General features: G+C 41.6%; 49 protein-coding genes and 5 tRNA genes. 13 read left to right on the forward strand and 41 right to left on the reverse strand.

Annotated elements, in window-relative coordinates; genetic code table 11:
* Window positions 1-2 precede the first annotated feature (2 nt).
* The 3 genes from recN (at window position 3) to ruvX (ending at window position 2766) form a co-directional block, all read left to right on the forward strand.
* Window positions 3-1661, forward strand: coding sequence for a DNA repair protein RecN (gene recN, locus NDN11_RS16445; protein ID WP_251110242.1), 1659 nt, complete (start codon window positions 3-5; stop codon window positions 1659-1661).
* Window positions 1662-1775: 114 nt separating this feature from the next.
* Window positions 1776-2330, forward strand: coding sequence for a YqgE/AlgH family protein (locus NDN11_RS16450; protein WP_167250318.1), 555 nt, complete (start codon window positions 1776-1778; stop codon window positions 2328-2330).
* A complete protein-coding gene (gene ruvX / locus NDN11_RS16455; protein ID WP_251110243.1) occupies window positions 2323-2766 on the forward strand; it encodes a Holliday junction resolvase RuvX in 444 nt (147 codons plus the stop codon). The genes NDN11_RS16450 and ruvX overlap by 8 nt, the downstream gene beginning before the upstream one ends.
* 66 nt (window positions 2767-2832) lie before the next feature.
* Here the strand turns inward: ruvX and NDN11_RS16460 are convergent, their stop codons facing one another.
* The 3 genes from NDN11_RS16460 to NDN11_RS16470 form a co-directional block, all read right to left on the reverse strand.
* Window positions 2833-3834, reverse strand: coding sequence for an HlyD family secretion protein (locus NDN11_RS16460; RefSeq protein ID WP_251110244.1), 1002 nt, complete (start codon window positions 3832-3834; stop codon window positions 2833-2835).
* A gap of 65 nt (window positions 3835-3899) precedes the next feature.
* Complete coding sequence (locus tag NDN11_RS16465; RefSeq protein WP_167250312.1) at window positions 3900-4106, reverse strand: DUF1656 domain-containing protein; 207 nt, start codon at window positions 4104-4106, stop codon at window positions 3900-3902.
* The gene (locus NDN11_RS16470; RefSeq protein ID WP_251110245.1) at window positions 4099-6192 is read right to left on the reverse strand and encodes an FUSC family protein; all 2094 of its coding nucleotides are present in this window, start codon (window positions 6190-6192) and stop codon (window positions 4099-4101) included. Before NDN11_RS16470 ends, NDN11_RS16465 begins: the two co-directional genes overlap by 8 nt.
* Before the next feature lie 428 nt (window positions 6193-6620).
* Here NDN11_RS16470 and NDN11_RS16475 point away from each other — a divergent pair, with 428 nt between their 5' ends.
* The gene (locus NDN11_RS16475; RefSeq protein ID WP_167250310.1) at window positions 6621-7400 is read left to right on the forward strand and encodes an IclR family transcriptional regulator; all 780 of its coding nucleotides are present in this window, start codon (window positions 6621-6623) and stop codon (window positions 7398-7400) included.
* 209 nt (window positions 7401-7609) lie between these two features.
* Here NDN11_RS16475 and NDN11_RS16480 read toward each other — a convergent pair whose 3' ends face one another.
* From NDN11_RS16480 to lpxO, 6 genes are all read right to left on the reverse strand, one after another.
* A complete protein-coding gene (locus NDN11_RS16480) occupies window positions 7610-8770 on the reverse strand; it encodes a hypothetical protein (RefSeq protein WP_251110246.1) in 1161 nt (386 codons plus the stop codon).
* Between the two features lie 121 nt (window positions 8771-8891).
* Window positions 8892-9479: a CDP-diacylglycerol--glycerol-3-phosphate 3-phosphatidyltransferase gene (gene pgsA / locus NDN11_RS16485; RefSeq protein WP_167250306.1), complete on the reverse strand. Its 588-nt coding sequence runs from the start codon at window positions 9477-9479 to the stop codon at window positions 8892-8894.
* 103 nt (window positions 9480-9582) lie between these two features.
* Window positions 9583-10380 (reverse strand): thioesterase family protein, encoded by a 798-nt coding sequence (locus NDN11_RS16490; protein ID WP_167250304.1) that lies wholly within the window; start codon window positions 10378-10380, stop codon window positions 9583-9585.
* Window positions 10381-10484: 104 nt separating this feature from the next.
* Window positions 10485-12284 (reverse strand): excinuclease ABC subunit UvrC, encoded by a 1800-nt coding sequence (gene uvrC, locus NDN11_RS16495; RefSeq protein WP_251110247.1) that lies wholly within the window; start codon window positions 12282-12284, stop codon window positions 10485-10487.
* Window positions 12285-12387: 103 nt separating this feature from the next.
* Window positions 12388-12807: a PH domain-containing protein gene (locus NDN11_RS16500; RefSeq protein WP_167250300.1), complete on the reverse strand. Its 420-nt coding sequence runs from the start codon at window positions 12805-12807 to the stop codon at window positions 12388-12390.
* 91 nt (window positions 12808-12898) lie between these two features.
* The gene (lpxO, locus tag NDN11_RS16505; protein WP_167250298.1) at window positions 12899-13813 is read right to left on the reverse strand and encodes a lipid A hydroxylase LpxO; all 915 of its coding nucleotides are present in this window, start codon (window positions 13811-13813) and stop codon (window positions 12899-12901) included.
* 395 nt (window positions 13814-14208) lie between these two features.
* Between lpxO and fadB the strand changes: the two genes are divergently transcribed.
* Together fadB and fadA are read left to right on the forward strand one after the other, a co-directional pair.
* Complete coding sequence (gene fadB / locus NDN11_RS16510) at window positions 14209-16362, forward strand: fatty acid oxidation complex subunit alpha FadB (RefSeq protein WP_251110248.1); 2154 nt, start codon at window positions 14209-14211, stop codon at window positions 16360-16362.
* A gap of 12 nt (window positions 16363-16374) precedes the next feature.
* The gene (gene fadA, locus NDN11_RS16515) at window positions 16375-17547 is read left to right on the forward strand and encodes an acetyl-CoA C-acyltransferase FadA (protein ID WP_004802276.1); all 1173 of its coding nucleotides are present in this window, start codon (window positions 16375-16377) and stop codon (window positions 17545-17547) included.
* A 70-nt stretch (window positions 17548-17617) separates the two neighbouring features.
* On the opposite strand, the gene NDN11_RS16520 is transcribed toward fadA, so the two are convergent.
* Complete coding sequence (locus NDN11_RS16520; protein WP_251110249.1) at window positions 17618-18136, reverse strand: hypothetical protein; 519 nt, start codon at window positions 18134-18136, stop codon at window positions 17618-17620.
* A 207-nt stretch (window positions 18137-18343) separates the two neighbouring features.
* Window positions 18344-18976: an RBBP9/YdeN family alpha/beta hydrolase gene (locus tag NDN11_RS16525; protein ID WP_251119298.1), complete on the reverse strand. Its 633-nt coding sequence runs from the start codon at window positions 18974-18976 to the stop codon at window positions 18344-18346.
* Window positions 18977-19050: 74 nt separating this feature from the next.
* Between NDN11_RS16525 and NDN11_RS16530 the strand changes: the two genes are divergently transcribed.
* A complete protein-coding gene (locus NDN11_RS16530; protein WP_251110251.1) occupies window positions 19051-19413 on the forward strand; it encodes a MerR family transcriptional regulator in 363 nt (120 codons plus the stop codon).
* A gap of 10 nt (window positions 19414-19423) precedes the next feature.
* A complete protein-coding gene (locus NDN11_RS16535) occupies window positions 19424-20119 on the forward strand; it encodes a YidX family protein (RefSeq protein WP_251110252.1) in 696 nt (231 codons plus the stop codon).
* 41 nt (window positions 20120-20160) lie between these two features.
* Here NDN11_RS16535 and NDN11_RS16540 read toward each other — a convergent pair whose 3' ends face one another.
* Both NDN11_RS16540 and NDN11_RS16545 read right to left on the reverse strand, forming a co-directional pair.
* Complete coding sequence (locus NDN11_RS16540; RefSeq protein ID WP_251110253.1) at window positions 20161-21966, reverse strand: ABC transporter ATP-binding protein; 1806 nt, start codon at window positions 21964-21966, stop codon at window positions 20161-20163.
* A gap of 35 nt (window positions 21967-22001) precedes the next feature.
* Window positions 22002-22751, reverse strand: coding sequence for a hypothetical protein (locus tag NDN11_RS16545; RefSeq protein WP_251110254.1), 750 nt, complete (start codon window positions 22749-22751; stop codon window positions 22002-22004).
* Window positions 22752-22928: 177 nt separating this feature from the next.
* Between NDN11_RS16545 and NDN11_RS16550 the strand changes: the two genes are divergently transcribed.
* From NDN11_RS16550 to NDN11_RS16565, 4 genes are all read left to right on the forward strand, one after another.
* Window positions 22929-23624 carry a DsbA family oxidoreductase gene (locus NDN11_RS16550; protein WP_167250284.1) on the forward strand — a complete coding sequence of 232 codons (696 nt, stop codon included), beginning with the start codon at window positions 22929-22931 and terminating at the stop codon, window positions 23622-23624.
* A gap of 591 nt (window positions 23625-24215) precedes the next feature.
* Complete coding sequence (locus NDN11_RS16555) at window positions 24216-25637, forward strand: hypothetical protein (protein ID WP_251110255.1); 1422 nt, start codon at window positions 24216-24218, stop codon at window positions 25635-25637.
* A 225-nt stretch (window positions 25638-25862) separates the two neighbouring features.
* The gene (locus tag NDN11_RS16560) at window positions 25863-26996 is read left to right on the forward strand and encodes a hypothetical protein (RefSeq protein WP_251110256.1); all 1134 of its coding nucleotides are present in this window, start codon (window positions 25863-25865) and stop codon (window positions 26994-26996) included.
* Between the two features lie 135 nt (window positions 26997-27131).
* Complete coding sequence (locus tag NDN11_RS16565; RefSeq protein WP_251110257.1) at window positions 27132-28031, forward strand: selenocysteine synthase; 900 nt, start codon at window positions 27132-27134, stop codon at window positions 28029-28031.
* A gap of 90 nt (window positions 28032-28121) precedes the next feature.
* Here the strand turns inward: NDN11_RS16565 and htpG are convergent, their stop codons facing one another.
* From htpG to NDN11_RS16590, 5 genes are all read right to left on the reverse strand, one after another.
* Entirely contained in the window at window positions 28122-30041 is a 1920-nt protein-coding gene (gene htpG, locus NDN11_RS16570; RefSeq protein ID WP_251110258.1) for a molecular chaperone HtpG, read from the reverse strand.
* Between the two features lie 114 nt (window positions 30042-30155).
* Window positions 30156-30506: a lysozyme inhibitor LprI family protein gene (locus tag NDN11_RS16575; protein ID WP_078197554.1), complete on the reverse strand. Its 351-nt coding sequence runs from the start codon at window positions 30504-30506 to the stop codon at window positions 30156-30158.
* Window positions 30507-30642: 136 nt separating this feature from the next.
* Window positions 30643-31227 carry an OmpW/AlkL family protein gene (locus NDN11_RS16580; RefSeq protein ID WP_167250274.1) on the reverse strand — a complete coding sequence of 195 codons (585 nt, stop codon included), beginning with the start codon at window positions 31225-31227 and terminating at the stop codon, window positions 30643-30645.
* Window positions 31228-31645: 418 nt separating this feature from the next.
* The gene (locus tag NDN11_RS16585; RefSeq protein ID WP_251110259.1) at window positions 31646-33067 is read right to left on the reverse strand and encodes a Na+/H+ antiporter family protein; all 1422 of its coding nucleotides are present in this window, start codon (window positions 33065-33067) and stop codon (window positions 31646-31648) included.
* A 121-nt stretch (window positions 33068-33188) separates the two neighbouring features.
* Window positions 33189-34064: an alpha/beta fold hydrolase gene (locus tag NDN11_RS16590; RefSeq protein WP_251110260.1), complete on the reverse strand. Its 876-nt coding sequence runs from the start codon at window positions 34062-34064 to the stop codon at window positions 33189-33191.
* Between the two features lie 113 nt (window positions 34065-34177).
* Between NDN11_RS16590 and NDN11_RS16595 the strand changes: the two genes are divergently transcribed.
* Window positions 34178-34663, forward strand: coding sequence for a DUF4442 domain-containing protein (locus NDN11_RS16595; RefSeq protein ID WP_167250586.1), 486 nt, complete (start codon window positions 34178-34180; stop codon window positions 34661-34663).
* A gap of 62 nt (window positions 34664-34725) precedes the next feature.
* Here NDN11_RS16595 and NDN11_RS16600 read toward each other — a convergent pair whose 3' ends face one another.
* The 23 genes from NDN11_RS16600 to NDN11_RS16710 all read right to left on the reverse strand — a co-directional run bounded on the left by NDN11_RS16600 (window position 34726) and on the right by NDN11_RS16710 (window position 57648).
* Window positions 34726-35085 (reverse strand): YMGG-like glycine zipper-containing protein, encoded by a 360-nt coding sequence (locus tag NDN11_RS16600; RefSeq protein WP_167250268.1) that lies wholly within the window; start codon window positions 35083-35085, stop codon window positions 34726-34728.
* A 381-nt stretch (window positions 35086-35466) separates the two neighbouring features.
* Window positions 35467-35832, reverse strand: a complete 366-nt coding sequence (locus NDN11_RS16605) for a DNA transfer protein p32 (protein ID WP_167250266.1) — start codon at window positions 35830-35832, stop codon at window positions 35467-35469.
* A gap of 164 nt (window positions 35833-35996) precedes the next feature.
* A complete protein-coding gene (gene rpoC, locus NDN11_RS16610; RefSeq protein ID WP_251110261.1) occupies window positions 35997-40190 on the reverse strand; it encodes a DNA-directed RNA polymerase subunit beta' in 4194 nt (1397 codons plus the stop codon).
* Between the two features lie 141 nt (window positions 40191-40331).
* Window positions 40332-44420 carry a DNA-directed RNA polymerase subunit beta gene (gene rpoB / locus NDN11_RS16615; RefSeq protein ID WP_167250262.1) on the reverse strand — a complete coding sequence of 1363 codons (4089 nt, stop codon included), beginning with the start codon at window positions 44418-44420 and terminating at the stop codon, window positions 40332-40334.
* A 309-nt stretch (window positions 44421-44729) separates the two neighbouring features.
* A complete protein-coding gene (gene rplL, locus NDN11_RS16620) occupies window positions 44730-45098 on the reverse strand; it encodes a 50S ribosomal protein L7/L12 (protein ID WP_167250260.1) in 369 nt (122 codons plus the stop codon).
* Between the two features lie 42 nt (window positions 45099-45140).
* A complete protein-coding gene (rplJ, locus tag NDN11_RS16625; RefSeq protein WP_004656288.1) occupies window positions 45141-45647 on the reverse strand; it encodes a 50S ribosomal protein L10 in 507 nt (168 codons plus the stop codon).
* Window positions 45648-45960: 313 nt separating this feature from the next.
* Complete coding sequence (gene rplA / locus NDN11_RS16630) at window positions 45961-46656, reverse strand: 50S ribosomal protein L1 (protein ID WP_004656290.1); 696 nt, start codon at window positions 46654-46656, stop codon at window positions 45961-45963.
* Between the two features lie 3 nt (window positions 46657-46659).
* Window positions 46660-47088: a 50S ribosomal protein L11 gene (gene rplK / locus NDN11_RS16635; protein ID WP_004637639.1), complete on the reverse strand. Its 429-nt coding sequence runs from the start codon at window positions 47086-47088 to the stop codon at window positions 46660-46662.
* A gap of 112 nt (window positions 47089-47200) precedes the next feature.
* Window positions 47201-47734 carry a transcription termination/antitermination protein NusG gene (gene nusG, locus NDN11_RS16640; protein ID WP_004802226.1) on the reverse strand — a complete coding sequence of 178 codons (534 nt, stop codon included), beginning with the start codon at window positions 47732-47734 and terminating at the stop codon, window positions 47201-47203.
* Between the two features lie 7 nt (window positions 47735-47741).
* Complete coding sequence (gene secE / locus NDN11_RS16645) at window positions 47742-48182, reverse strand: preprotein translocase subunit SecE (protein WP_004802225.1); 441 nt, start codon at window positions 48180-48182, stop codon at window positions 47742-47744.
* A gap of 76 nt (window positions 48183-48258) precedes the next feature.
* Window positions 48259-48334 (reverse strand) — tRNA-Trp (locus NDN11_RS16650).
* 56 nt (window positions 48335-48390) lie between these two features.
* Window positions 48391-49581 (reverse strand): elongation factor Tu, encoded by a 1191-nt coding sequence (gene tuf, locus NDN11_RS16655; RefSeq protein WP_004656295.1) that lies wholly within the window; start codon window positions 49579-49581, stop codon window positions 48391-48393.
* Window positions 49582-49746: 165 nt separating this feature from the next.
* A tRNA-Thr gene (locus NDN11_RS16660) sits at window positions 49747-49821 on the reverse strand.
* A gap of 11 nt (window positions 49822-49832) precedes the next feature.
* Window positions 49833-49908, reverse strand: a tRNA-Gly gene (locus tag NDN11_RS16665).
* 33 nt (window positions 49909-49941) lie between these two features.
* Window positions 49942-50025, reverse strand: a tRNA-Tyr gene (locus NDN11_RS16670).
* A 54-nt stretch (window positions 50026-50079) separates the two neighbouring features.
* Window positions 50080-50155 (reverse strand) — tRNA-Thr (locus tag NDN11_RS16675).
* A gap of 99 nt (window positions 50156-50254) precedes the next feature.
* Window positions 50255-51748, reverse strand: coding sequence for an anthranilate synthase component I (gene trpE / locus NDN11_RS16680; RefSeq protein ID WP_251110262.1), 1494 nt, complete (start codon window positions 51746-51748; stop codon window positions 50255-50257).
* 109 nt (window positions 51749-51857) lie between these two features.
* Complete coding sequence (locus tag NDN11_RS16685; protein WP_251110263.1) at window positions 51858-52523, reverse strand: phosphoglycolate phosphatase; 666 nt, start codon at window positions 52521-52523, stop codon at window positions 51858-51860.
* Window positions 52524-52593: 70 nt separating this feature from the next.
* Window positions 52594-53211, reverse strand: a complete 618-nt coding sequence (locus tag NDN11_RS16690; protein WP_251110264.1) for an FHA domain-containing protein — start codon at window positions 53209-53211, stop codon at window positions 52594-52596.
* A gap of 63 nt (window positions 53212-53274) precedes the next feature.
* Window positions 53275-55524, reverse strand: coding sequence for a type II secretion system secretin GspD (gene gspD, locus NDN11_RS16695; protein WP_167250252.1), 2250 nt, complete (start codon window positions 55522-55524; stop codon window positions 53275-53277).
* 40 nt (window positions 55525-55564) lie between these two features.
* Window positions 55565-56401, reverse strand: coding sequence for a type II secretion system protein N (locus tag NDN11_RS16700; protein WP_251110265.1), 837 nt, complete (start codon window positions 56399-56401; stop codon window positions 55565-55567).
* Window positions 56401-57144: a type II secretion system protein N gene (gene gspN, locus NDN11_RS16705; protein ID WP_167250248.1), complete on the reverse strand. Its 744-nt coding sequence runs from the start codon at window positions 57142-57144 to the stop codon at window positions 56401-56403. Before gspN ends, NDN11_RS16700 begins: the two co-directional genes overlap by 1 nt.
* A gap of 177 nt (window positions 57145-57321) precedes the next feature.
* A complete protein-coding gene (locus NDN11_RS16710; RefSeq protein WP_004802206.1) occupies window positions 57322-57648 on the reverse strand; it encodes an H-NS histone family protein in 327 nt (108 codons plus the stop codon).
* Between the last annotated feature and the right edge of the window lie 23 nt (window positions 57649-57671).

The raw sequence follows: 57671 nt of genomic DNA on the forward strand, positions 1-57671 counted from the left end.
TTATGCTCACCCATTTAACTTTAATTAATTTTGCACTCGCTGACCATTTGGCTTTAGATATTGAACAAGGCTTCAATGTACTGACTGGCGAAACTGGCGCGGGCAAATCATTATTGTTAGATGCGCTTTCTGCCTGCTTAGGTGAACGTACTGATACTAATTATGTGCGTTATGGTGCAGACAAAGCCGATGTCACCGCTGTGTTTAGTTATCAAGCGGAAAGTGCCGAAGCACATTGGCTCACCGAACATGAACTGGATGATGATTCAGGCGAAATCCACTTAAGACGTGTGATTTTTGCCACAGGCCGCAGTAAGGCATGGATCAATGGTCGCCCAAGCAGCTTGGCCGAACTCAAAGAAATCGGACGTTTACTGGTTCAGCTTTATAGCCAGCACAGCCAGCAACAGTTACTCGAGCCACCTTATCCTAAACGTTGGCTGGATCGTTATCATAATTTTGCCGAACCTTCATATGCAGTACGTGAAGCCTATAGCACATGGCAACGAAATATTCGCCAACATCAAGCTGCCTTAGATGCACAAACCACCCGTATTCAAAAAATACAACGTTTAGAATCCCAGCTTGAAGAGCTTGAAGAGGTTGTTCAAACTGATTATCGCGAAATAGAACAAGAGTTCGATCGCCTCAGCCATCATGAACATATCATGCAGGACTGTAGTTATAGTCTCAATGTCTTGGATGAAGCTGAGCAGAATATTACCCAAGAAGTTGCCTCGATTATCCGTCGTTTAGAATCACACGCAGGTCGCAGCGAACAGTTAGCCAATATTTATAACTCTTTGTTAAATGCCCAAAGCGAAATTGATGATGCAACCGCAAGTTTACGTCAATTTATTGATCGGCAAAGTTTTGACCCTGAACGCATGGAACAACTTAATACAACACTAGAAGTCTTCCATCGTTTGGCACGTAAACACAGAATCCAACCTGAATTATTGAAACAAGAATATGAAATTTGGCAGCAAGAATTAGAACAACTCCATCAACTTGAAGATCCAGAAACGTTGGCCGAGCAAGTTGAAGTTTCATATCAGGCATTTATACAAGCAGCGCAACATCTGGATGAAATCCGTCGTACAGCTGCGATTCCTTTAGCGAAACAACTGACCGAACAAGTTAAACCACTTGCTCTGCCAGAAGCACATTTTGAGTTTAAATTCGAGCCACAAGAACCTAATGCAGAAGGTCTCAGCTTTATTCAACTTCTATTTACCGCCAACAAAGGCATGCCACCACAACCCTTGGCACGCGTTGCATCGGGTGGAGAGTTATCTCGTATTGCACTGGTGATGCAAGTGATGAATGCAGAAAAAACAGATGCTGAAGTACTGGTCTTCGATGAAATTGATGTCGGCATTAGCGGAGGTACGGCTGAAGTAGTGGGTCGTTTACTGGCAGATCTGGCTCAACATGTTCAACTGCTTTGTATCACCCATCAAGCCCAAGTTGCAGCTCAATCAGACCAGCATTTATTGGTGAAGAAACAACAGACTGACCCAGCCAGCAGTACCATCATCGAACTGAATGAAGAACAACGTATTTTAGAGCTAGCACGTATGTCAGGTGGTGTCGAAATTAGCGAAACGACCTTACAGCATGCACGGCAACTCCGTCAGCTGAAGTTCCAAACGGCCTAATTAAAGCGATAAAATTTCAGAAAAAGATTGGCGAAATCCGATTAACTCTTGTATGTTGATAAAAAGAACCTATCTAGATAAATCAGCACAATACATTGATGGAGAATCGCCTAGGTGACGAAACAATATTTAACTCACCGTTGTCTCATCGCTCCACCAGACATGGTAGATGACTTTTTTGCCAATACAGTCATCTATATTGCTCGCCATGACGAAGACGGCGCTCAGGGCATCATTATCAACCGACCTTCAGATTTACAAATCAAAGAATTACTCAATGATTTAGAGATTGATGCAGATAATGTACATCCTCATGCTGTGTTACAAGGTGGCCCATTACGCCCAGAAGCAGGATTTGTACTGCATACTGGCCAGCCAACATGGCACTCATCGATTGCAGTTGGTGAAAACGTCTGCATCACCACCAGTAAAGATATTCTGGATGCCATTGCACATAACGAAGGTGTTGGACGTTATCAGATTGCCTTGGGTTATGCCAGCTGGAGTAAGAACCAGCTCGAAGAGGAAATGACACGAGGAGATTGGCTGATCTGCGAGTCGGATATGGATTTGATTTTTAATTTGCCTTATCACGACCGTTGGGATGCCGCTTACAAGAAAATTGGGGTAGACCGTACTTGGTTTGCTTCCGAGATTGGTCATGCCTGATATGCAAGCATCCCAATCCATCATGGCGTTTGACTTTGGTACCCAAAAAATGGGGATGGCTATGGGTCAATCCAGTATTGAAAGTAGCAATCCCCTGCCATTATTCCCGATGAAAGATGGTATTCCAGACTGGGATAAATTATTAAAGATTGTCAAAGAGTGGCAACCCAATTTATTTCTCGTTGGCTTACCGTTGAATATGGATGATAGTGAATCAGAGCTCTCTGCCCGTGCGCGAAAATTCGCCCGTCGTTTACGCCATCAAACCAATATTGAAACATGGATGGTGGATGAGCGTTTAACCACACGAGAAGCGAGAGAAGAACTCGAGTTTTATCAAAGCAAAGGTCAGGCGAAACGTTTATCGGCGGATAGTTTTGCTGCTGCATTACTGATTCAGAGCTGGTATCGCGACCCAGCAGGAATTACGCCTTAATCATAAATCTCATTATAGTTCTTTCAATATAGCGGCATCCGTGCCGCTCAGCGTAAGTGAATAAAATCATTTCTCAATAATTCTAACCGTCGCGGTACGCCCAGAAACAAAGGCCAAAGGATTTTGCGGCTGCTCATCCAATACAATTTTCACAGGCACACGCTGCGCCAAACGTACCCAACTAAAGGTTGGATTCACATTCGCCAATAAATTCGAACTACCAGAACGCTCACGATCTTCAATCCCTGTCGCGATCCCTTGTACATGACCACGAATGCGCTGCTTATCACCCATCAATTGTACTGTTGCCGCATCACCAACATGAATACGGTTCAGTTTAGTCTCTTCAAAGTAACCCACGACATAGAGCTGATGGCGATCTAATAAGGCAGCAACTGCTTGCCCAACTTTCACATAATTACCAACCCGTAAATCAAAGTTAGATAAGGTTCCATCTGCAGGAGCAACCACTTCAGAACGATTCAGATTCAACTGAGCCAAATGAAGGCTGCTGGTTGCCACTTCGATTAATGCTTGCTGTTGTTGAATGGCTGCATTAGCTTGTTCGATACTTGCTGTTAACTGCTCTTTTTCTGCAACAGCTTGATCACGAGTTGCAAAAACCTGATCTTGTTCTTGCTTAGAAACCGCACCATCCATCAAACTGGCATAACGCGCTGCATTTTTCTCAGCCAGCTTCATATTGGCTTCGGTTTTCACTAAACTCGCTTTTGAACCTGCTAAACTTGCATGTGCCTGTGCTAAACCCGCTTTGGCTTTGGCAATATCTGACTTGGCCTGTTCAACATCCAGAGCTTGACGTGCCACATCAATTTTGAACAGAACCTGCCCTTTTTTTACCGTCTGGTTGTCTTGTACCAAAACTTCAGTTACCAAACCATTCACATCGGAAGCGACCTGAATCACATCACCACGTACACGCCCATCACGTGTCCACGGTGCTGCATTGTAGTAATTCCATAAATGCACGATGGTGTAAACGGCAATCACAATTGCAACCAGCAATACAATCGGACGTATAACTTTTCTTACATCAAATGCATTCATGTTTATGACCTCTACCACCTTTCTTTACATCATTAAATTTTAGAATCAACATCTCGTCCAAGACCTCAAGCCCACAGCCAAACAAATAGGCAATGCACCAGCAGCATCAAACCCAAGTAAAGGCACAAATTAAAAATACTAGGTAATGCAATCCAACCTTTGATGACTAAGCGATCAATCACAGGGCTGAGCAGCTTAAACAGGACATAAGCAACAATGGCTTGCACCAAAAGGATTGGGATATAAACCCCATAAAGATTCATTTCACCCATGAGATACCCCTAAACCATATCTGTCTGAATAGATCTGTTCTATTGAGACATGACCAATACTTTCACAAATATTATTCAGTGAAATGAGCAGCCGCTGCCGTAACTGTACATCTTCAATCTGCTCTGAGATGCCTTGCAAACGCTCTATTTGTCGCACAATATGAGTCGGAAAATGATGACTTGAAAGTTGCTTTTCTTGCGTTTGAAAATAATCTGCCAACTGCTGTTGTAACTGGTTTAATTCATTTTTTAGTTCAAACAATTGTGGCAATTTTTGGCTAATTTCTTGCAAACGGACTAAATCAACAATTGAACTACTTTCAACCAATGCATTTTGAATAGCAGTTTTCACGTCGGGGTTTTGCACCATCTTGGTATTTAATACTCCGACACGGTCTAACATACTGCGTAAATGAATTTTAAAATCAGTACCATAAGACAAATGCAACGCTTGTCGCATTGCTTGGTAATGCAAAGCTAAAATTCGCGTTGCGCTGGTATCTGGTGAAACAGCACGCACCAAATCAATCACAATCAGGGACACTAAAACGCCTAACACCATTGCAAAGGAACTATCCAGATAAGAGACCGCATCCATGGTATATTTATTATGTAGATTCAATCCCATCATGGTATTAATCCCAAGCACCATCCCTACAGGCATCAGCATTTGATTGGCCATCATGCTCACAGCAACAAGGAATACTGGAAATAGCACCAGCGCCAATTGCCAGAAATGAGTGATATGCGGGAAGATTCCAAAAGCATAGATAAAAACCAAACCAGCTGAGACAATACTGCCCCAAATAAAAATGCGTAATACAGGTACAGGATTATCCAAAGCGGTGAGGATACATGCTGTAATCGCGCCCATCTGAGCCATCATAAAGCCAGCTTTCCAACCTGAAAGAATCCAAGCCGCTGTTACAATAAAAGTAATCAACACCGCACTGATGCCACCGCGAATCGCAATCCCGTGATCACGATGTAAGCTCGGATATTTAGTGGTGATTGCCGTAATTTCAGCTGGAATCTCTTTATTACCCTGCTGGATTTGCTGCCAAATCAATTTCACTGCCAGCATATTGGCAATAAAATGACGGACATCCATTTTCAAAGCCCCCAACACGATCTGCTGTTCAGGGGTAGCTTGTGCAATCAATTCAACAAAATCTTGTTCAAATTTTATGGGTAAGCTTTGTAAATCCGTTGGCACCAGCACTTTATCTTGCTTTAAAAAAAGCAATGTTTCCTGACGGATGCGATTTAAATGTGGTGCAAGATTGGCAAGTTGCATTTGTTCAAGCTGTTTGACCCGTTGCGACAGCGCCACAAGATTGGCAACCACCAATGAAACCTGATGCAGCATTTCCTGCAAGGTCTTGGTCATTCCTTTCAGTTCACCTTTTTCATAAGCCAAATGTACGGCTAAAGCATGAATATCAGAAGCATCACGGGTGATCACAGATAGAACTTGAGTATAGTTTCCAGATGTCTCTTGCACTGTAATCAGCTTTTCAAAAGTACTTTCTAGATCACTCAGGGTCTTATTGACCCGTTGTTTAATCATAGCCCCGACATGCACAGGAAAAAACGTTGCAGAAACCACAGCGGTTGAAATCACGCCCACTGAAATCTCCAGTACACGGGCTAAAGCGATATCAAAAATATTATAAGTATCAATATAGGTAATCGCGTTATACACAATCATGGCGGTTGAATAACCCGCCAACATAAATACATAACTACGTGGAGTGCGGTCTAACAATGATACGTACAGCGCAAAGCCTACCCATAACGACAAAATAATCGTAAACAACCATGGCGTATTAATAAAATGTGGGGTGAGAAATAAAGCAATCATCGCCCCTGCGGCAGTACCTACCAAGCGATAAACACATTTTGAAGACACCATGCCAGAATATGGACTGGCGATAATCAGTACCGTACCAATCGACCACATCGGATTAATCAAATCTAGTTCAAACGAAATAAACAGTGCCAGCATACCTGCGACAAATGTTTTGCAGGCAAAGATGATGTCGAGTCGACTCGGTCTAAAAGCCAACAACTGTTTAAATAGCATGAATGTATCTCTGTTCAGAGTCAGTTTGGCCACGCATAACATCACTAAAAAGTGACAACTCATCCTAACCGATCTGAAAGAATTCAAATCAGGGCAAGCGTTATGAGTAAAACTGGATATAAGGAGTGATACGCAATACTTAATTTTCAGAAAATTTTTCCTAAAAATAATTATCCACATAAGACATTGCGTAGCTTATTTTTTCAAAATAGAGTAAATTAGTCAACATAAATTATCACCATTTGATAATTTTTAATTTAAATTTGATTTTTTAACTATAAAATATGTTTATTTTCTCAACTTTCACTTTAATTCATTGATCGCGGATGATCAGCTTTAAAAGTACATACACGATCTTTCGCTTTTCTGCTATAAAGCAATAAAAAGTTCGGTTTTCACGTTATTTTGTAAGGAGTAGACACCCCATCATGGCAATTTCGAGTTTTGGTAAGATTCTCACCGTGCTGGATTTATTTTCAGTTTCACGTCCGATTATCAATGTCGATATCATTTGTGATGAGCTTGCTCTATCCAAACCAACTGCCTATCGCTATCTCAAAGAATTGGTCTCTACCGATATTTTAAAACGAATTAGTGGCACATCTGGCGATTATACTTTAGGTTCTAAAATCGCAGTCTTAGATTACATTTCTCATAGTACAGATCCATTAATCCAGATCAGCATTCCCTTTATGCGCGATATCGTGGAACGAACAGAGCTTTGCTGTTTACTGACTTACTTAAATCATGATTACTGTATCGACCTGCATCATGAGACATTTAAAGAAGCTGAGCTGATTTCTTATGGTCGAGGCTGTCCACGCCCCGTCTATGTGGGAGCTTCACCAAAAATCGTGATCGCACATCTCACTAAACAACGCATTCAAGCCTATTATCAGCAGTTTACGCAAGAACTTGCCCAAGTGGGTTTTGCCCATAATGCCGATGAATTTATGCAACAGATGCGCAAAATTAAAAAGCAAGGCTTCTATTTATCACAAGGTGAGATCGACCCGATGGTGTGTGGCCTTTCTGTGCCAATTCGCTTTTCGAATAAAGAAGCTCCAATCGCATTAACATTGGTGGCATCAAAGAACCGTTTTGACTTCCTTAATATTCAAAAGTTGATTGAGATTCTGCAAGGCAATGCAGCACAAATTGAGCATAAATTTGCGACGCTTTCAGAAAATCAGAACAGTTCAATTTGAGAATATTAAAAAACATTTACATTTTCCCCTGTTGTAAATATCAATAAATTCTCATATTATGATTATGTTCTTCAGCATACTCTCCCAAAAGAGCATGACTTTCCTCAGAGAACTAAGCTCATTTTTGTGATGGGCTTTTTTCTTGTCTAGCCATTCATCTGGCAATAAAAAAGCCCTCTAGAGAGAAGGCTTTTACCGCTAAAAATGTATCAGCACACGATTTTTTGGATCAGTTTGGCTTCTACTAACATCTGCTCAGTCTGATCAGCAGCAATAGACACCAAGTGCTTTCCATTTGAATAAAGAACTGAACCCTGATTATTCAAGCTATAACCTAGTACACCACGCTTGAATACTGTTTGCTCCCCTGTACTTGAGCACTGGATCAACTCCCAACTGCGTGGAATAACGCCAGCAAATTTTTCTCCTGCACTTTGATTTTGCTGCAATGCCTTTTGTGCCTTAATCAAATTGCCTTCCACAAACAGTTCTTCTTCAGACTTTTGTCTCGATTTCGCAGGGTTACTGCCTGAGGTCGACTTCAAGGATTCACCAGTATAACGCTGGGTAAAGAAATCTAACCAACCAAATACAGCCCGAATAATTTTAAATGGCGCCAATACGATATCTTTCAAAGAGTTGTCACTATAGTGTTGATTCTTATAAGGTCGCTTCAAAAAATATAATTGCCCCGCTGCATCAATTTTCGGTTTGTAGCAATCATAACGAGAGTCCGCAATAATCGTTTCCAAGTCACCTGTTTTCAGATTCAAACGACACACTTCTCTTGGCCCAATACTGACACTGCCCTGTTGATCATAGGCAAAACCACAACTATCGTAATAAATAATATCTGGATTTTGTGGATCGAAACATGGATGCTGATCCTGACAATCACCTTCCGTAATATATTGAATCCGATTGGAATCTAAACCTAAAATACAAAGATGGCGTTCATAGGCATGGCCAGGGCTAGCCGATAAAATCAGCCTTTTATGCTGCGCATCATAATCCATGTGATGAATAATAAATTCATTATTTCTTAACACCAACGCTTCGGGTTGCTGTAAGTCCAAGAGTGATTTGATGTAAATCGCACAACCATCCTGCAATTGTGCTGCATAAATCATATGTTGATCATCCATTAAAACTGCATCAACAGGATAAACATGTGCTAACTCATCTTGCTCACTATAATTCGTGACCCCCATGAATTGTGCCCCCGTGCCCGAGGTTTTCCATTGCTTACGCTGCTTGATCTCTTGTAAATTTTTCTTGTACTGACTCACCGCATGACAATCAATGGTTTGTGCTTTTTGGCCTTGCAATTGATGTAAGACTTGGTCGGATAAATATAATATTGATGACATTGATGTGTGTTCCCAACTTATCGTTTTAAGCACTCACCCTTGTCTAATCAAGCATTGTGAGTGCTGTTATTCTCTAATTTTTTTATTTAAATTTGCAGCAACTAGCTGAAGGACTTAAATTCTAAGGCTGTTTCAAGTACGGCCAAGCGGCTTTCATATAAATAAACATTGACCATAGCGTTAGAATCACCGCAGCATACAGTAAGGCATAGGCCCAGATTTCCAATGGTTTCCAGTTCAACAAGAACACACTAATCGCAATCATTTGAAAAGCAGTTTTATATTTACCAACGGTGGACACCGCCACACTGGTACGTGCACCTAACTCCGCCATCCATTCACGTAGTGCAGAAACAGTAATCTCTCGGGAAATAATCACAATTGCAGCAAAGGCCATTGAAATCGTCGGTTGCCATTGCACCAATACAATCAGTGCAGCAGCGACCATTAACTTATCTGCAACAGGATCGAGAAAGCGCCCAAAAGCAGAGGTTTGATTCAGTGTTCTTGCCAAATAGCCATCAAACCAATCGGTCACTGCTGCAAGCACAAAAATTGCAGTCAGTATCAGATGGCGCATCATTCCCCCATGATGCTCGGCAATTCCAATTGCTGGTGGCCAATACGCGATGGCCAAAAACACAGGAATAAGGGCGATACGTGCCAAAGTTAAAATATTGGGAATGTTCAGGATTTGCCCTGTACTCATAAACACCGCCATGTTGTTTGCACTAAATATGCATGTTGCACAAAGGATGTGCTGAGATTATCCATGTGTAAGCAACTTTATACGAAATGCACCGCAGTGTCGACTAGGCAAAAACGGCAACTGTCTGTCTAAGCACCGCAATTAAACGGTTTTCAACATCCCAAACATAGGCATATTCAGTGGAATACCCATGTTCTGCATATTCAGTCACGACTTTGTATTTAAACCAATCTTGAATTTGCCCCATGATCGGCTGCAAATAGGTAATTTGCCAAGTTAATGAACTCGCAGGTGCAGGGGTCTTAAACATTGGCAATACCCCAGGCGGCCAGACATCCATTAAGGCAAACAGATCAGCCAACTGCATGTCACGATTGCTATGTAAACTTGGTGCAAAGCGTCCCCAACCACCAAAGTCAGGCATCTTGCTGCCTGCCATTGGATAACTTCCTTCAGCCCAGCACAATTCAAATTGCTGTAAACATTCAGGCATTAACCCTTCAATGTAGAAGGTTTTATCCAGTTGTTCAGCTGTTGGATAATCAGGCACTTGGGGCAAATTCTGGACATGAATACGCGATTCGCGTTGTAGGCCAAAACTGGCCACCAAAATACTTTGTACGGCATCATCCTGCCAGAGTCTGATTTCTAGCGTAGTAACTGATTTTCCTTCACGTAATACTTCAGCACTGAGTCTTGCCTGCCCTTGTTGTACAGGCCCAACAAAAGTGATGTTACAGCTTAGCAGTTGCTTTGCTGCATCCTGTACCACACTTAGCGCTTTTTGGACCATCAGTCCGGCAATCAACCCACCAAACACAGTACGACCTTGTAACCAACCCGAAGGAATATCGATCCATTCTTGTTGTTCTATCTGTTGATATAGCGGAAGCAAGGACATCATTTTTCCTTCATCATCGAATCAATCTATCTTTCAATGTTTTTAGTCATTTGTGAATGATCTTTCCGGCACCAATACTGGGAAGATTTAGTCAATCGGTCAAATTATTCATGTAAGATTTTATAAATTGTCCGCGCCAGAACCTCGCCTAATCCGGGTACTAACATCAACTCTTTTTCCGATGCCCTTAATACGCCTTGTATCCCGCCAAAATGAGTCAATAGATCACGACGGCGCTTTGGTCCAAGTCCTGGAATCGCTTCTAATACAGAACTACTTCGACGTTTATCTCGCTTAGCACGATGTTTGGTAATCGCAAAACGATGCGCCTCATCTCGTACCTGTTGAATCAAATGCAAAGCTTTATGATCCTCTGGAAGTTGAATCTTGTTACCATCAGTAAAATGCAAGGTTTCTAATCCGGGTTTACGGCCTTCACCTTTAGATACCCCGATCATAAAGGCATCCAGCTCAAGCTCTTGCATCACCTCCATCGCCATATGTAACTGCCCTTTACCCCCATCAATTAACAGAAGATCTGGCAACATATTCTTTTTATAGCGACGGATTAGCGCCTGACGCATTGCCGCATAGTCATCACCACCAGTAATATCCTGAATGGCAAATTGACGATAGTCTCGCTTTCGTGCTCCGCCTTGGTCGAACACCACACAAGATGCAATCGGCGCTTCACCCATGGTATGACTAATATCAAAACACTCAATCCGGTCGATCGGTCGGCCCACCACTTGCTCAAGCTGATAAAAGCGCTCAGTTAACTCTAAATGATTACTGAGTTTACCTTTAATTGCATGTTGCACATTCATTTGTGCCAGCTCTAACCATTCAGCTCGAGTCTCGCGTACTTTATGCTTGATCTGTACCTTTTTATTAAAGGTTTGCTGTAAGGCTTCTTCTAGTTGTTGTTGGTCTGGCACATCAACATTCACAATCAGCTCTGTCGGCACTTCATCGGCAACTTGGAAATAGAAGTTCGCCATAAAGTCACTGAGCATCTGCCCCAAATCATCGCCCAACATATCTGGGAAATAACTTTTACCACCAAGCATACGCCCATTACGTACATACATAATTTGGACACAAGTCACACCCGCTTGATAGGCAATCGCCAGAATATCGGCTTCACCTTTGATTTTAAACACCGCTTGCTGCGCCTGCACTTCGCGGAGTAAAGCCAAACGATCTCGATAGAACACCGCCTTTTCAAATTCCAGTGCTTCTGCGGCCTGCTCCATTTTCCCAATCAGTTCTTGATTCAGCTCTTTGGTATCACCCTGAAGGAAGCGAATGGAATTATCCACATCTTCTTTATACTCTTCGGGACTAATCAAACCCACACAAGGTGCAGTACAACGTTTAATCTGATATTGCAGACATGGGCGTTTGCGCTGCGAAAAATAGCTGTTCTCGCATTGGCGCACATTAAACAATTTCTGTAATACCAACAACGTGTCACGTGCGCTATAAGCACTTGGATAAGGACCGAAAAATTTACCGATTTGATGCTTGCCTTTACCACGCCCACTGGCGATGCGCGGATAGGGTTTATCTGAGGAGACAAAAATATAGACGTAGGATTTGTCATCCCGCAACATGATGTTATAAGGCGGACGATGCAGCTTAATCAGGTTTTGCTCAAGCAATAAGGCTTCGGTTTCGGAGCGCACCACCAAGCTTTCAATATCATAAATACGGGCAACCAACGCCTGCGTTTTCGGATGCTCAATGGTTTTAACAAAATAGCTCGACACACGATTTTTTAGATTTTTGGCTTTGCCTACATACAAGAGTTCCCCATCTTTACCCAGCATTTTATAAACGCCAGGTAACTGAGTCATATGCGCCAATATTTTTTCAATGTGTTCTCGAGCGTTTGGGTTCACGATGTGCCTATTCTCTCTATTTACACCACATGATGTGATGTTTGCTTAATTTTTTTCAAGTTTTAAATGTGAATATCGTGTAATAGCGAAGCTTATAAATGATTTAGTGCTTCGAAAGCGTTTGATTTAAGGCACTGCAAAACGTCTGTTTATCTTTAGGTGAAACCAAAATATGAGTTGTAACTCCATCTTTCCGATAATCAATTCGTAGACGATCCAAAGATAAAGCAGGAGATGAAATCAAATTATGACTTATGGAAATTTTCGTAATATCTGACTGATTAATCTGCCACTTGAATAACATCGAACGAATCGTTAAATGTTGTTCTGTCACAATATAACGCGTATTAAAAATCGGCCACCATAATATAGCGATCGTCAGAAAATATAGTAGGGCATGTTCAGGATATTCCTGCATGGTGCCTTTCACATACATCGTCCATAAAAATTGCAGTAACAAACCTGTCGTTGCAATCACCACACCCCAGAACCACCAATCAATTTTAGAACGAAACGTTTGCATAGATTTTTAAAGCGAATTGTTATGAACTAAAAAACATTCTAAGCCAAATTCCATAAAAAAACGCCCTTTCGGACGTTGATGTTATTCAAACTTAAAACACATAAGGACGAATAAAAATAAGGAAAAATAAACCAAGCATGATGAACCACTTCAAGAAGTAATAAAGTGAACGATTCGATGCTTTAAGTGCTTTCGCTTTGATACGAACTTGGTAAATATAACCAAATGCTTTATTTAATCCGCCAGTTTGATCACCCGCTTCATTAGGTGAACTCGCAGCCGTCATCACACTTTTACCAAACCAGTGATTAAACTTCTCCATAAAACGGGTCTTTAATGGACGCTCTACATCTGCGAAGAAAATAATACGGTTTTGATCTGTGGTATTTTCAGCATAGTGAATATAAGTTTCATCAAATACCACGCTCTCACCATCACGCCAAGAATAACGCTCGCCATCGACATCGATAAAGCAGCGATCATCATTGGGTGTGATTAGGCCTAAATGGTAGCGTAATGAACCTGCATATGGATCACGATGACGAACCAAACGGCTGTCTGGTGCCAATTCAGTAAACATTGCAGCTTTAATTGTTGGCAAAGTCTTTAGCAATGCGGTTGTTTTAGGACAAAGTTCCGCAGCTGATGGATGCGCTGAGTCATACCATTTCAGATAGAAACGTTTCCAACCTGTTTTGAAGAATGAGTTAAAACCCAAGTCATCATAACTACTCGATGCTTTAATCCCACCTTTGTCATACAAGGCTTTTGCTTCATCACGAATCATTTCCCAATTTTCATCCAAAACCTTTAAGTCTTGAAAATGTTGGGTGTCAATGTACGGTTGATTCGGCACTTTTGAAAACATGTACATTAAAAAATTAATGGGTGCGAGAATCGTAGAATGGTCAAAAAATTGACGATAAAACGAATGCTTTACTTTACCACGGCGCTGAATATACAGTGCCGAAATGATAAAAATCGCTAATATGATCCACTTAATCATAGATTACTCTATCTTCTTAGCTGAAAACCAAATGCCAGTTTGATTTATCAAATCTCAAAATCGCACTCAAAATAAGCCTGTTATTCTAGCAAATTTGTCGGCTTAAATACCAATTTGCTTTACCTAAATCGGACAAAAGCGATTTTTAAATTCCCGATCACAATCAAGGAGTAAACACTCTATTCTGGTAGAAAAACTTATTTTTATTCATGATTTAGCAGTTCAAGTCCAAGATTACAATAAATTGATGACCCTAGCGTCACGGCTTGATACAACTTGTTATGTCCTTTTTGGATATAGTTATCGTAAGATTAGCGAAGCTTTTTTTGTGTGCCTAAGTGCACACATGCTTTATGACATCCACTCAGAATCCTCCACAACAAGGGAGATCAGGCATGATCCACGCTGGCAATGCCATTACCGTCCAAATGCTTGCGGACGGAATTGCAGAATTCCGCTTTGACTTACAAGGTGAGTCGGTTAATAAATTTAACCGTGCAACCATCGAAGACTTCCAAGCAGCGATTGCTGCAGTGAAAGCCAATAACGATATTAAAGGCTTAGTTGTTACCTCTGGCAAATCAACATTTATCGTTGGTGCTGACATCACTGAATTTGGCCAAAACTTCGCTGCGGGTGAACAAGCGATTGTTGATTGGCTTATGCCTGTACACGAGATCTTCAACAGTTTTGAAGATTTAGATCTACCTAAAGTTGCTGCGATCAATGGTACAGCGCTTGGTGGTGGTTTCGAAATGTGCTTGGTGTGTGACTATCGTGTGATGTCAGAACAAGCACAAGTCGGCTTACCAGAAATCAAATTGGGTATCTATCCTGGTTTTGGTGGTAGCGTACGTTTAAGCCGTTTAATCGGTATCGACAATGCCGTTGAATGGATGGCAATGGCGAACCCGAAAAAACCAGCTGCTGCACTAAAAGATGGTGCTGTAGATGCGGTTGTTGCTGCCGACAAACTACAAGAAGCTGCTGTTGACTTAGTTAAACAAGCGATTGCTGGTCGTTTGAACTGGAAAGCAAAGCGCCAAGAAAAATTAGATGCAATCAAATTGAACCCACTTGAACAAATGATGGCGTTCAATACGGCGAAAGGTGCGGTTCTTGCGAAAGCAAACCCTGCTCAATACCCTGCTCCAAAATTATTGCTTGATTCATTACAAGCTGGTGCAAGCTCAACACGTGATGACGCGTTAAAAGCAGAAGCACAAGGTTTTGCAAAAGCAGCAGTTACGCCACAAGCAGGTGCATTGATTGGTTTATTCATCAATGACCAAGTGGTGAAGAAAACTGCGAAGAAATATGAGAAAGGTGCTCATCCTGTTAACCAAGCAGCTGTATTAGGTGCGGGTATCATGGGTGGTGGTATTGCTTACCAAGCGGCAAGCAAAGGCACACCAATTATCATGAAAGACATTGGTAACCCACAACTTGCACTCGGTATGAAAGAAGCGAATGGCTTGCTGACCAAGCAAGTTGAACGCAAGAAAATGAAACCTGCGCAAATGGGTGAAACACTGGCTCGCATCCGTCCAACTTTAAGCTATGACGAGTTTAAAGAAGTGGATATCGTGATCGAAGCCGTGACTGAAAATCCAAAAGTAAAAGAAATCGTTCTTGCTGATACTGAAAAGCATGTTCGTGAAAATACGATCATTGCATCTAACACATCAACAATTTCAATTACACGTTTGGCGAAAGCATTACAACGTCCTGAAAACTTTGTTGGTATGCACTTCTTCAACCCAGTACACATGATGCCACTTGTAGAAGTGATTCGTGGTGAAAAGACGTCTGAAGAAGCGATCGCAACAACTGTTGTTCTTGCTCAAAAAATGGGTAAAACACCAATCGTTGTTAACGACTGCCCAGGCTTCTTGGTAAACCGCGTATTGTTCCCTTACTTTGGTGCATTCGACCTGCTTGTAAAAGACGGTGCAGATTTCCAGCAAGTTGACAATGTGATGGCGAAATTCGGCTGGCCTATGGGTCCTGCATACTTGATCGACGTTGTTGGTATCGATACAGGTGTTCATGGCGCAGAAGTAATGGCTGAAGGTTTCCCTGACCGTATGAAGCCAGACTACAAAGGTTCTATCGAAGCGATGTACGAAGCAAAACGTCTTGGTCAAAAGAACGACGTTGGTTTCTACAAATACGTGTTAGATAAGAAAGGCAAGAAAGCGAAAACTGTTGATCCAACAGCATACGAAATTATTGCACCGTTCGTTACTGGCGAAAAACGCGAATTTGATAATCAAGAAATCATCGACCGTATGATGCTTGCTTTCTGTAACGAAACAGTTCGTTGCTTAGAAGACAACATCGTTGCAACTGCTTCTGAAGCAGACATGGCCATGATCATGGGTGTAGGTTTCCCTCCATTCCGTGGTGGTCCATGCCGTTACATCGACCAAACAGGTGTTGCTGAATACGTTGCGCTTTGCGACAAATATGCACACTTAGGTAAGGCTTATGAAGCGCCACAAATGTTGCGTGACATGGCTGCTAACAACACAAAATTCTACGGTTAAGGAGCGACGTGAATGGCTACTTTAAATCCACGTGACGTTGTGATTGTTGATGGCGTTCGTTCTGCCATGGGCAAATCACGTAACGGTATGTTCCGCAATGTACGTGCCGACAGTTTATCTGCTGAATTAGTTCGTGCACTTGTTGCTCGTAACCAGTTTGATACCAACGAAGTTGAAGATGTAATTTGGGGCTGTGTAAACCAAACTTTAGAGCAAGGTATGAACATTGCTCGTAACATTGGTTTATTGGCTGACATTCCAAAAACTGCTGGCGGTCAAACAGTAAACCGTCTTTGTGGTTCTTCAATGCAAGCAATCCACACGGCTGCTGCACAGATTGCAACCAACCAAGGTGATGTATTCATCATTGGTGGTGTTGAGCACATGGGCCACGTCGGTATGATGCACGGCATCGACCTTAACCCAGAAGCATCTAAACACTATGCGAAAGCATCGAACATGATGGGCTTAACCGCTGAAATGTTAGGTCGTATGAACGGTATCTCTCGTGAAGAACAAGATGCTTTCGGTGTTGAATCTCACCGTCGTGCTTGGGCTGCAACTCAAGAAGGTCGTTTCAAAAACGAAATCGTTGGTGTTGAAGGTCACGATGCCAATGGCTTCAAAATCCTTTGCGACATCGACGAAGTTATTCGTGCTGATGCCAACCTTGAAGCATTCAAAGCATTGAAACCAGTTTTCGATCCTAAAGGCGGTTCAGTAACAGCAGCAACTTCTTCTGCTCTTTCTGACGGTGCATCTGCAATGTTGCTTATGTCGGCTGAACGTGCTCAAGCATTGGGTTTAAAACCACGTGCGGTGATTCGTTCAATGGCGATTGCAGGCTGTGATGCTGCGATCATGGGTTATGGTCCTGTACCAGCAACTCAAAAAGCGCTTAAACGTGCTGGTTTAACCATGGCGGATATCCAAACCATCGAGTTAAACGAAGCATTTGCTGCTCAAGGCTTATCTGTGATGAAAGGCTTAGGCGTTTATGACAAACAAGACATCATCAACTTAAATGGTGGTGCGATTGCATTGGGTCACCCATTGGGCTGTTCTGGTGCGCGTATCACAACAACATTGTTGAACGTAATGGAACAACAAGATACACAAATCGGTCTTGCGACCATGTGTATCGGTCTTGGTCAAGGTATCGCGACCATTATCGAACGTGTTTAATCAACACTGAGATAAAATAAAAATCCCCGCACTTTGCGGGGATTTTTATTTTCAAAATAGAAGAGAGTTCTTAACGTGGAAACAAAGGGTTCTGTGGCGGATTTAATCCATCTCTAATCTGTTGCTGCAATTTCAAAATATCATCTAAATTAATTTTAACAGTCCCATCCCGAATTCCGTCAATATTACCGCGGTTAATATTTAAAGGTTCCAGCATTTTAAAAAGGCCATTGGTTGGGTCTGCAGACTGTAAACCAGCGGCAACCGCTAAGATATATTGCTGCAAAATCGGAGAATATTGAGACAGATCGGGCTGTGCCTGTATCGGTTGATAGTTCACGATCAATGGACTTTCACTCACACCAGCATTCTGCATATCATTATGAATTTTATAGACCCGATGTTGAAGGGCTTGGCGGACTTGCTTATCCTCCTGATAAGGCACAAATCCAACTTCTTCACGCAATTCAGATTCAGCCATTACACGAATGGTTGGTAATGAAGTAACTTCTGTTTCATTCGCAGAAGCCATCGGCAAACCTGTAAAAGCCAATGCAGTGATCAGGACGGATCGTTTTAGAAAATTCATCTCTTGCTCCAAACATCCCTCATCCATAAGAAGATCGAGTTAAATAAAAGCGTCTACTTAATAGGCTACAGCAAAGTGATGTTTGATTCAGTAGAGGTCAGATAAACGGTAAATATCAATCAAAGTTTGAACCTAAGATCAATTAAATTTGAGCCATTAGTTCCATTCCATAATAGGAAAACAAGACACAAACTCTTATATAAATTTCTAATGTGCCAATATTTCCTTTAGATACAGAACTAATTGTGGAAATTCACTATAACCATCCTCTGCTAAGAAATGACCTGCTTTAGCCACAACGGTATAAGGTATCTTAAATTGTTTTGCTAATTTCAGACTCAACTCAGGCGGGACATAAGCATCATTGTCAGAAATAAACAGGTGCTTATGCGCAACATTCTGGAAATTAACTTTAAGATTTTGACTGGTTAGAATATAAGAATTGAGTTGTGGCAAAGCCGGTAAAGTTTCAGTAAAACCCGACACCAGCACAATACCTCCAACCTGTAAGGGATTCCGCTTAGATAGAAAATTTAATAACGTGATACCACCTAAACTATGGGCGACAAAGTAAGTATTTTTATCTATCACATGAATATTCTGTTCCAAAATTTGTTGCCACATCTCTACATCTGGCTGCATCGGATCAGGTAAAGATAAAATCGTTACCTTCGTATGGGCATCCTGTATCTGCCTTTGAACGGACTCAAACCAATGGTCATGTACTGTAGCACCATAGCCAGGCACAATATAAACATGTCGTTGTGGAACTTCTTGCTGAGCCGTATATCCCAACATTGAAATGCACCATAATCCAATCAAACCAACTAATTTTTTCATTCAAATCGACCACAGTTATATTGCTTAAAAGCTATGCTAAACTATGACACTTATGTCAGGGTCAAGTTGTATTTATGAATCTTGCAAAAGTTGCCAAATTGACTCAAGTCAGCCCTCGTATGCTGCGTTATTATGAGAATCTAGGATTGGTGCAACCCAAACGGACTGCAAATAATTACAGAGATTACAGTCAAAAAAATATTGAAGATATTCATAAAATTAAAATACTGAATGATGCAGGTATGAACCTAAAAGACATCCAAGTGCTATTATCATGTTTTGATTTAGCAGATCGCCGTTTTAGTTTATGTTCAGTTGTATTGTCGAAACTAGAAAATGAACTTAAACAAGTGGATGGGCAATTAAGCAAACTACAACGATCACATGACTTGTTAAAATCTTTTTTAGATCATGGTACAGTTGAATCAAATACTTAGGATCATAAAGATGAAGGATATAATAAAAACGACGTTCGCTATCACGTTGTCGAGCATAGTTATTACAGGCTGCGCCACCTCCACCCTGATCAAGAAAGACAATCGAAGCTATACTCGAACCACAAAAGTGACCTTGGTCGAAGACAACGTGGTGGCTTTTGGTCGACCAGCGCAAACTGCAACAAATTTACCGAAAGACAGTATTGTCATTGCAGGTCAGAAAAATAGTTATATCCTCACTCAAGGAGGTGCACAATTCGTCACCCTCATCAACAAACTTGATCCTAAAAACATTCAAATCACTCGAGACCTCAATTTCTATTCAGAAAAAAATGACGGCAATTTTTCAGGTACTTTGCCGCTTAGTTATGTGAAGTTAAAAGAAGACCTCAGCAAAAAAGACCTTGAGTTTTTTATTGAAAATGGCGCCAAAGAATGCTCGTCCTCAAGTGATGAACGCATGCACGCACAACGCTTCTGTTTTGATCTTAAATTGAAAGGTGTGGTCTATCCAGCAGCAAACAATCTCACCTCGTTAAAACCATTAAGCAAAGCGTATCAAGTCACAATCTATACCAACAAAGAAGAAAGTTATAAATCTAAATCGGGCTTGAATCCTTTTGAAAAACTGGTACTGCTACCTTTTGCAGTCGCGATTGACGTGGTCAGCCTTCCTTTCCAAGCAGCGGATAAGATTTTTGATTAACCTCATCAAATAAAGCTTTTTATAAGGGGATGATGAGGTGACTAACTATGTGTTTCCTCTTCATCATCCCCTTCAAAGGTCTTGGAAATCTTCTCGATATTAAGACTCTTCGCCATCGCATCAAAGATGTTCTTATACACCCCTTGTTGCTGATAGAGTTGATGATGTTCACCATGTTCCACGATCATGCCATCCTGCATCACATAGGTATAATCCGCATCTATAATCTGCGACAAGCTATGCGAGATGATAATCACAGTCCGCCCCTGCTTGATCTCATCCAAACTATGTTTGATCTGCTCGGTTGCAATCGCATCCAGACTTGCTGTTGGTTCATCCAGAAAGATAATCGGTGGGTTTTTCAGGAACATGCGTGCAATGGCGATCCGTTGTTGCTGACCGCCTGAAAGTAATAAGGCATCGGATTGATACGCCAGTGGTAACTTGACAATCTGCTCATGAATCGAAGCTTTTTTTGCAGCAAGGATAATTTCATCCTGTGTTGCATCCATCTTGCCGTAACGGATATTTTCCTCGATCGTTCCCTGAAAAATATGATTCTTTTGCAGTACCAGACCAATATGGTCGCGTAGATATTGGGTATCAATCTCGGTCAATGCGCTTCCATTCAGTAGAATTTCGCCAGCCTGAGGTAAATAAAATTTATCTAGCAGGCTAATTAAGGTTGATTTACCAGCTCCAGACAATCCAACCAACGCGGTAATCTTATTCGGCTGAATGGTTAAATTAATATCTTTCAGCGCATGATAGCCATTGGGATAGAAAAAGTTCACCTGCTTGAGTTCAAACTTACCTGTCAGTGGCTGAGGTTTCAGTTCTCCAGAAGTTTCTATTTCATCATCTGCTTCTAAAATTTTGAAAAAGCTTTCCGCATAAATCATTGCATCATTCACTTCATCATAGATTCGATGTAGAGAGCGAATCGGTGCTGAGACATTATTGAATAGCAGAATATGAAACATGATCATACCGATGCTCATATCACCGACCAAAACAAAATAGGCGGTTAAAATGATAATGAAAACGACACCAATCTGTTCAATAAAGGTTTTTAAACCATCAAACAGAAAGCTAAGTTGGCGAGTTCGCATCTGATCATCGGTCAGTTGTTTTTGCAAGGTCAGCTGTTTTTCCGCCTCAATTTGCTCACGGTTAAATGACTTAATCACCGTGATTGACTGAATGATACTTAAAGTCCCCTGACTTTTACGCTCCCGACCATCACGTAAATTACGTCGTGTACCACTGAGTTTCTGCGCCTGCTTAAAGGTGATCCAGAAATAAATTGGCACAATGCTTAACGCCACCAAGCCAATCCAGAAGTTGGCGTAGAACATTAGACACAGAGCAATAATCGCGCTACTAAACAATGGAAAAATATCAATAAAGAAGATCTGTACCAATCGGGTAATCGATCCAATACCTCGATCAATTCGGGTTTGTAATTTCCCTGCCTGATTGTCATCTTGGGTAAAAAAAGCCAGACGATATTGTAGGAATTTCACGATAATCGACTGTGCTACATCCTGTGAAATCAGAATCCTTAACTTCTCACCAAAGAATTTCTGCCCAAACTGAATGAAAATATTCAGCACTTCTTTACTCAATAAAATCACGCTGATGGTAATCAGGATATGCCAGCCTGCATTTAAGCCCTGCCCTGATTCAACCACGGCATTGATCTGATCGACAGCATATTGCAAAGTTAATGCATTCACCTGTGCAGTCAACGCACCGATCAAGGTCAGCATAAGTGTAACTGCAACCAACCACTTATAAGGAAGTACAAAAGGTTTAACTTTATGAAACAACTGCCATAGATTCATATTTTCGACTTCTACCTGTGGGTTATCACTCTCTGTTACAACTCATCCTCTAAAACTTCAGCATTGTTTTGTTTGATTTTCTCCATCTTGGCGTTTAGCTTTAATACATCTTGATAGAGTCCATTAAACTTTTTCACCTGTGTTGTTTCAGCAAAAAGAATCATTTTGTCTTTTCGTTGCCACTGATATTTTTTCAGCATATCGAACATGGCTTGTGCCTTTTCAATAATCTGCTGCTCAATCGGAAAAATGTCATGGGCTTTATCTGCTTTCAGATTATGTTCTAATTTTGCTAGGAGCGAGCTTCTCATTTCATTATGAATTGCCAAACTTTTTGCCTGCTGCATTGAACTGGTCTGAATCTGTTGTCGTACTTGTTCATACTCCGCTGATGCTTTGCGCACATCCACAAACATCTGTTCCGTATTTTTATAGCCCTGTTTTCGATCTAGATCTAATCGTTCAACATTAAGAAAAGTATCCCAATTGGCGGCTTTGAGTTCACGTAAATAACGATTGCGGGCCTCTACATTCTGCATCCAGTAATTCAGCAAAAACTCAGACATCAATTTATAATCGCCAGATAAACGATCATCATGAATATCCAGCTGTACGGGTGTTGACCAGTCTTGTGCCTGATCATAAAGTTCACGCATTTTCTCAGCCATCACCACTTCAAACATTTGCTGATTATTGATGGCTCGTTGTTTCAGAATATGCTGATAAAAGAAAAATGAACCGATACAAAGCACTATAACTGTAATAAATAATAAAAAACGGCGCATATTGCCTCCAAGTTTAATTATATTTTTTATGTTCTGAATCTGAGTTTAATTGATAAAACACATGTAGTTATATACCTTTTTATTTCACTTCTCGTAACGGAGCATTACATTTTCATCGCTTTAAATTCTACACATTCGCCCCTATTATCTGTTTAACGAGAATTGAAGAGATCCACCATGCGTGTAGATATTTGGTCAGATGTGGTCTGTCCTTTTTGTTATATCGGTAAAAAGCGTCTTGAACATGTTGCCCAAGAAGCAGGTATTGAATTAGACATCCACTGGCATAGCTTTGAACTGGATCCAAATGCACCTGCTAAACACGACACCTCAAATACTGAACGTTTAGCCAAAAAGTATGGTCGTAGCTATGCTGAAATGGAGGAAATGGAACGTAATGTTGCTGCTATGGCAGCAGTAGAGGGTATCGATTTTCAATGGCAGAAAGCCAATTCAGGCAACAGCTTCAATGCACACCGCATCATTCATCTTGCACAAAGCAAGGGTTTGGGAAATGAAGCAAAAGAAGCATTCTTCCATGCTTACATGACTGAAGGTCTTGCAATTGGTGAACGTGAAGTGGTTGAAGAAATCGCCTCACGTATCGGCCTAGACAATGCCGAAGTGGAATATGTACTGGATTCAGATGAACTTGCAGATTTTGTACGTCATGATGAGCAAATTGCCCATGAGCAGCTCAAAGTCACTGGCGTGCCATTCTTTGTCTTTGATCAAAAACTTGCACTTTCAGGTGCACAACCACGTGAGATTTTCTTACAGGCAATGCAACAAGCGCAGTCAGAATCAACTGAAGAAATTGAGCAAAGCGATGCAGCTCAATGTAATGATGACCAATGCGAAATTAAGCCTTAAGCCAGATTAGTCCTAAAACCGTTTTCATCTCAGCATGAAAGCGGTTTTTTAAGCTCTAAATTTTCACATTCCCCTTTTGTTTCAGTCTTTTATCTTTGAATAAATACCGTTTATCGACGGTCATGATCATTTCAATAATGACATATTTCTTATTTGCTGAGCTTTTCACCAATAGATATGTGAAAGTGATCACAATTCATCCATAAATTTATAGATGAGTTTTTATCTTATGATCTATTTATTCGATTTATTATTTTAAAATGTTTTTATTTTCAAAGAGAAACCATGATCTATATCTCGATTTAGAATACGCAAATGAGATTTTATACTAACTTGACCGCTATAGATTTTGCCTCCTTTTCTTCTATAATCGTCATAAAGTGACAATCTTTTGTGATGAAAATATTGAGTGGCGATACCTTTTAACACAGGTCAAATTACAAATAGATCAGAGGATCAAAGCACTTGTCACTCGTATAAGACAGCATACTTTATCGACTATAACTGATTACAACTTGTTTGAAATTGCTGTCATTTATCCTAATTCATGATTTAAAAACAGGCTCAAGCCTATCTCTAAGGAAACAATCGATGGACGTATTAGAGAAAGCACTCTTGGTTGATGAGCTCAAAACCCTCGTCGACGGGCTGAATGATGATAAAACATCACTTTTTGAAATTGCTAAATCAAAACAACGCATCAAAGACATTTGCGCATCTTGCGATGACCCTCACTTTCAGGATCAGCTCAGCCCATTTAAAGAATTTATTCTCAATGAAGAATTCTCTGCCGATGACTTAGCACATTACGGCTACAGCTTGACTTACCGTGGTACGTATAACTTTATGGGTCGCGTAGAAAATGCCTTGTTTGCTTCGGCAGATATGGGGTGGGCCGCATTACGTCAAGCACAACATTGGCAAGTTTGGGTGATTCGTCCTGCACTTTCATTCCTGAAAAGTCCTTGGCTAAATTCATCTCAAGATGCCTTACAATGGTTACAGAGCCATGCCAGTGACTATGTTAAAACAGACCACGAATTACAGAATCTGATCCCTGTTTTGGAACCTATTCAAGCGACACATGCTGAACAAAGCAAAAATAAAGATAGCTTATCTATTATTAAGGAACAAACGGCTCATTTTCAGTCACAACTCGATGCAATTATTCAAGAAAAAATTCAACCTGCTCAGGTGACACCTTCTCCTCAGGCCACTACACGGGTGAAACCGAGTTTTAGACAAAGTCCCGTCGCTTCTGCAAATCTTAACAAGGCCAAACCATTGGCATTGAATGATTTTAGTTTAGATGGCTTACTTTGCCGCTTGGAACGTGTTGATGCGCGTACTTTCCCGTCACTGTATCGGGTCGATTTACATAATGAAATTGATCAAAATATAAAAATTGATTGGCTTTATCTCAAAGCAGAAAACGAAGCACAACCACTTTGGGGATCAGCACAAATTTTTATTGCCGAACAGCTCTATGCGCAAGGTCAATTTTCACATTATGTGGTCTTGGTCGGAACCCATAGTGTTGAATATGCAACCACGATTTTACAAGCCTATACCGATCAACGTCATACTCGAACCAGCTCTATTCATCAAACCAGCTGGAATAACTTTAAACAACATTATCATCAACATGAGACCTTGTTTAATGAGTGTATTATGAATGGCACTTTGGTCTGGCAACGTGATCAGCGTGTTTATCCTTATATTCCAGCATCCTTTATCAACGTACAGAAATTCATCCCCTTTGATGAAACTTCTGCGACTTTCTTTACTCCCGTGATTTTGCTGCGAGAGCGTCATAAAATCCGTGTGATTCATGGTTTAGAACGTGTGCAGCTATCCAATGAAGATCAAGCCTATCCTTATCTATTATTAGACCGTGCGGATGGCTATACATGGCAACTCATTCGTCAGGTGATTAGCCGATTGCCACAACCCATTTCGGTACACGATCTTTACCAGGCACTAGAAAATAGCGCTCTCCCTGAATCATCTTAAATGAGTATAGCAACACTTTTTTGATTCACCTGATCTAATGCTGCAACTGAACCACCGGTGGTTTTTCCAAAAGGATTTGGATCCGCTTATCGCATTTTATTTCACTAAACCCTTATGATTTCTAGCATTTTTATACTGTTAAATTGCTGCTTTTTGTGTCCAATACTTGCTTTTATTGCCCCAATCATCAAAAGTTAACATAAGAACAATATATAAGCCTTCATTATGAATAATTTACAGCAAATGGTACCGACACGTATCTTTTTTGCGTTGCTAACACTGTCACTGGGTACACTGAATGTTACCAACGCAGGAACCAATGCTCAAAACCAGCAGCCAAATTCTGCTGCAAATTCAACCACGGTAAATAGTGATGAAAATGCATTGGACTATATTCCACGCTGGGTCGACGCCACGCCAACGATCTTTCCAGCACAATCCGATCAATCCACTGTCCCAGCGACTGCTGAAACTGAAGACAAAACTTGGGCGGATAAAAAGCAACGTAGTATTCGCGAATGGGCAGACCGTACTTCAGTCAAAATTGATGATTGGTTTGGCGATGTCGATCCTGAAAATCCTGCCTCAGCCACTATCCGAGTAATGCTAGATAACTACTGGAATGAACATGATGGTTATGAGGTTAAACCTCGTATTCGCGGTAAAATTAAATTACCAACTCTAGAGAAAAAAGTCAGCGTGGTATTTGGTGATGACTCTCTCGATGATGAGTTTAAAAATAATGTTGCCAATACCAATAATCAACCTAATTCAGATCCAGATAAAAAATTCGACTCCAAACAAACCCGAGATAGTAATGGCTCCTTAGCCTTACGTTGGTCAAATTTTTCCAAGAAGCTCCCTTTTGAAACCGATGCTGATATCGGTATTCGCTCGGGTAGCGATATTTATGCTCGCTTAAGAGCGGAAAAACATTGGGAATTGCGCAATGACTTCCACTTCAACGCTGAACAGATTTATCGCTATGGCAGCAAAAGTGAAAATTATCTGCGTACTAATTTAGAGTTGATTCATGCACGTCCAAATCAACCCTTTATCTCCAATCAGTTCAGCCTGACCTATGCAGATAAGCAGGATGATGATTTACTTTGGGATAACCGTACCTTCCGTCAACACCAGTTCTTTGCCCATAACAACTTTAACTATGGGATTTATACTGGAGGCTACTACAACAATAATGAGTTACGTTTAAACAGCTGGGGGCCTTTTGTATCATGGCGACAACCGCTTTGGCGCGAATGGTTCTATGTACAAGGCGATCTTAATTACTTTAATGATCATCGCGAAGATCGCGATCACTTTGTTAGTACTTTTGTTCGACTTGAAACCTTATTCTAGTACTGAAATGTCATATCACAATGCCCACTTGAAATTTCAAGTGGGCATTTTTATTTAGAAGAAATTAAGCGCAGCAAATAAATAATTAAGCTTAAACTGCTAAGCTTGTTTTCTTTTATTTTTCTTCACTTGAACATGTATCAACGATACGCTTTGGCTGTGTATTTATTGATTGTAGGCAATCTTTGCCTCGGTGAGCTACTGACACCATTCTTCCCAATGTTTTTACCGCTCAGTAGACATTTTACCCGCACATCAAATGCGTTTTTAAATCAATATCCTGGGCATCATCGAACTGAAAGACAAACGACTAAGACGCTTACTTGTGATATTCCAACAGAAAGATTAGAAAATCAACTCAGTGATGCACAACTGAGCCAGGAGTTGATGGCGGTTTTTGGTGAAGACTCGTTATGGCAACGCGCACAGCAGCCTCCTCCGCTAAAAAAGCTTGGTAAAAACACCAAGCATCATCAATCACATAAAAATATCAATCCCCCCAATCCCGTCAGCGCGAGCTGGAGTACAATTTCAAGCTGGTTACCTTTTAACAATGATCTAGACCTAGGTTCGAACTCCAATACGGATATTTATGTTCAGTTTCTTGCCAAGAAGCAATGGCTCTTACCATCAGGACTCAATCTTGATACTGCACAAATCTTTCGTTATGGCTCAAGCAGTAAAAACTATGCCGAAACCAACCTCAATTTAACCCAGACGTTTCAGCAACAAGCACTATTTTCGACTCAGTTCAATCTGTCTAAAACCCAAGATGAAGATTACACTTGGCGTAATCGGACTTTCCAAAAGTTGTATTTGCTCTCCAAAGATAACCTGAGCTATGGCATTGTCAGTGAAGGTGATTATGAAAAGAAAGAACTTCGAGTCAATCAATGGGGTCCTTATTTTTCTTGGAAACGTCCCATTTGGCGTAACTGGCTGTATATGCAAAATGATCTAAATTACTTAAATGTTCCTGCCGATAAGCAGGACAGTCATTTCAGCTATCAAATGAGCTTTGAAGCTCACTTCTGATGAAAATAGCAACACCACTGTGGATAACTTTAAAGTTATCCATACGCATAAAAAAACCTCTACCGAAGTAGAGGTTTTTGATCAAATGACTTAGTTCAATAATAAGCTATTAATACGTTTGACATAGGCAGCTGGATCTTCTGGTAAACCACCTTCTGCAATCACAGCCTGATCAAAGATTACATTGGCCAAATCATCAAACTGTGCTGTGTTCTCTAATTTTTTCACCAAAGGATGTTCAGGGTTAATTTCTAAAGTTGGTTTAATTTCAGGAACAGCTTGGCCTGCTTGTTTCAACATACGAATTAGCTGTGGAGAAAGTTCACCTTCACTTGTGACTAAACATGCTGGAGAGTCCACTAAACGCGTGGTAACACGCACTTCTTTAGTCTTGTCTTTTAACGAGCTACTCAAACGGTCAACCACAGGTTTAAACTGCTCTGCCGCTTGCTCTAAAGCTTTTTTCTCTTCAGCATCTTGCAAATCACCAAGATCGACGGCACCTTTAGATACGTTCTGCAATGGCGTGCCATCGAACTCAAACACGAAGTTCATCGCCCACTCATCAACACGATCCGCCATGAGTAACACTTCAATGCCTTTTTTCTTGAATACTTCAAGTTGTGGCGAGTTTTTCGCAGCCGTTAAATTATCCGCAGTGACATAATAAATTGCTTTCTGTCCTTCTTTCATGCGTGCCTTGTAGTCGGCAAAAGAAGTACTGATCTCATCATTATTTGAAGTCGCATAACGCAATAATTTTAAGATACGTTCACGATTGCCTGTATCTTCTCCCAAACCTTCTTTGAGGACTGAACCAAACTCAGTATAGAAAGTCTTGAATTTCTGCTGGTCTTTCTCATCTTCCGATTTGGCTAAACCATCAATTAGAGCCAATACACGACGCGCATTGCCTTCACGAATGGTTTTCACATCACGGCTTTCTTGTAAAAGTTCACGGCTAACGTTCAACGGTAAGTCTGCACTGTCGACCACACCTTGAACAAAACGTAAATAGTTTGGAATGAGGTTATCTGCTTCGTCCAAGATAAATACACGTTTCACATACAGCTTAATGCCTGCTTTTGCTTCGCGGGTAAATAAATCTTGTTTGGCCTGACTTGGAATATAGAGTAACTGAGTATATTCAGTGCTACCTTCCACACGGTTATGCGCCCATGCCAAAGGTTCTGCAAAATCGTGGCTCAGGTTTTTATAAAACTCGATGTATTGCTCATCAGTGATTTCACTCTTGTTACGCGTCCATAACGCACTCGCTGAGTTAATCGCTTCCCATTCATCAGTCTTGACCATTTGACCGCCTTTCGGTTCTTCACCTTCAGCGACTTCTTCCTCTTGCCACACTTCTTTTTGCATTTCGATTGGCAAGCTGATGTGGTCAGAATATTTATTGATGATTTGTTTAACTTTCCATGACTCTAAATAGTCAAGTGCATCATCACGTAAATGCAAGATGATGTCTGTACCGCGTGTGGTTTTATCAATTTGCTGAACTTCAAACTCACCTGTACCACCGCTAATCCAACGCACACCATCTGCCACGTCTACACCAGCACGGCGTGATTCAACGGTAATTTTATCGGCAACAATAAAGCCTGAATAGAAACCAACACCAAACTGACCAATTAACTGTGCATCTGATTTTTGATCACCTGTTAGCTTAGACATAAAGTCTTTGGTACCAGACTTTGCAATAGTACCTAAGTTATCAATGGCTTCTTGTTGGCTTAGACCAATCCCGTTATCTGAGATAGTTAAGGTTTTATTGTCTTTATCCAAGCTAACGCGGACACGTAACTCTGGATCATTTTCATAATATTCAGGGTGATTAATCCCTTCAAAACGTAACTTATCGCAAGCATCCGAAGCATTTGAAATCAATTCACGTAAGAAAATTTCAGGGTTGGAATACAGTGAATGGGTCACTAAATGCAATAACTGAGCAACCTCAGCTTGGAAACTATAATTCTGTGCGACTTGCTCACTCATAAATCACTCCTTATCTGTGCTTATATCTTTGGAATGATTTATGAATGGTGCATATCTTGGATTTTTCAATCCTTGATGTTTATTTTTCAGCTAAAAATCGCACAAAAGTTACAATTAGAATGGACCTTGACTCAAGACTCGCGTCTGTAGAAGTTGATCTAACTGTTGCTGTCTTTGTGCATAGGCACGCTTCAGACAAGGGCTATTCGCAGCACAAGAATTACGCTGTTTTAACCATTTAAATTGTTGATCTTTCTCTGCATCACGCCCGCCCATAGGTAAAGCATGCAGAATGATTTGGTAGGTGGTCGCAAGTTTGACATCAGCATCATTTAAACTGCGGTCATTGCAGATCTGTTGCTCAGCTTTTAGCTTCGCTGCTTTACAAGAGAAACTCGCAGCCTGAGCTTGGGACAAAAATAATAAGGGTGTGAGTAATAATGCTGTTGTTATCAATTTTTTCATCATGGATCATTCACTTTTATTTAAGCTTATGTCTCAGCATACAAAACTCAAGTGTTGAAGCCTGTATTGGTTTTATATTCAAATTGCAAAAATAAACAACCTCACACAAGGTGAGGTTCTTCAATCTTTCACTGACTTAGAACTTGTAGCTATAACCTAATGTATACACCACTGGGTTGAGGTCTAAATCAAATTTAGTACCATCGACCAAGGTCACTTCTGGGCTAATGTCTGCATAGCGTACATCAACATAAACACCCCAGTTTTTCGCATCAGCAGGCTGGAAGTTAAAACCTAACTGACCGGCAAAACCAAATGCTTCTTTTACATCTTTCGCTACACCCTTTTCATGCCAAGGGATGAAGGCTGTACCACCGACACCAATATATGGTGTAAAGCGAGTTGAGTTTTTAAAGTTATATTTCGCTGTAATTGTTGGTGGTAAATGGCGAACACTCGCAACAGACTCACCATTTAATAAAACATCATGCTTTACAGGTGTCGCCAATAAAATTTCAGCTGAGAATGGCGTTTCACCAAAGAAATATTCAACCGATGGCGTAAATGCAAACTCGTAATCCCCTTTTACAGTTGCACCTGGCTTTAAAGTTACATCCGCAGTTGGATCAATTAAACTCGCACCTACTTTAACTTGAAAGCCCCCTGCAAATGCAGTTGAAGATAACCCCAATAATGCTACAACCAATGCTTTCTTTAACATTAAAACAACCTCTTTAACAATTTATGTTCTTGTTCAATATAATAAACACGGGTTTTTACATTATGCAATACTTATTAATTCCGACCATTTAAATCCATTTTGTAATATATTGAATATTAATAAAATATAATTGTTAAAATATGTAATATTTATTAATTCAGACTATTTTAGTCCACTTAAATCACTATAAAACCTAGTATTTTAATCAGAATACATCAATTTTAAATATTAGATAAAGTTTTTAGAAAAATTCAATTTAGATGAATTAAAAAATATAATCACATAAAACTTAATACTAAAACCACATTATAAAACCAGATTAAAAAATAGACAAAAAATGTCAAATACTGATACTTTTTATATTTTAACTCCAAAAAATATACAAGCATAAAAAATGGCTCTTAAAGAGCCATTTTCATTATAAAACCATTGCGGCAATCCAGCCAAAAATAAGTAGCGGGATATTAAAATGTATAAAGGTCGGCACAACAGTATCCCAAATGTGATCATGTTGACCATCTACACCTAAACCAGCTGTTGGTCCTAAAGTCGAATCAGATGCAGGTGAACCTGCATCACCTAATGCCGCAGCGGTACCAATTAAAGCGATTGTTGCTAAAGGTGAAAAACCAAACTGTACACACAAAGGCACATAAATCACTGCCAACACAGGCACACTTGAGAACGATGAACCAATACCAATCGTCACGAACAAACCGATAAAGAGCATCAGGAACGCTGCAAGTGCATGGTTGTCGCCAATGATATGCACCACGCCATTAACCAGATGGGTAATATCGCCGGTATGGGTCATCACTGAGGCAAAACCTGCCGCAGAAATCATGATAAAACCTACCAGCGCCATCATACGCATGCCTTGTACAAATACGTCATCAGCATCTTGCCATTTAAAAATACCTGACGCGGACAACACTGCAAAACCAACTAAGCCGCCCAGAATCATCGAACCGGAATAGAGCTGTGCAACCAAAGTTAAACCAATCGCAAGCACAGCCATAAACATGGTTTTCTTGGAGATATAAGGTACATTCTCAGCTTCTTGCTTCAGCTCTTCAGCATCAGCTTTGAGATCATATTCTGCTTGTGAAGTGACTTTCAAAGGTTTGTCTAGGTCAATGGTTTTGACTGGTGTAATTGAACGATCAACATAGATACGCGGCTTACGATAGCTAATAAATACCGCAACTAAAGTACCAATCACCATCCCTAAGACTGGAATCGCCATACCGATTGGCATCATGCCTCGTTCCACATGCAAGCCATAAGCTGCGCCAATCTTGTTGATATTGCCCATCAAGATCTGCTCAAGGAAGATCGCACCAAAACCCACAGGCAGGAAAATATAGGTTCCGACCAGACCTAAAGTCATTACACATGCTGCCGCACGTCGATCCAGTTTTAAATGGTTCATCACTTTTAATAGAGGTGGAACCAGAACAGGTATAAAGGCGATATGCACTGGGATCAAGTTTTGAGAGAAAATCGCAGCAATCAACAAAATGGTTAATAACAGATATTTCACCTTTTTTTGCTGAATTTTACCAGCTTCCATCCCCAACAAACCAATCAGTTTATGCGCAAGCAAATCAGGTAAACCTGACTTGGACAATGCCAATGCAAAAGCACCTAATACCGCATAGGCCAATGCAACTTCAGCACCATCGCCTAAGCCAGCATTAAATGCCTCTACCGTTTGAGAAAGACTTAGACCAGCGACCAAGCCCCCAATAATGGCTGAAATCACCAAAGTGAGAACAACAGAAACTCGTGCCAGTGACAGGATAAACATCACGGCAATCGCAATTACGACAGCATTCATGAATAAATTCAGGAGCAAAGAAAAGGCGACATTCTAGCAGATTCATTAAAACCTAGCTGAAAATATCGCCGTCTTATTGCTAATCTTAAGTGATTTTTAGCTTAATAAATCCACTAAAGCCTTAAGCAGCTTGACGTTGCACGAACTGACGGATCAGTTCAGCAATTTTTTCTGGTTGACTCAATACTGCCCAGTGATTGGCATCCAGTTCTACATACTCAAATTTTTCCACCCATTTCGGCATTGATTCAGTAATGTATTCAGGGCTGACAAAGGCATCACGTTGTAACACGATCGCTTGTACAGGGCATTGTGCATAGCGTTGACGAGGCTGAGTCAATGAAGGAATAAAGTTGGCACGATAAAGATTAATACCATATTTACCATCCGCTACAATATTGGCATTTAGAGGTAAATTTTTCTTCTTTTCCAAACCACTTAAGATCTTGCCCCATTTTTCTGGACTAAAGAATGTCCATACTGTTGGTGCAACTAAAGGTAAATGGAAAGCACCGATATACCAAGATTTAGTCAGCATTTTTAATACATTGCTTGGTGCAGATTTAAATTTTTCACGTAAATACAGAGATGCATGGTCTAAACATGGACCTGAAATCGTCGTATAAGACAATAAACGACCTTTTAATTTTGGTTCAGTCGCAGATTCCCAAGACTGTAAAGAACCCCAATCGTGCGCTGCCATATGGAAATTACGATTTGGTAGAACTTGATCTACGACTTCTTGTAAGTCGAGTGATAAACGCGGCAAACGATAATCTTTGATACGCTTTGGAATAGAAGAAAGACCTGCACCACGAACATCGTAAGTCACCACAAAATAATCATTGACCAACTTCTCAATGATTGGCTCCCATACCTCCTGATTATCAGGATAGCCATGCACTAAAACCAAAGGCGTTTTTTTCTCATCTCCCCATGTTTTCACACACAGTGTTTGCTGATCCGATGTTGTAACTGTTTTGACTTGTGCTTGCATAATTTTTTCCCATTTTGTTTTCTATCGGCTGTTCATAAAACAGCCATTGCCAGCGATGCAATAAAAATGATACTTATGGAGTATGAATAGAGTTGCAAGAAAAAAAATTGACCATGAAAGACTTTTTCAAAAGAATTCGAACCATTCCCGCAATTTCAAAATTTATGCTGAACCACTATTCCCCTTATCGTGGGGCTGGAATTGAAATTGAAACCATTGATCTAGATGATTATTACATCCGAGTCAAAATGCCATTGACGAGACGTAACCGCAATATTGTAGGGACACATTTTGGCGGTAGCCTTTATTCAATGGTCGACCCTTTTTATATGCTGATTCTGATTCATCACCTAGGACATAAATATATTGTTTGGGATAAAAGTGCCACTATTAATTTTCTCTCACCGGGTCGTAATACCGTATATGCTGAGATTCAGCTCAGTCGCGATGAAATCACTGAAATCAAGAAATTGGCTGAGAATCATGACCCTGTTCTACGCCATTACACATTGAATATTGTTGATGATGCAGGAACACGAATCGCAGAAGTTGAAAAGGTTCTTTATATCCGTCGTAAAAAACCCAAAGCCAGTGCTTAGTACCATTCACATAAAAATGCCTGCTATCAATAGCAGGCATTTTTGAATCTGATGATCAGAAATTATCTCTTTTTCTCTTGGATTGCGGCACCAGCACCACCACCGATTGCACCACCAATTGCAGCACCAGAATCGCCACCAAAGATAGCTTTACCGACCACTGAACCAATACCCGCACCAATCGCGCTGCTTGTCGTTGAATTGCTGCTACCACCTTTGGCATTAGCACCAACACCCGCACCTGCCGCAGCACCTACACCGGCACCAAGACCACCACCAACATGGTTACCAACGCCACCACCGACAGCACCACCGAGTGCAGCCGCACCGATACGTTGGTCAGAGGCGCTCATATTTTGGCAACCTGTAAACATAACCGCTGATAGCACCAAAGTAGAAACTAAACCAATTGTTTTTTTCATGACTATATACTCACTTCTATACCTTCTAGTGAAAAGCATAATCTTCTTTTATGGGGAATTTGATCACATTGTGTTATCACAATGTCCTAATCGATTGATATTTTGTAAAGGATGATTGTTTATGAAGCAGTCGAATAAAGATACGCTCAATACGCAATAAAATAGCATCAGTATGAATATGCTAGTTATGTAGCATTTGGATTATTGTTTTGCTTATGCTCAATTCAAATCAGATTTATAAATGGGATTCTAGCTTGTTAGCTTTTCTCAGCAATGCATTTGTGATCACTGAGAAAAGACCAGTTTACTTAAGAAACCACTTAGATACTGAAGCTGAATTAGATAAATTGCTTCAGTCATCAAGCGATTTTCTATATGGGCTTAGTACTTGCCTTTTTTCTCACCATAAGCTGATCCAGCACTACCACCAAGTGCTCCACCTACTGCTGCACCAGACTCTCCACCGAGTACCGCGCCACCAAGCGCCGCCCCAATGCCTGCACCAATTGCACTGTTACGAGTATTTTTACTATTTGAACCTTTGGCATTTGCAGCTACGCCAGCACCAATTGCAGCACCAAGACCCGCACCTAAGTTACCACCAACACTTTTACCGACCGCACCACCAGCACCACCACCAATTGCAGCAGAACCAATACGTTTGCTTTCCGGACTCGCATTCTGGCAACCAACAAATAGCGTAGTTGACATCAAACCAACACCAGCAATCATCATCATTTTTTTCATTAGAACTATTCCTCTCCTCAGATGTGCATAGGATAGTATGCTTTAATGAACTGTTTATTCTGATTAAGTAATCAAATACCGAAGCTCTAATGCGTTTTTGTAACATCTGCTTCATTTTTCCACAAAAAAAGGCACCCGAAGGTGCCTTTTCAATGCGTTAAAACTTAGAACTGGTCTGAGTTCAACGCTTGACTAAATGCTTGGTCAACTTCACTGAAATCGTTGTGAAGTTCAAATTCAGCAGCTTCTGCTTCTTGGCGACGACGCTCCAAGTGATAAGCAAGACCTGTACCCGCTGGGATCAAACGACCCACAACCACGTTTTCTTTCAAGCCACGTAAATCATCTTCTTTACCTGTTACAGCCGCTTCAGTTAACACACGTGTTGTTTCCTGGAACGATGCAGCAGAGATGAACGAGTCTGTAGAAAGCGATGCTTTCGTGATACCCATCAATTGACGTTCAAACTTCGCAGGGAACTTGTTCTGAGCCAAGACAGCTTGGTTCTCTTGAACAACGCGGATGTAATCCACTTGCTCACCTTTGATGAAGCTTGTATCACCGCCATCTGTGATATCAACTTTACGCAACATTTGACGTACAACAACTTCAATGTGCTTATCGTTGATTTTTACACCTTGGAGACGGTAAACGTCTTGAACTTCGTTCACGATGTAGTTGGTTAATGCAACTTCACCTTTCAAACGTAAGATGTCATGTGGGTTTTGTGGACCATCAGAGATTGTCTCACCACGGTTCACATGCTCACCTTCGAACACGTTGATTTGACGCCATTTTGGAATCAATTCTTCATAGATCTCAGAACCATCATCTGGGCTGATCACTAAACGGTTCTTACCTTTGGTCTCTTTACCAAAGCTCACGATACCAGACACTTCTGCCAAGATAGCGTGTTCTTTTGGCTTACGCGCTTCGAACAAGTCAGCTACGCGTGGAAGACCACCGGTAATATCACGAGTACGTGAAGATTCTTGTGGTACACGACCAATGACATCACCCACACCAATCGTTCCGCCATCGCGAACTGTTACGATTGTATTCTGTGGTAAGAAGTAGAACTGTTCGCCGCCATCGGTTGTATCCAACACGATTGCAGGACGTAAATCTTTACCAGAAGCAGGACGAGCTGTTACAGGCAAGATTTCAACAGTGGTCATACCTGTTGCATCATCAGTCTTAGAAGTTGCAGTTACACCATCAGCGATTTGACTGAAACGTGCTTTACCCGCAACCTCAGTAACAAGTGGATGTGTATGTGGATCCCAAGTCGCTACGATACCGCCAGCTTCTACAGCTTCACCATCTTTCAACAAGATGCTTGCACCGTAAGGAAGTTTATAACGCTCGCGCTCACGACCTAAATCATCCGCAATACCAATTTCACCTGAACGTGAAACTGACACTAAGTGACCTTTGGCATGTTGTACAGTTTTCACGTTGTGGAAACGTACAGTACCTTTGTTACGTACTTGAACACTGTTTGCAGCAGAAGTTCGGCTCGCAGCACCACCAACGTGGAACGTACGCATCGTTAACTGTGTACCAGGTTCACCAATTGACTGTGCAGCCATTACACCAACAGATTCACCTGGGTTCACCAAGTGACCACGTGCAAGGTCACGACCGTAACATTTCGCACATACGCCGAATGCAGATTCACACGCAATAACTGAACGTACTTTAACTTCATCGACACCCGCTTCTTCAAGCTGAGCAGCAATTTTCTCGTCAATTAACGTACCACGTGGAAGTACAACCTCATCATCAGATGCACGACGTACATCTTCAGCAGTTACACGACCTAATACGCGATCGCGTAATGGTTCAATAACGTCACCACCTTGAATGAATGGTGTCATCACTAGGCCACCAGCTGTACCACAATCAGATTCAGTAATAACTAAATCTTGTGCTACGTCTACAAGACGACGAGTCAAGTAACCAGAGTTCGCAGTTTTCAATGCAGTATCGGCCAAACCTTTACGTGCACCGTGTGTTGAGATGAAGTACTGAAGTACTGTCAAACCTTCACGGAAGTTTGCTTTAATTGGAGTCTCAATGATCGAGCCATCTGGCTTAGCCATCAAACCACGCATACCAGCAAGCTGACGGATCTGCGCCGCACTACCACGGGCACCCGAGTCAGACATCATATAAATTGAGTTGAATGACTTTTGTTTCTCGTCTTCACCTTGCTTGTTCTTCACAAGTGTATAAGACAAGTTGTCCATCATCGCTTTCGCAACTTGGTCATTGGTACGTGCCCAAATATCGACCACTTTGTTATAGCGCTCACCCGCAGTTACGAAGCCTTGTTCAAACTGTTGTTCGATTTCACGAACTTCAGTTTCAGCTTTGTCGATAATCGTGTGCTTATTTGGTGGAATAAGCATGTCTTCCATACCTACAGATACACCTGAACGCGTCGCTTGACGGAAGCCCAAATACATCAATTGGTCAGCGAAGATAACAGTATCTTTCAAACCAAGCTTACGGTAGCAAGAGTTGATTAACTTAGAGATGTTTTTCTTGGTCATCTCAAGGTTGATCGATTCAAAGCTTAAACCTTGTGGCACAACTTCCCACAACAAGCAACGACCTGGTGTTGTATCAACGATAATGGTTTGCTTTTCGCGCTGACCATTTTCATCAATCACAGTTTGGTGTACACGTACTTTAACGCGTGCATGGATCGCAACTTTACCAGTCGCTAAGGCACGGTTAACTTCATGTGTATCCGCAAACACCATGCCTTCACCTTTGGCATTTACCGCATCACGTGTGATGTAGTAAAGACCCAATACAACGTCCTGAGAAGGAACGATGATCGGCTCACCATTTGCAGGTGACAAGATGTTGTTGGTTGACATCATCAACGCACGCGCTTCTAACTGTGCTTCAAGTGTCAATGGAACGTGTACCGCCATTTGGTCACCATCGAAGTCGGCGTTAAACGCAGCACATACGAGTGGGTGTAAACGGATCGCTTTACCTTCAATTAAGATCGGTTCAAATGCTTGAAGACCTAAACGGTGAAGTGTTGGTGCACGGTTCAACATCACTGGATGTTGACGAATTACAGATGCAAGAACGTCCCAAACTTCCGGCGTCTCACGCTCAACCATTTTCTTCGCAGCTTTAATGGTTGTTGCTTGGCCAGATGCTTGTAGTTTCGCGAAAATGAATGGCTTGAATAATTCAAGTGCCATCTTCTTCGGAAGACCACATTGATGAAGACGTAAAGTAGGACCAACGGTAATTACCGAACGACCAGAATAGTCAACACGCTTACCTAACAAGTTTTGACGGAAACGACCTTGTTTACCTTTGATCATGTCTGCCAAAGATTTCAATGGACGTTTGTTCGAACCTGTAATCGCACGACCACGACGACCGTTATCAAGCAACGCATCTACAGACTCTTGTAACATACGTTTTTCGTTACGTACGATAATGTCTGGAGCCGCAAGGTCAAGAAGACGCTTCAAACGGTTGTTACGGTTAATCACACGACGATATAAATCGTTCAAGTCTGAAGTCGCGAAACGACCACCTTCAAGTGGTACAAGCGGACGTAAGTCTGGTGGAAGTACTGGAAGTACATTCATCACCATCCATTCTGGCTTGTTGTTCGAATCGTTGAAAGCTTCCATCAACTTCAAACGCTTAGACGATTTCTTAAGTTTCGTCTCAGACGTTGTTTGAGGAATTTCTTCACGTAAACGCGCAATCTCTGCTTCAAGATCGATATCTTTCAATAAATCTTGAATTGCCTCTGCACCCATTTTCGCAGCGAATTCATCACCGTGTTCTTCAAGTGCATTGTAGTATTCTTCGTCTGTTAAAAGTTGGTACTTTTCAAACGGAGTCATACCCGGATCTGTAACAACATAAGATTCGAAATACAATACGCGCTCGATATCACGCAATGTCATATCAAGAAGTAAACCAATACGGCTCGGTAATGATTTCAAGAACCAGATGTGTGCAACTGGAGAAGCAAGCTCAATGTGACCCATACGTTCACGACGAACTTTCGCAGTTGTTACTTCAACGCCACATTTTTCACAAATGACGCCTTTATATTTCATACGCTTGTATTTACCACACAAGCATTCGTAATCTTTTACTGGACCAAAGATTTTGGCACAGAATAAACCGTCACGTTCAGGTTTAAAAGTACGGTAATTAATGGTTTCAGGCTTTTTAACTTCACCGTGAGACCATGACTTAATCATCTCTGGCGACGCAAGACCAATACGGATACGGTCAAATTCAACAGGTGCATGACCTTCTGAATCCGTTTTCTTACGCATGATATCGAGCAAGTCTTTCAATTTTTTTCTCCGTGTGTCGAGGAGCTAGGCTCACTCGACTGGGTCACAAATATTGTTTTTACTGAAATTTGGAATCTCCCCTACCCCCTCTTTAAGAAAGAGGAGAACTTCCCCCTTTAAGAAAGGGGGATCAAGGGGGATTTAATCACCATTTTTCAGTTCAATGTTGATACCTAAAGAACGGATCTCTTTGGTCAATACGTTGAACGATTCAGGCATACCCGGATCCATATAATGGTTACCATCTACAATGTTCTTATAGATGCGTGTACGACCTTCGACGTCATCCGACTTCACAGTAAGCATTTCTTGAAGTGTATATGCTGCACCGTATGCTTCGAGTGCCCATACTTCCATCTCACCAAAACGCTGACCACCGAATTGTGCTTTACCACCAAGCGGCTGTTGTGTAACAAGAGAGTAAGAACCTGTTGAACGCGCATGCATCTTGTCATCAACCAAGTGGTTCAATTTGAGCATGTACATGTAACCTACAGTTACAGGACGATCAAACTGTTCACCTGTACGTCCGTCAAACAATACTGTTTGACCTGTACGTGAAATGTCTGCTAATTCAAGTAAGTCTTTGATCTGACTTTCTTCAGCACCATCAAATACAGGTGTCGCTAATGGAACACCAGCACGTAAGTTGCCTGAAAGTGCCAAGATTTCTGCATCAGTTAAGCTATCAAGCTCTTCTTGCTCACCACCGACCTTGTTATAAATCTTGTCTAAGAAGTCACGTAGTTCTAAAACTGTACGCTGTTCTTTCAACATTTTCTCAAGTTTATCACCAAGACCTTTGGCCGCCATACCTAAGTGAGTCTCAAGAATCTGACCCACGTTCATACGTGACGGTACACCCAATGGGTTCAATACGATATCGACTGGTACACCATTGGCATCGTGCGGCATGTCTTCAACAGGTAAGATGTTTGATACAACACCTTTGTTACCGTGACGACCCGCCATCTTATCACCAGGCTGGATACGACGTTTAACAGCAAGATAAACCTTAACAACTTTCAATACGCCAGTGGTTAATTCATCACCTGTAGAAAGTTTACGTTTCTTCTCTGCAAACTTCTCATCAATTTCATAGCTCTTCTCTTTCAAGAACACTTGAATTTGAGTTAGACGCTCTGCAATTGCTTCGTCAGTCGGTTGAATTTCAAGTAAATCAACAAGCTCTAAACCAGACAATACGTCTTCAGAAAGTTTATCGCCACGTTTAGTTGAACCACCACCGTTAGATTCTTGACCTTTCAACAAACGAACAATACGTTCACGTGCTGCTTCTTCGAAGATTTTGTATTCTTCTTTCAAGTCTTTACGGTATGCGTCAAGTTGAGCTTTCTCAATTGCTTGAGCACGTTCATCTTTTTCCAAACCATCACGTGTGAAGACTTGAACGTCAATCACAGTACCTTTTGTGCCAGACGGAACGCGTAAAGAAGAGTCTTTAACGTCAGCTGCTTTTTCACCAAAGATTGCGCGAAGTAGTTTTTCTTCAGGTGTTAACTGAGTTTCACCTTTAGGCGTTACCTTACCAACAAGGATGTCACCCGCAGTTACTTCAGCACCGATATAAACAATACCAGACTCATCCAATTTAGACAGCGCAGCTTCACCTACGTTAGGAATATCGGCAGTAATTTCTTCTGCACCTAACTTAGTATCACGTGCTACACATGACAATTCTTGAATGTGAATCGACGTTAAACGGTCTTCTTGAAGTACACGCTCAGAAAGTAAGATCGAGTCTTCGTAGTTATAACCGTTCCATGTCATGAACGCGACGCGCATGTTTTGACCAAGCGCAAGTTCACCCATATCAGTCGATGGACCATCAGCCAAGATATCGCCACGAGCAACTTTGTCGCCCAAGTTCACGATAACGTTTTGGTTGATACATGTATTTTGGTTTGAACGTGTGTATTTGATCAGGTTGTAGATATCTACACCCGCTTCACCCGCGATCATTTCATCTTCGTTTACACGAATAACGATACGAGATGCATCTACATATTCAATCGCACCACCACGGTCAGCAATCACACACACGCCCGAGTCACGTGCTACGTTTGCTTCCATACCAGTACCAACAAGCGGCTTGTCAGCACGTAACGTAGGAACAGCCTGACGTTGCATGTTTGAACCCATCAATGCACGGTTCGCATCATCGTGTTCAAGGAATGGAATCAATGATGCTGCAACAGAAACAACCTGCTGTGCAGAAACGTCCATATGTGTAACGCGCTCAGGCGACATACGTACGAATTCACCTTGATGACGTACAGAAACCATTTCTTCAGTCAAATTACCATCTTTATCAACAGCAGAATCGGCCTGTGCAATGACAGTACCTACTTCTTCAATTGCAGATAAATATTCAACATCATCAGTTACGCGACCATCAACAACTTTACGGTAAGGTGTTTCCAAGAAACCGAAGTCATTCGCTTTTGCATAAACAGAAAGCGAGTTGATCAAACCAATGTTTGGACCTTCAGGCGTTTCAATTGGACAAACACGACCATAGTGAGTTTGATGTACGTCACGTACCTCAAAGCCCGCACGTTCACGTGTCAAACCACCAGGACCAAGCGCAGATACACGACGTTTGTGTGTAATCTCAGACAATGGGTTGTTTTGGTCCATGAACTGAGACAATTGGCTTGAACCAAAGAATTCTTTGATTGCAGCAGCAACTGGTTTCGCGTTGATTAAATCTTGCGGAGACAAGTTATCAGTTTCAGCTTGGCTTAAACGCTCTTTAACAGCACGTTCAACACGGACTAAACCAACACGGAATTGGTTTTCTGTCATTTCACCAACAGAACGCACACGACGGTTACCCAAGTGATCGATATCGTCGACTTCACCTTTACCGTTACGGATTTCAACCAATGTACGAAGTACATCAATGATATCTTCGTGCGATAAAATACCTTCAACTTCACGTGACTTCTGATCAGTACCTACTTCGTAAGGACGACCCAAACGACGGTTGAACTTCATACGACCCACTGGAGAAAGGTCATAACGCTCAGAAGAGAAGAACAAGTTGTTGAATAAGTTTTCAGCAGCTTCTTTCGTTGGCGGCTCGCCTGGACGCATTACTTTATAGATTTCAACAAGCGCCTCTTCACGACCTGTTGTTGTATCTGCACGCAATGTATCTGCAACGAAAGAACCACGATCGATGTCATTCGTGAAGAGGATGTTAAACTGCTTAACACCACCTTCAGCCAATTTCACCAAGATTTCATGGCTAAGTACGGTATTCGCAGCAATTACATCACCATTTTTCAATGGGATATCTTCAGCTGTAATACGCTCATATAAATATTCATCAGGTACAGAAAGCTTCGCTAAGTTCGCTGCTTCCATTTGACGTACGTGACGTGCATTAATACGCTTACCTTGCTCAACGATCGCTTTACCATCATTGTCTAAGATATCAAATTGCGCCATTTCACCACGTAAGCGATCTGGAACGAGGTCAATCTGATAGCTACCCATATCAAGATATACAGGTACTTTTTCGTAGAACAAATTCAAGATTTGTTCATTGCTGTAATTCAAGGCACGTAAAACTACAGTCGCAAGCAACTTACGACGACGGTCAATACGTACAAAGACTAAATCTTTAGCATCAAATTCAAAGTCTAACCATGAACCACGGTAAGGGATAATACGTGCTGAATACAACACTTTACCGCTTGAGTGAGTTTTACCCTTGTCATGGTCAAAGAATACGCCTGGTGAACGGTGTAATTGAGATACGATTACACGCTCAGTACCGTTGATAACGAAAGTACCGTTGTCGGTCATGAGTGGCATTTCACCCATGTAAACTTCTTGTTCACGAACGTCTTTAATTGATTTCGTTTCACGATCTTTAATGATCAAACGAATTTTTACGCGCATTGGTGCTGCATAAGTTGAACCACGTAAAATACATTCACGTACGTCAAACTCAGGCTTACCAAGACTATACTCAACAAATTCTAAAGCAGCATTGCCAGAATAACTTTCAATAGGAAAAACTGAACGAAATGCGGCTTGGAGACCGATGTCTTCGCGATTTTTTGGAGTTTTACCACCTTGTAAGAATGTACGGTACGAATCGACCTGAATCGAAAGTAAGTACGGTGCTTCCATTACGTGGGGCAATTTACCAAAATTCTTACGGATCCGTTTCTTTTCGGTATATGAGTATGCCATCTGGAGTCCTCGGAAAGTAAACTAAACCCGCCTGCAGAACGGGTCTAGAAGGAATTACGCAGGCCGATATGGCCACCACTGTTTACAAATGCTGCAATTTTTAGTGGTATTAAAACGCTTAACAATATTTTTATAAGCAAAAAAATATTGGTAAGCGTTTGATTTTATGTGTTTTGCCTAAATAATACGCACGTTAAACGTAAAACTAACAAAAAACGAGCCGATTATTGTAACGCAAAAAGGCTGATGACCCAAGAGCCATCAGCCATTTTTTGGAGCCGATTTTCAAAAAATCGACTCCCTACAGCATTACTTAAGTGTAACTGTAGCACCAGCTTCTTCAAGCTTCTTCTTAAGTTCTTCGCCTTCTTCTTTAGAAACGCCTTCTTTAAGAACTGCAGGAGCGCCTTCAACAAGATCTTTAGCTTCTTTAAGACCAAGGCCAGTAGCTTCACGAACTGCTTTAATTACAGCAACTTTGTTAGCACCGAAAGAAGTCAACTCAACGTTGAATTCAGTTTGTTCTTCAGCAGCAGCAGCAGCGCCTGGAGCAGCAGCTACAGCTACAGCAGCAGCAGATACGTTAAATTTTTCTTCGAAAGCAGAAATTAATTCAACAAGTTCAAGAACTGTTTTTTCAGCAACTGCGTTTAAGATGTCTTCGTTTGATAAAGCCATGAGAATAACTCCAAATGGATATTGAATGGTGTGAAAGTAGGATTAAGCCGCTTCTGACTCGTTTTTCTCTTTGAGTGCCGTAATAAGGCGACCCAATTTCGAAATAGGAGCTTGAAGGACAGAGGCAAGCATAGTAAGCGCTTTTTCTTGGTTCGGAAGGTTTGCAATTACACTAACTTCAGCACCTTGATAAACTTTGCCATCAAATGCAGCAGCTTTAAGTTCAAAAGCTTTGTTAGTTTTCGCAAATTCTTCGAACAAGCGTGCAGCTGCACCCATGTCATCTTCAGAAGTTGAGAAACCGAGAATGGTTGGGCCAACAAGGTCGTCATTCAAGATATCAAATTGAGTACCTTCGAATGAACGCTTAGCCAAAGTATTACGCACGATACGTGTAGTAACACCTAGCTTACGAGCTTCAACACGAAGTTGTGTTAATTGCTCTACGCTTGAACCTTGATAGTTAGCCACAACAACAGAAAACGCTTTAGAAGCAACTTCACTTACTTCTGCAACGATCTGTTTTTTGTCTTCGATAAGAAGAGCCATTGTAAAACCTCCTAACGGTGATTTATGCACTCATATGAGTGCACTCCCAATTCGTAAGCCTTATTCAGACTTACACGCGGAGGAGGAATAAATCACACCACCGCGTCTACTCAGGCTGGGTTATTAAGAAAAACATTCGAAAATATTTTTCGCCTGAGGTCTTTGACGCTGATAAATATTCATTTATCAATTCAAAGTTTGCCTAAAAACCCCTTCTCCCTCAGGGAGAAGGTAGGGATGAGGGTATAAAACCTCTCCCCAACCCTCTCCTATAAAGAGAGGGAGCTTTTCAGGGCTTTAAAATTCTTTCTAATTACTTAGAAACGTTGCTTACGTCAACGATCAAACCAGGACCCATAGTTGAGCTCAAAGTGATCTTTTTAACGTATACACCTTTAGAAGTTGCAGGCTTCAACTTTTTCAAGTCTGCAATTAAAGTTTCAACGTTTTGACGTACAGCTTCTTCGCTAAAGCCAAGTTGACCGATAGCAGCGTGGATGATACCCGCTTTGTCTACACGGTAACGTGCTTGACCAGATTTAGCATTCTTAACCGCGTTAGCAACGTCAGGCGTTACTGTACCCACTTTCGGGTTTGGCATTAAGCCACGTGGACCAAGAATTGTACCAAGTTTACCAACAACGCGCATTGCATCAGGAGCAGCAATAACGACGTCGAAATCAAGATTTCCACCTTGAATGCTTTCAGCAAGGTCATCAAAACCAACGATATCAGCACCAGCAGCTTTCGCAGCTTCAGCAGCAGCACCTTGAGCAAATACTGCAACACGTACAGTTTTACCAGTACCCGCAGGTAAAGTTGTAGCACCACGAACAACCTGATCAGATTTACGTGGGTCTACACCAAGGTTTACAGCGATATCTAAAGATTCTTTGAACTTCGCAGCTGGAAGGCTGTTAAGAACTTGTACTGCTTCTTCCAAAGTGTAAACTTTGTTTGCTTCTACAGCAGCAGCAATGGCTTTTTGACGTTTAGTTAACTTTGCCATGTCTTATAGCTCCACTTCCAAGCCCATAGAACGTGCAGAACCAGCAATGGTACGTACACGAGCGTCTAAATCAGCACCAGTTAAATCTGGTTCTTTAGTAGTCGCGATTTCTTCTAACTGAGCACGAGTCAACTTACCAACTTTAGTTTTGTTAGGTACAGAAGAACCCTTTTGAATACCAGCAGCTTTCTTAAGAAGAATAGATGCAGGTGGAGTTTTCATGATGAAAGTGAACGACTTATCGTTGTACACAGTGATCACGACAGGAATTGGCAAACCAACTTCAAGTTTTTGTGTAGCAGCATTGAATTCTTTACAGAATGCCATGATGTTTACACCACGTTGACCCAATGCAGGACCAATTGGTGGAGATGGATTTGCTTTACCAGCTGGAACTTGCAGCTTGATATAGCCGTCAATCTTCTTAGCCATTGAAAATTACCTCTGGGTACAGACGCCGCTAGGCTCCCCAAAAAATTAAACAACACCGAAGTGTTAGAACAACAATGCCCGATCAGATCGGGCGCTTCTCAACCTACGCAGATTAAATCGTTTTTTCGACTTGGCGAAACTCGAGTTCAACCTGAGTTGGTCGATTAAATACATTAATCGTCAACGTTAAACGTGACTTTTCGTATTGAACTTCCTCCACGACCCCTTTAAAGTCAGTGAACGGACCGTCAACAACGAGCAATTCTTCACCAGGTTCAAACATCGTCTTAGGACGAGGCGCTTCACCTGTATTACGCACACGAGCAAGGATCGCATCAGCTTCACGTTGTGAAATCGGCGCTGGTTTTTCTGGTGTACCACCAATAAAACCAAGAACTTTTGGACACTCTTTTACAATGTGCCAAGTATCATCATTCATTTCCATTTCGACTAATACATAGCCAGGAAAGAATTTACGCTCAGACTTACGCTTTTTACCATCCTTCATTTCCACTACTTCTTCAGTAGGGACAAGGACTTCACCAAAGCTTTCAGCAACAGTACTACGCTGAATTCGATCATTAAGCGAACGCATCACTTGTTTTTCAAAGCCTGAATAGGCATGAATAATATACCAACGTTTCATCGCGTTCTTACCCAATAATTAACTTAATAAACCAACCTAACCCGTAGTCGAAACACCATAAAACCAATGATGCAACAAGTACAACTAAGAGAACTTGCCACGATGTCGTGATCGTCTCTTGTTTTGTTGGCCAGGTCACTCGACGCAGTTCAATTCGCGCATCTTGCAATAAACGCACAAAGCCTTTGCCTTGATGGGTGGCGTATAATAAACCTAAAGCGACTACGACACAAGCCAAAATCACCCCAACGCGCACCCAAATATCATTTGCTGGTGCCCAATAGGCAGGTAAATGCTGATTTACCAATGCTGAACCGACCAATAAAGCTATAGCAATCAACCACAAGACAACATCTAGAGGTGAGCCAGAACTTACAACTTCTGCAACATTATTTCTTTGAGGGATTGGCGCGTCGCTTAATGCGTCACGCGATTTATCATTCGACATTTTTTTACTCGTCGTAGAATTCGCGACTTATTATATGACAACTCAGCCAGAATTAAGCTTTTTTATTAAAAAAAAGTGGCAGGCCAGGAGGGACTCGAACCCCCAACATTCGGTTTTGGAGACCGACGCTCTACCAATTGAACTACTGACCTAACGTACAAATCGAAAGCCGAAGCTTTCGATTTGAGTGTAACACAAGGTATTGGGCTTATGCAGTTACTTTAGCAACAACACCAGCACCTACAGTACGACCACCTTCACGGATCGCAAAACGTAGACCTGGGTCCATTGCGATCGGGTGAATTAATTCTACTGACATTTCAACGTTGTCACCAGGCATTACCATTTCTACGCCATCTTGTAATTTGATCGCGCCAGTTACGTCAGTTGTACGGAAGTAGAACTGTGGACGGTAACCGTTAAGGAATGGAGTATGACGACCACCTTCTTCTTTAGAAAGTACGTATACTTCTGCATCGAATTTAGTATGCGGCTTGATTGTACCTGGCTTAGCAAGTACTTGACCACGTTGTACGTCTTCACGCTTAGTACCACGAAGAAGAACACCACAGTTCTCGCCTGCACGACCTTCGTCAAGCAATTTACGGAACATTTCTACGCCAGTTACTGTAGTTTTAACCGTATCTTTGATACCTACGATTTCAACTTCTTCACCAACTTTTACGATACCAGCTTCTACACGACCAGTTACTACTGTACCACGGCCTGAGATAGAGAATACGTCTTCGATTGGCATCAAGAATGCTTTGTCGATAGCACGTTCTGGTTCTGGAATGTAAGAGTCAAGCGCTTCAACAAGAGCAAGAACTGAAGACTCACCATATTGACCAGCGTCACCGTTAAGTGCAGCAAGTGCTGAACCACGGATAACTGGAGTGTCATCACCTGGGAAGTCATAAGTAGAAAGAAGTTCACGAACTTCCATTTCTACTAATTCAAGTAATTCTTCATCATCAACAAGGTCACACTTGTTTAAGAATACGATGATGTAAGGTACACCAACCTGACGTGAAAGAAGGATGTGTTCACGAGTTTGTGGCATTGGACCATCAGTCGCAGCACATACAAGGATCGCGCCGTCCATCTGAGCAGCACCAGTAATCATGTTTTTAACATAATCGGCGTGGCCCGGGCAGTCTACGTGAGCGTAGTGACGGATTGGAGAATCGTATTCTACGTGTGAAGTATTAATTGTAATACCACGTGCTTTTTCTTCAGGAGCTGAGTCGATTTGTGAGTAATCTTTCGCTTCACCGCCGTAAGTTTTTGCACAGATAGTTGCAATCGCAGCAGTTAAAGTTGTTTTACCATGGTCAACGTGACCAATTGTACCCACGTTTACGTGTGGTTTATTACGTTCAAACTTAGCCTTAGCCATTTTGATTTTCCTCGTTTACGTCGACACCAGTTTAGAGAAAAACAACCCTGAAAAACCTTCTTTATCGACATTCGCCTAAAAAACTAGACACCCAATACTTGAAAAGCAGACTATAATAGCCTGCTTCTTTGAAAAACTTGTGGAATAACCACTAAACTGTATATCTGGAGCTCTTATCGAGATTTGAACTCGAGACCTCTCCCTTACCAAGGGAGTGCTCTACCACTGAGCTATAAGAGCGACATCTTCGATGGAGCGGGAGACGAGGATCGAACTCGCGACATGCAGCTTGGAAGGCTGCCACTCTACCAACTGAGTTACTCCCGCATGTTGGTACTGACCACTTCAATCGAAGTTAGATGGTGGTGAGAGAAGGATTCGAACCTTCGAAACTTTCGTAGCAGAGTTACAGTCTGCCCCCTTTGGCCGCTCGGGAATCTCACCATATCACACTTACACAGTGCTGTTCTTTTACTTTATACCACAACACTTTTAAGATGGTGCCGGCACACGGATTCGAACTGTGGACCTACTGATTACAAGTCAGTTGCTCTACCAACTGAGCTATGCCGGCTCTTTCTTAGTGTTTCGTACGTTTCGTATCGGAACGGTGTGCAGTTTAGCAAAACTCTGAATCGATGCAAGTGGTTTTTTTAAAAAAACCGCTAAAAACTCATAAAATCAATCCGTTTGACGATAATTCAACCGCTTTGATCACTGCGCGAGCTTTTATTTGGGTTTCATTCCATTCAGATTCAGGATTTGAGTCTGCAACCAACCCCGCTCCTGCTTGCACATAGACCTTTTTATCACGAATCACACAGGTACGAATCGCAATCGACATGTCCATTTCACCATGCCAGCCTAAATATCCAACAGCACCACCAAAGACACCACGTTTCACAGGTTCAACTTCGTCAATAATTTCCATGGCACGAATTTTTGGTGCACCTGACAATGTTCCAGCGGGGAATGTTGCTTTAAAAACATCTAAAGCATCCACATCATCACGCACTTCACCTTGTACATTGGACACAATATGCATGACATGTGAATAACGTTCGATCACCATACGATCAGTCACTTGCACCTTACCAATCTTAGATACACGCCCGACATCATTACGACCAAGATCAATCAACATGAGATGTTCGGCAATTTCTTTTTCATCCGCCAATAAGTCTTGCTCTAAGGCGAGATCCTCTTCTTTGGTTTTACCACGTGGGCGTGTGCCTGCTAAAGGGCGTACAGTTGCAATGCCATTTTCTAAGCGTGAAAGAATCTCTGGTGACGAACCCACAATATGGAATGGCTTTTGATCCGTTAAAGTTTGCCCTTGCACCAAGAACAAATACGGTGATGGATTTAAATGGCGTAAGGCACGGTAAACCTGCAATGCCTCACCATCAAAATCCGAGACCATCCGCTGCCCTGGCACCACCTGCATCACATCGCCCGCACGAATGTACTCTTTGACCTTTTCAACCGTTTCCAGAAATTTAGCTTTCCCAGTAATCGATTCAAAATGCGGTGCAGTATGTGGTTTCGCCTGCAAGCTGACAGGTATTGCGAGTAATTGCTCAAGCTGATCCAGCTTTTGCTGGGCTTTATCATAAGCATCAGGCTGATTCACATCGGCATGATGGATGAGAAATAAGGTATCTTTTAAATTATCAAACACAATCACGGTTTGAGAGAGCATCAACCAAAGGTCTGGTAACGTTACAGGATCTGCAACTGGGACATTTTTCAGTTTTGGCTCAATATAACGCACAGCGTCATAGCCCAAATAACCAACCAAACCACCTGTAAAGTTCGGCAAATCAGGTAAATCAACCTGAGTTGGAACTTTAAACTGGCGCTGAAACTCACGAATATACTCAAAAGGATCCGCACAATCTTGCTGTTTAACTACCCCATCCGCCTGCTGGATGGTTAAAACGCCTGCATTACATGAAAAAACCGTAGACTCACCCAACCCAATCATCGAATAACGCGCCCAGTTTTCCCCACCTTCAACAGACTCAAATAGATAAGCTTGTTTTTGTTGCTTAAAACGTGCAAAAACAGAAAGTGGTGTTTCAGTGTCCGCTAAACGCTGGCGGTAAACAGGAATCGTGTTATAGCCTGCTGCTTTTAATTGCTCAAATTGTACTAACGTGGTCATGAATCATCTCTATGGTTTTAATTTCTGTGCGTTGTTTGTTTAGTGCTATCTCAAGCCCGCCATCGAAAAACCATAACCATCTTCATGCCTATCTCCTTATTCAATCTGCTTAAACCAATTCCACCAAACGATCTACCACTTGTTGTGGCTGGCAGTCATAGATATTCTCTCCATGATTATAGCCATAGCTGACCACAATACAATCAATACCTGCGCGTCTTGCCGCTTCAACATCATTACTTGAATCACCAATCATCAATGTTGCTGACGTGGTTGTATTCTGTGCCTGTACGCAATGCAACAAGGGTAATGGGTGTGGCTTACGCTCAGCCAAACTATCACCACCAACAACCATTTTAAAATAAGGGCTCAATTGCAGAATATCGAGTATACCTTTTGCTAGATGCTCAGGCTTATTGGTCACACAAGCCATGGCAATATCATGATTTCGACAATACTCTAAAAAAGGCAACACCCCTTCATAGACTTGGGTGTTTACGCAAAGCTCCCGAGCATAGACCTCAACAAATGTACTGAGGAGTTGCGCTTGCTGCTGAGCCACTACTTGTCCAAACAAATGCTCTAGTACAGCTTCACAGAGTTTTGCTGCCCCCTTTCCAACCCAGACCCTGACTTGTGCTTCAGTGACCAAAGGCATACTGAGCTTTTCCAAACTGAGATTCATTGCGCGATATAAATCAGCAGCGGAATCTACCAGCGTCCCATCCAAATCAAATAAAACTAAATTGCGGCTTTGTAACTGAGCAACAGACATATTCTTCGACTCAAGAAATGAAAAAGGCACACCAACGTGGGCGTGCCTTGATTGTAAGAGCTTCGCCCGACTATTTAAAGAACAGCCAAGCAATCACTGCTAAAATGATCAGTACAATAATCGAAATTAACCCAACCGAAGCATTCTTTTGTTGCTCTTTTTCCTGAGCAACTCGTGAAACAGGCTCATCAATTGCAACAGGCTGTGGCTCAGGAACTGCCTGAACACTTACACCCTCCGAAATTGGAGCAGGTTTTGGAATACCAACCTGTTGCGGCATACCATCACGACTGATCGGTGTTTCTGCCGCACGCTCAGCAATACTTGGCATACCTTGATCATGTGATGCAGGAGTCACAGGTTCAATTTCGATTTCAGGTAATTCAATCTCAGCTGTCGCAGGTGCAAGTACAGAGAATACGAAGCTCGCAAATTGCACGATATCACCATCATGCAATTCGGTTTCCTGCTCAACACGCGCATCATTGATAAATGTACCATTTGACGAATTAAGATCTTGCACCCAAAGTTGCTGATCTTTTAACAACAAAGCTGCATGACGACGCGAGATATCCGCTGATTGCAACAAAATATCGGCATCTTGGTGTCGTCCCACCAACATGTCACGTTCGATATTCAGCTCTTGCCCCGTAAATTCACCTGTAATGGCTTGTAATTTCCAAGTCATAGATGCATATCCTTATATAATTTCTTGCAATCATAACATTGTGACATAAGCGCTTCTGTGCATCTACTGTGAAGACGCTGGACGGATTGTCGTAGTAGTTACTGTGTTCTTACTACGTTCCGTTTCTTTCACAGGTAGCTGTACTGTCTTCTTCTGTACCTGAGGTTCCTCAATCGCAACTGGCGTCGTCACTACTACCGTTTTTTTCGCCTGAGTCGCTGTTGGAACTTTTTGATACGGAGAATTTGTGACAATCGCTTGCGAGTTATAAATATCCGTAACATTTTCTGGCAATTTGGCGAAATTACCATTCTTATCCATCGCTAATTGCAAACTATATAATTGGTTATAGCGCTGTTGGGATAAGCGTCGTACATCATCCGAATCCCCAACAATAGTTGGATGAATAAAGACAAGTAAGTTGCGTTTTTCTTTACTCTTTGAATCTGCGCGAAATAAACGGCCCACATAAGGAATATCACTGAGTATAGGCAAGCCTTGGCGCCCAAGGGTAGAATTATCAACCACCAAGCCACCCAACACCACGGTTTGCCCATGATCAGCCAATACCGAGGTTTTAATTGCTCGCTTATTGGTAATTAAATCTGCCGCCTGACCTTTCCCTTCCACATTAGAAACTTCTTGTTCAACCTCTAAGCGAACAGATCCCCCTTCGCCAATATGTGGAACAACTTTCAGGGTTACCCCGACATCCTTACGCTCAACCGTTGTATATGGGTTCACCGTACTATTACCAGTCGTTGCCACAGAGCCCGTGACAAAAGGAACGTTTTGCCCCACCACAATATAAGCTTCTTCGTTATCCATAGTTACAATGGATGGTGTAGAAAGAAGATTCGATTGGGTATTTTCTTTTAATGCTTGAATCAGTGCACCATATAGTTGACGAGAGCCATTACTTCCCTCTTTATACTTACCTAAACCAATAGCCGCACCAGCACCCAGAGCAGCACCAGCACCTGCTGCACCACCCGTTAAATAACCTGCAGCAATTTTAGACAGGCTTGATCCAACATTTGAAAAGTTGATTAGCCCGACACCGCTATTTAGATCACCCATTGCCCATTGCACACCCAATTGGTCTGCATCAGTTCCAACCACCTCAATAATCGCAGCCTCAATTAACACTTGTTGACGACGTGTATCCAGCTGTTGAATCGCAGCATCAATTTCACGCATTAACTGAGGATCAGCTTTTACCACCAGAGCGTTTTGTGTTGGATCAGCAATAATACTGACACCACCCTGATTAAAACTGGTAATACCTGAGTTCTGACTATTATTCGAATTACTATTTAAATTAATTGAAGGTGTCGAGACAGAAGAACCAGTTGAAGAGCTTGAATTCTGATTGTTCGAAATTAAGTTATTAATCGAGTTTGATCGATTATTACTATTCGAAGATGAAGATGAAACAGACTGCCCTGTCACCAAACCTTGTAAAATTTCAGCTAAGTTTTTGGCACTGGCATATTTTAAGCGGAAGACCTTGAGCCCACCTAAACGATCTGCCGATGGCACATCCAGCATTTCAATCATCTGACGTAAACGTTTACGTGAGTCTGGATCACCCTTAATCAAAATCCGATTGGTGCGATTATCTGCAATAATGCGTACCCGCGAACCAATAAAATCCTTCGATGCGCCTGTCGCACTCATTGTCTCTAACAAGCCAATAATTTCTTCAGCTTGGCTCGATTGTAGGGTAATTGCTTCAATATCATTTTGCCCAGTACCATCCAAATTACGAACAATACTTTCAAGCTGATAAATATTGGTCGCACGGTCAGAAACGATTAAAGCATTAGTACCAGCAACTGCCGCCAAATGTGCAAATTGTGGCATTAACGGACGTAATGCAGGAATCAAATCATTCGGATTGGTATTTTGCAGCCAGATTACACGCGTCACAATCTGATCACCACCTGCACGACTACGTGCATCGTAGGGAATTCCAGAGTTCTTCGCATTGCTGTCTGGTACAAGTTTAACCGTATTTCCAGATGGTAGTGCCACCACACCATTAACGTTGAGTACACCTAGAAACAGGTCATACACTTCATCTTTATTTAGGGGTTTATTGGAAATAACCGTCACATTACCACGCACACGAGGGTCTACCGCAAAATTCTTCCCCGTAATATCTGCAACTTCATTAATAAATGCGGTTAAGTCTGCATCACGTAGATTGATCTTCCATGTTTGTGCTTGCACATTGGTACTGATTGTCGCAACCAAAGGTGCTGCGGCAAGTAATGCCCAAAGTGGACGTTGATGATTTAAAAAAGCCATAACCTGCACTTATTCCTAACTGATGTGTGACGTGTGATCACTAAAAACTTTGTTGTATGGTCATCACTTGATCACCACGTTTTATTTCTATTTTGGCGTGTCCTTCACGACGTACTTGCTCTAATAATTGTACTTCGTTAAGCCCTTGCCCGACGCTTTGACCATTGATCGATAGAATACGATCACCAGAACGTAAACCCAAGGTATTTTTTAAATTCGATGGCGTCTTATCCGATATTTCATAACCATCACCGCCACCACTCACACCCATATTTTTCAGGTATTGATCGCGATTATCCTGCATTTGTTGAATTGCTTGACCTAAAGCAGATTGTGGTGAGTTCTGAGTCGGGGTGGCAGCTGAAGGTGGTACATTATTCGCACTATTAAGTACAGGTGCAATCGGTTGATACAAACCGTTGTCTAATCCCTTGAATTTCACTTCTCGGGTCGCACCATTACCTTGCCTCAAGATCACATGATCCCAATACACTTCTGCCAATTGGTAAGAGGTTGAACCAACTGTCTCACCAACACGATAACGTTCAGCGGTATCATTCAACTTAATCACAGCGGAAGACAAGTAATTTGGCTGACCTAACAATACACCTTGCAATTCCAAATTAACATTATCATCTGCCGAGACAGCTGCTGGCTCATTAAATAGAGCAAAGGAGCTAATATTGGGTACTTGGGCTTGTTGCGAGCCTAGATCAACTCGATCAAACTGCATAGGTTGTGGCGGTGCAACCACCCACCAAAATAAAGAAGCCAGTTTCCAACATAACCATAAGATGAGTAGTGCTAAAACCAGACCACTGAGCTTATCTAGCTTTTGCCAACGTAGTTGTTGCATTTTTTGAGTGATTGCTTTCATTAGAAACCACCTTGCAACAGTGGCTGACGTGAACTGATCACATAAGTATCCAACCCTGCCTTACCTTGGTAAGAAGGAATATTCAACAGCATCCGTTGTGTTAGCTGTACATCCAGCATCAAATTTGAATCTAAGCTTAAATTTGCCATTTTCTGCTGACGCTGATCTCGGACATCAATTTTTAACTGCCCATTTTCATCTTTCAGATCAGCCACCAAAGAAGGCATATTCATACGGTCCTGACGCTGACCAAAAGTATAACTCAACGCGCCACCGCCCCAATTCAATTGACCTTCGGTCGCGCTAAAACCTTTTTCTTTTTGGTAATTCAATTGCACGTCTTTCAGCTGAATCGAATTTTCAGGCCATTGCCAATTCGCAAAATATTTTAATGTTTCAGGTGAAATTTTACCTTGCAGGTCTTTGATCATCATTTTTTGACCTAAACCATAGGCAAAAATTCCATCGAACTGAGTATTACCACTGTGAATATCGAGATCTGCACCAACACGCAGTAATAGCAAATCGAGAGGACGCGTTTTCCAATGGACTGATCCACGCAATTGACCGCGCTGCCAATCTGCTTGCCCTTGCCAAATATTGCCGCTGACATTATGTAATATTTGATTATCTTTTGAAAATTTCGCAATTAACCATGTTGCTGGAATTTGTAAAATAATAAAAATTAAAAATGCAAAAATGGCGAAAATCCACCATCTCCATTGCTTGGTTTTTTTCTTCATTCCACCCTTACCAACATGCAAATATCACCCTTTATGAGACAATCGCCCCCTAAATGACATTATGCATACTTTTTCAACATCGCCAATTCTCTCATATAAAAAAACCAAGCTTTTTAAGCCTGGCTTTTGATAAAGGATAAAGTCATCGTATGACAAAACGATGACTTTAAAACTTGCTTAGATTAAGAAATCTTCAAGTTTTGCACCTTTTTCTAATTCAGCAACTAACCAGCGTGGTTGCTTACCACGACCAGTCCAAGTTTCTTCAGCATTGCTCTTATTACGGTAGCGTGGCTCTACTGCTTTACGCGTCGTTTTCTTACGCTTTTGTTCGCCCACTTCCAATAATTCTTCAACACTAAAGCCAATCGCATCAGCAATTGCAATAATTTGATTATAAGCATCTTCAATAGCTTGATCTTTTTTACTTGCAATTAAAGCTTCTGCTTCTGCTTGTAAACGCTTCAAATCTTCTACAGATAACTCGCTAATATCTGGTTTCATTAGAACCACTCCGACTTAATAGG

This window comes from Acinetobacter sp. C26M (assembly GCF_023702675.1).
Lineage (GTDB): Bacteria > Pseudomonadota > Gammaproteobacteria > Pseudomonadales > Moraxellaceae > Acinetobacter.

Bases quoted from the DNA above. Each gene is read 5' to 3' on its own strand.
- recN (WP_251110242.1), top strand. From the start codon at position 3: ATGCTCACCCATTTAACTTTAATTAATTTTGCACTCGCTGACCATTTG.
- ruvX (WP_251110243.1), top strand. From the start codon at position 2,323: ATGCCTGATATGCAAGCATCCCAATCCATCATGGCGTTTGACTTTGGT.
- NDN11_RS16460 (WP_251110244.1), bottom strand. From the start codon at position 3,834: ATGAATGCATTTGATGTAAGAAAAGTTATACGTCCGATTGTATTGCTG.
- NDN11_RS16465 (WP_167250312.1), bottom strand. From the start codon at position 4,106: ATGGGTGAAATGAATCTTTATGGGGTTTATATCCCAATCCTTTTGGTG.
- NDN11_RS16470 (WP_251110245.1), bottom strand. From the start codon at position 6,192: ATGCTATTTAAACAGTTGTTGGCTTTTAGACCGAGTCGACTCGACATC.
- NDN11_RS16475 (WP_167250310.1), top strand. From the start codon at position 6,621: ATGGCAATTTCGAGTTTTGGTAAGATTCTCACCGTGCTGGATTTATTT.
- NDN11_RS16480 (WP_251110246.1), bottom strand. From the start codon at position 8,770: ATGTCATCAATATTATATTTATCCGACCAAGTCTTACATCAATTGCAA.
- pgsA (WP_167250306.1), bottom strand. From the start codon at position 9,479: ATGAGTACAGGGCAAATCCTGAACATTCCCAATATTTTAACTTTGGCA.
- NDN11_RS16490 (WP_167250304.1), bottom strand. From the start codon at position 10,380: ATGTCCTTGCTTCCGCTATATCAACAGATAGAACAACAAGAATGGATC.
- NDN11_RS16500 (WP_167250300.1), bottom strand. From the start codon at position 12,807: ATGCAAACGTTTCGTTCTAAAATTGATTGGTGGTTCTGGGGTGTGGTG.
- lpxO (WP_167250298.1), bottom strand. From the start codon at position 13,813: ATGATTAAGTGGATCATATTAGCGATTTTTATCATTTCGGCACTGTAT.
- fadB (WP_251110248.1), top strand. From the start codon at position 14,209: ATGATCCACGCTGGCAATGCCATTACCGTCCAAATGCTTGCGGACGGA.
- fadA (WP_004802276.1), top strand. From the start codon at position 16,375: ATGGCTACTTTAAATCCACGTGACGTTGTGATTGTTGATGGCGTTCGT.
- NDN11_RS16520 (WP_251110249.1), bottom strand. From the start codon at position 18,136: ATGAATTTTCTAAAACGATCCGTCCTGATCACTGCATTGGCTTTTACA.
- NDN11_RS16525 (WP_251119298.1), bottom strand. From the start codon at position 18,976: ATGAAAAAATTAGTTGGTTTGATTGGATTATGGTGCATTTCAATGTTG.
- NDN11_RS16530 (WP_251110251.1), top strand. From the start codon at position 19,051: ATGAATCTTGCAAAAGTTGCCAAATTGACTCAAGTCAGCCCTCGTATG.
- NDN11_RS16535 (WP_251110252.1), top strand. From the start codon at position 19,424: ATGAAGGATATAATAAAAACGACGTTCGCTATCACGTTGTCGAGCATA.
- NDN11_RS16540 (WP_251110253.1), bottom strand. From the start codon at position 21,966: ATGAATCTATGGCAGTTGTTTCATAAAGTTAAACCTTTTGTACTTCCT.
- NDN11_RS16545 (WP_251110254.1), bottom strand. From the start codon at position 22,751: ATGCGCCGTTTTTTATTATTTATTACAGTTATAGTGCTTTGTATCGGT.
- NDN11_RS16550 (WP_167250284.1), top strand. From the start codon at position 22,929: ATGCGTGTAGATATTTGGTCAGATGTGGTCTGTCCTTTTTGTTATATC.
- NDN11_RS16555 (WP_251110255.1), top strand. From the start codon at position 24,216: ATGGACGTATTAGAGAAAGCACTCTTGGTTGATGAGCTCAAAACCCTC.
- NDN11_RS16560 (WP_251110256.1), top strand. From the start codon at position 25,863: ATGAATAATTTACAGCAAATGGTACCGACACGTATCTTTTTTGCGTTG.
- NDN11_RS16565 (WP_251110257.1), top strand. From the start codon at position 27,132: ATGTATCAACGATACGCTTTGGCTGTGTATTTATTGATTGTAGGCAAT.
- htpG (WP_251110258.1), bottom strand. From the start codon at position 30,041: ATGAGTGAGCAAGTCGCACAGAATTATAGTTTCCAAGCTGAGGTTGCT.
- NDN11_RS16575 (WP_078197554.1), bottom strand. From the start codon at position 30,506: ATGAAAAAATTGATAACAACAGCATTATTACTCACACCCTTATTATTT.
- NDN11_RS16580 (WP_167250274.1), bottom strand. From the start codon at position 31,227: ATGTTAAAGAAAGCATTGGTTGTAGCATTATTGGGGTTATCTTCAACT.
- NDN11_RS16585 (WP_251110259.1), bottom strand. From the start codon at position 33,067: ATGAATGCTGTCGTAATTGCGATTGCCGTGATGTTTATCCTGTCACTG.
- NDN11_RS16590 (WP_251110260.1), bottom strand. From the start codon at position 34,064: ATGCAAGCACAAGTCAAAACAGTTACAACATCGGATCAGCAAACACTG.
- NDN11_RS16595 (WP_167250586.1), top strand. From the start codon at position 34,178: ATGAAAGACTTTTTCAAAAGAATTCGAACCATTCCCGCAATTTCAAAA.
- NDN11_RS16600 (WP_167250268.1), bottom strand. From the start codon at position 35,085: ATGAAAAAAACAATTGGTTTAGTTTCTACTTTGGTGCTATCAGCGGTT.
- NDN11_RS16605 (WP_167250266.1), bottom strand. From the start codon at position 35,832: ATGAAAAAAATGATGATGATTGCTGGTGTTGGTTTGATGTCAACTACG.
- rpoB (WP_167250262.1), bottom strand. From the start codon at position 44,420: ATGGCATACTCATATACCGAAAAGAAACGGATCCGTAAGAATTTTGGT.
- rplL (WP_167250260.1), bottom strand. From the start codon at position 45,098: ATGGCTTTATCAAACGAAGACATCTTAAACGCAGTTGCTGAAAAAACA.
- rplJ (WP_004656288.1), bottom strand. From the start codon at position 45,647: ATGGCTCTTCTTATCGAAGACAAAAAACAGATCGTTGCAGAAGTAAGT.
- rplA (WP_004656290.1), bottom strand. From the start codon at position 46,656: ATGGCAAAGTTAACTAAACGTCAAAAAGCCATTGCTGCTGCTGTAGAA.
- rplK (WP_004637639.1), bottom strand. From the start codon at position 47,088: ATGGCTAAGAAGATTGACGGCTATATCAAGCTGCAAGTTCCAGCTGGT.
- nusG (WP_004802226.1), bottom strand. From the start codon at position 47,734: ATGAAACGTTGGTATATTATTCATGCCTATTCAGGCTTTGAAAAACAA.
- secE (WP_004802225.1), bottom strand. From the start codon at position 48,182: ATGTCGAATGATAAATCGCGTGACGCATTAAGCGACGCGCCAATCCCT.
- tuf (WP_004656295.1), bottom strand. From the start codon at position 49,581: ATGGCTAAGGCTAAGTTTGAACGTAATAAACCACACGTAAACGTGGGT.
- trpE (WP_251110262.1), bottom strand. From the start codon at position 51,748: ATGACCACGTTAGTACAATTTGAGCAATTAAAAGCAGCAGGCTATAAC.
- NDN11_RS16685 (WP_251110263.1), bottom strand. From the start codon at position 52,523: ATGTCTGTTGCTCAGTTACAAAGCCGCAATTTAGTTTTATTTGATTTG.
- NDN11_RS16690 (WP_251110264.1), bottom strand. From the start codon at position 53,211: ATGACTTGGAAATTACAAGCCATTACAGGTGAATTTACGGGGCAAGAG.
- gspD (WP_167250252.1), bottom strand. From the start codon at position 55,524: ATGGCTTTTTTAAATCATCAACGTCCACTTTGGGCATTACTTGCCGCA.
- NDN11_RS16700 (WP_251110265.1), bottom strand. From the start codon at position 56,401: ATGAAAGCAATCACTCAAAAAATGCAACAACTACGTTGGCAAAAGCTA.
- gspN (WP_167250248.1), bottom strand. From the start codon at position 57,144: ATGAAGAAAAAAACCAAGCAATGGAGATGGTGGATTTTCGCCATTTTT.
- NDN11_RS16710 (WP_004802206.1), bottom strand. From the start codon at position 57,648: ATGAAACCAGATATTAGCGAGTTATCTGTAGAAGATTTGAAGCGTTTA.